This is a genomic window from uncultured Parabacteroides sp., assembly GCF_902493135.1.
Lineage (GTDB): Bacteria > Bacteroidota > Bacteroidia > Bacteroidales > Tannerellaceae > Parabacteroides.
This window is the reverse complement of record NZ_CABUOD010000004.1, coordinates 57,672-115,342: the sequence shown is the minus strand read 5'-3', so window position 1 is coordinate 115,342 and position 57,671 is coordinate 57,672. Positions and strand designations below refer to the sequence as shown.

Below are 57,671 nucleotides of genomic sequence, written 5' to 3'. Positions count from 1 at the left end.
AATTATGTGGATATGAAGTCGTGCGGTGGCGTTTGCGGGAACTTCACTGCGGTGATTCTGGCACGTACGCCCGGCGATTTCGATGCGATCCGGGCGGAGATCCGTCAGGCGGTGTCGCGCTATAATGCAGCCGGGCGGGAATTTGTGCTGGGCATCAATTACGTGTTTTCCCGGATGGACATAGCGTTGGGATCGAACGATATGAACGGAGGCATACAGGTCGGTTGGAAGGAGTATCTGGTTGACAAAGTCCCCTTGCTGCTCTTCCTGTTGCTGATTCCGACGTTGAACCTGACGGGCGTCGTGCAGTCGTCCGTACAGAAACGCCGTTCCGAGATGGGAGTCCGCAAGGCGTTCGGGGCAACGAAAGGACGCCTCCTGACACAAGTCTTGTGCGAGAACCTGATCACGACGTTGATAGGAGGGATCATCGGGATTATCCTCTCCGTCGTGCTGCTTCAACTCTGTAAATCATTCCTCCTGTCCAAAGAGACGGTACTCACGTTTGAGATGCTGTTCAAACCCGTGTTGTTTGCCGCAGCCCTCTTCTTCACCCTGTTGCTGAACTTGCTGAGCGCCGGCCTGCCCGCCATCCGCATCGCCAGGGAACAGATTGTGGAGGCATTGAAAGAAAATTAGTCTATAACATATTAACGATAGATAAACTGAATACAATGATCAAACATATCCTGAAAATAATGTGGAACCAGCGTCGCAGTAACGGCTGGATATTTGCGGAGTTGCTGATTGTCGCCTGTGTGCTTTGGATGATGACGGATGCGTTCTGGGTGGATAACCGGACATACCATGCTCCGTTGGGATTCGATATCGAGAACGTCTGGCGTTTCAAGTTAAGCAAACTGGATGCGAAAGCTCCGGGCTACGTCGCCGATTCCCTGTACCATTCGTCCGATCCGGAAGACCTCACGCAGTTGATGACCCAGATCCGCCAGAACCCCGAAGTCGAGGATGTCTGCGTCACCTTCTATTCCTGTCCCTATTCGAACGGCAACTCCTGGCGCGAAGTCAAGCCGGTGGATGGCGATACCGTGTATGCCCATAATATGCAGACGTTCCAGTTGCGTAACGTCACCCCCGAATACTTCCGCCTTTTCCGTATCCGGACAGCAGACGGAGAGCCGGTGTACGACAAGGTGGCCGGGAAACACAATGTGATCGTCATCACTCCGGAGATGGCGGAAGGTTTCTATCACGGTGCTCCGAACGTCGTGGGCCGGCGCGTTTATCATGGCGGGAATGATTTTACGTCCGAGATCGCGGCCGTTTCAGCTTCCATCCGTTCGAATGACTATGAACGTCCGGAAGCCTGTTACTTCCAATGCCTCGAAGGAGAACTGTACAACTCGACCGTCAGCAGTTTCGGAGCCAGCAGCGCCGAGTTCTGCGTCCGTATGAAACACCCTTATACGCAGGACGAGATGAATCGTTTCCTGGACGGGATGGAAGAGCGGCTGACGGTGAACAACCTGTATGTGTACGGCATTTCCCCGATCTCTTCTTTCCGCGACCGCCAAATGTATTACTATGACCGGGAGGCGAACAACAAGATGTCCCTGATGGCTTTCATGCTGGTGAACGTCTTTTTCGGCATCATCGGTACTTTCTGGCTCCGCATGCAGAACCGCAAGGGCGAGATCGGCCTCCGCATGGCCTTGGGCGCCCACCGGATCACGTTGAAACGTTATATGTACACCGAGGGCCTTTGCCTGCTGGCACTGACATTGCCGCTCGTCATCCTCTTCGCCTTCAACATGGTCTTTATGGACAAGCTCGATACCTATCGCCAGCCGCTCAGCTTGGTACGCTTCGGTGTGACCTTCGGTATTACCTACCTGATGATGGCCGCCATGATCTGCGTCGGCATCTGGTTCCCCGTCCGCAAAGCCGTCCGGACGGCTCCGGCGGAGGCGTTGCATTATGAATGAGAAGATTTGCAAAACCGGACAATGTGTTCAATATCGGACACCTCTTGTTTTGTGTAGTTATTGATTAATAGTTCTTTACCTCTTTGGCACGCAATTTGCCCCTTAGAGGACATATCGGTAAATCATCATTAAACAAAAGAAATAATAACAACGGGCCGGCCCCAAGGTCTGTCCCACAACAAACAATAACGATTATGATAACACTTACAAATCTTGAGAAGATCTACCGGACGAAAGAGATCGAGACGGTTGCCCTGGAGAACGTGAACCTGACAGTCAATAAGGGAGAATTCCTGAGTATCATGGGCCCCTCCGGATGCGGCAAATCCACCTTGCTGAACATCATCGGCCTCTTGGATGCCCCGACCTCCGGCACTGTCGAGATTGCAGGGACCAACACGGTCAATATGAACGACAAGCAACTGGCCGAGTTCCGTAACCGGAAGTTAGGTTTCGTCTTCCAGTCTTTCCACCTGATCAATTCGCTGAACGTGCTCGACAATGTCGAACTGCCTCTTCTCTACCGTAAGGTCAGTGCCAAAGAACGCCGTGAAGCCGCCGTCGCCGTGCTCGAAAAGGTCGGCCTCTCGCACCGTATGCGCCACTTCCCGACGCAGCTCTCCGGCGGCCAGTGCCAGCGTGTCGCCATCGCCCGTGCCATTGTCGGGGGTCCCGACATCATCCTCGCCGACGAACCGACCGGTAACCTCGATTCCAAGATGGGTGCCGAAGTCATGGAACTGCTCCACAAACTGAACAAGGAAGACGGGCGCACCATCGTCATGGTCACCCACAACGAGGACCAGGCCAAGCAGACAAGCCGCACGGTACGCTTCTTCGATGGTCGCCAGGTGATGTGAGATACCCTTCGCCTCATCCCGATGAGGTGACATGCATCATCCGGATGAGGGAGATCGCATCATCCCGGTGAGGTGAGTAGCATCACCCTGGTGAGGTAGCATCACGCACGGTAAAGGAGACAGACCCCACTCGTGCCTTCTTATAGAGGTGGTAGGTAGGAGTGTACTGGCTGTGTATTTCTACCCGCCACTTACCAGGCTCTAATGGAGCAGGAGGCAGGAAGCAAAGGCGGGTAGCCTCGTTGATGAAGATCTGCTTAGGAGCGACGAAGTGAGTTATGCCCGTCAACTCATGGGTGAAATGCAACCCGACGTCCGGTAAGTCGCCCATCACTTTTATCCGCCGGCCATGTATGAAAAGCGGGCTGACGGGGGTAGAGGGGATCTCGCAAAAGACGCGTTCTTCCTGTCCGCCATAGGCATCAGGGAAGATGCTCACTTCGTCAGGAAGCGGAGCGTTGGGGTTGAAACCTCTCACTTCCACCGGAAACCAGGCGGCGAGTTGGTTCATGCGGGGCGAAGGGCGCAGATTGATCTGGATGGCATGACGCTTACGGTCGAACGGTTCGAGAGGCGTGGTAAAACGGCCGAGGACGTTTAACTCCGTCCTCCCGAAGCCGAAGTCTACATTGAAACCTCGTTCGATGGCATTGTAGATTTCATCGCTCATTATGCGGAAGACGGAGATGAGCAACTCGCGACGATAGGTCGTACGGTTGTAGACAACACGGTCGGCAATGTCTTCAATGGAGATGCAAGGATGAGAAGGAATCGTCCCCCTATAAAAGGAGCCGACGCCGGGAAGCTGGCTTTGGCTGAGTTTGATAAACAATTTACCGGGCCTCACCTTCATATCTGATTCAGGTAATTCTTTGTCCATGATCGTTCAGATTTAATGATTAGGTGATAAAGGTAAGAATAAAAAAGGTAATAATATAAATCAGCATTTACCAAACTAATACATTATATATATGTATAAACAATATCTCAGACAAGCCTGGCAATTGATGAAGCAGAACCGTTTCTTCAGTGCCGTCTATATCATCGGTACGGGATTGGCGATCTCGATGGTGATGGTGATGGCTATCGCCTATCATATACGTACGGCCAATATGGCTCCCGAAGTGCATCGCGACCGGATGCTGTATGTCTCTTTCCTTGAATATGCGAAGGATAAAAGCAACAGCTCGTTCTTTTTCAGCGCCCGCTCGGCTAAAGAATGCCTCCTGTCCTTGCGAACGGCCGAGGAGGTGGCGGTGACGACCGACCCGACGATCATGTCGATATTGGCAGGCGAATCGTATGCCCGGCTGTCCGGCACGGGCGATCCCTACAAAGTGGTGATGATGGGGACCAACGACGGCTTTTGGCGTATTTTCGACTTCACCTTCGTAGACGGCCGCCCGTTCGGCGAGGCGGAGTTCCGGTCTGCCGTGCCCCGTGCGGTGATCTCTTCGTCGCTGGCGAGGAAGCTCTTTTCGCGGACGGATGTGTCGGGACAGGCCTTCCTGCTGGATGATGTGGAATATATCGTGAGCGGAGTGGTGAAGGATGTATCGTACATCACTCCTGCGGTCGTTGCCGATTTGTGGGTCCCCTATTCCTGCCTTCCCACCGTTATGGAGACGGGCAGTAGCGAACGGGAGGCATCGCTGGGCTTTCTGGTAGGATGCATCCTGCCTGCCCGCGGCGTCTCCGAAGAAGAGGTAGCGCATGAACTGGACGAGCAGATCCGGCTTTACAACTCGACCTTGCGCGATGGGAAGATCCGGCTGATGAATGGCCTGGAAGCACATGGCAGGCATGTGGTCAGCCAGTTCGCAGGAGGAAGCATCGGGAGCGGGGCGAGCGGGGCAAACGGGATGAACCCAGTGAATGTCCTCTATTTCGTATTCTTCCTGCTGATCCTGCTCTTCCTGCTGGTCCCGGCTATCAATCTTTCGGGCTTGAACGCCTCCCACATGCAGGACCGCATTGCCGAGTTAGGCGTGCGCAAAGCTTTCGGGGCGCGCAGGACGGGGCTGTTCATGCAGATTTTGATCGAGAATATGGTGCTGATGCTGCCCGGAGGATTGGTCGGCTTGCTGTTCTCTTACCTGCTGATCCTGCTTTTCCGGAATCTGTTGCTGGTTCCGGGAGTGTTCGTCATGATGACGGGCGGGGCGAATATGGACCTGACTCCGGGGATGATGCTGAACCTTCCGGTCTTCGGGTATGCCTTTTTGGTCTGCTTGGTGCTCAACTTCCTGTCGTCGTCGATACCGGTCTGGCGTGCCGTACGGGTGAATATAATAGATGCTATAAACGGTTAAACGGAGAAATGCCATGTTTAAACATATACTCAAACTGATCAAGGCCCAGGGCAAAAGCAATGCCTGGGTGTTTATGGAACTGCTGATCGTCTTTATCCTGCTCTGGTGGTCGATCGATACGACCCTGATGCAGGGGATTACCGCCTTGCAGCCGGAAGGCTTCTCGGTTGATAATGTCTGCAAGGTCACCTTGGCGGTCCGTCCGCGCACCAGCGCTTCCTATGTGGATGATCAGGAAGGCGGCGAAGAGGCCGGGAAAAACTATCTTCGTATTATCGAGCGTCTGAAGATGCACCCGGATGTCGGGACGGTCGCTTTCTTCGGACCGCATTCGGCGCCTTTTAATTATTCGAGTAATAACAGGACTTGCTGGAACGATACGGTCTCGGCAGTCAACAGCCTTTGTTATACGGTCACACCGGATTATTTCCGGGTATTCGGCATCCATGCCGTTGACGGAGGTTCTCCCGACCGGTTGGCGGATGCCTTGGCAGACGGATGGGTCGTCAGCCGGACGTTGGAGGAGAAGCTCGTTGATGGTGCGCATTTGCAGGGCAAGCGCTTGGCTTGGGATAATAAAGGGGATAGCACGACCTACCGTGTCAACGGCATAACAGTTCCGATCAAGAAGCAGGGTTTCGACCAACCCCGTCCGGTTGTTTTTACGCTCCTGACGGAAAAAGATCTATACGAGGCAGACGAGCGGGAATTGGGGCAGATGCAGATCGCTTTCCGCCTTCGCTCCGGTGTAACGGGCTCGTCCGACTATGCGGCATCGTTCAAGACGGAGATGAAGCAGAGTTTGGCTGCCGGCAACTTCTGGCTGGCCGATGTGCAGTATTATCCGGATATCCGCAGGAAGTTCCTCGACAACACGATGCAGGTGAACGGGCAGAGATTGAATATCGCAGTGAATGCCTTCCTGTTGGTGAATGTCTTCTTAGCGGTGATCGGCACGTTTTGGTTTCGTGTGAACCGCCGCAAGGGCGAGTTGGGGCTGCGTATGGCAGTTGGTTCTTCCCGTCGCACGATCCGGCAACTGGTCGTTGGCGAAGGGTTGTTGATCCTGACGATTGTCAGCATTCCGGCTTTGCTGCTTTGCCTGAACATGGCTTATGCCGATATGCTCAGCACGGTGGTGATGAAGGTGACCTTCGGACGTCTGTTGGTTGTCAGCCTGTTGACCTGGGGAATCCTGGCCGGCATCATCTTCCTGGCAACCTGGTATCCGTCCCGCAAAGCGTCGCGGTTGGAGCCGGCGGAGGCGTTGCACTATGAATAATTGTCAATTAAAAAACAAATGGTATGATAAAAATCTATCTCAAACAAGCCTGGAACCTGATCCGGCAGGAGCGTCTCTTCAGCCTGATCTATATCGTCGGGACAGGGCTGTCCGTGTCGATGGTGATGGTCCTGTCGATCGTCTTCTACATGAAGGTTGCCAATATCTATCCGGAGACGAACCGCGACAGGATGTTGGTCGCCAAGAGCGGGATGGTCAAACATAAGAACGGTTCCAACTCCAGCAGTTCCCTTTCCGAGGAGATGATCAACACCTGCTTCGGCTCTTTGAAAGGTGTGGAGGCGATTGCCTTGATTTCAAGAGACGATGGCGAATGCATGGTGCAGCCGGATGGAGATCCGGTACAGTTGCCGGTGGCGGTCAAGTACGTGAATACGGACTTCTGGAAGGTCTTTGAGTTCCGCTTTTTGAGTGGCAAACCGTTTACCGATGCCGACCAGCAATCGGCTATCCGGACGGCAGTCATTGCCGAGAGCCTGGCGCGTCGTCTGTTCGGTACGACCGATGCTGTGGGCAAGTCCATCTCGGTCGATTTCCGGCAGTACCGGGTCTGCGGCGTGGTGAAAGATGCTTCGCTGGTTACGGAAAAGACATATGCTTTGGTCTGGTTCCCCTATACGGTGGCCGACGGGTATAAGTCGCGAAGCAGTTGGAACGACACTCGGGCATTAGGCGATTATAGGGCTTATATATTGGCTGCGGAGGGGACGGATTTGAAAGCCCTGAAAAAGGAGGCGGAGGAAAATGCCGAACGCTACGGGAAGACGTTGGGTGAAGGTACTTTTACGGCATTGGGACAACCGGATTATTATTGGCAGTCCTGCTTCCGGTATTGGAGCAACGTCAGTCCGGATTACGGATTGGTAGCCCTGCAATACGGGTTGATCATCCTGATCTTCCTGCTGGTTCCGTCTGTCAGCCTTTCCGGCATGACCGATTCGCGTATGGAAAGGCGTTTGTCGGAGATGGGCGTGCGGAGGGCTTTCGGGGCTCCGGTCGGCTCGTTGATGACACAGATCATTTCGGAAAACTTCCTGTTCACGATACTGGGCGGAGTGTTCGGACTCTTTTTTTCGTATCTGCTGATCTATCTTACGAGTGACTGGATTCTGCAGATCGGGGCAAGTTTTGTCAATGCTTTGCCGGAAGGGGCGGATATTGTTTTTACTCCCGGCATGCTGATGAACTATCAGGTGTTCGGCATTGCGTTGTTCGTCTGCTTCGTGCTGAACCTGCTTTCTGCGCTGGTTCCTGCCTGGAGGGCTTCACATCGTCAGATTATTAATTCGTTGAATGCAAAATAGGCGCTTTATGTTAGTACATATATTTAAACAGTTATGGAACCGTAAGCGGAGTAACTTATGGATCGGAATAGAACTTTTGCTGGTTTTCTGCCTGCTTTGGTACATTGTGGATTATTTCTTTGTCCTCGAATATAACAAGAGCCTGTCTTCTTGCCGGGACTTGGATCATACCTGGCAAGTGAATGTGGCTTTGCTCCCTGCGGAACATCCCGACTATCAGCCGGGCGAAAGCGATTCGACTGCGCTTCTTGACAATTATAACCGTGTGCTTGACCGGATTCGCCGGTATAAAGACGTGGAAGCGCTGACTGTATTAAGCGGTTGGAGCACGCCCGGAGGAGGCAGCTTTTATGGCGACTGGTTCCGGAGCCGTCGGGATACGACACGTGAGGGGAACGGACAGGCTATAATGTTTGACCCGCAGACTGATTTCTTCAAGGTATTCCGGCATACGACGCAGGATGGCAAGCCCGTATCGGTCGAAGATTTCGATTGGTCGGACCCCAAGGCGATCGTAATCGGTGATCTGGCTGCCAAAACCTTTTTTCCGGACGGGAAACTGTTGGGAGAGGTCTTGGAGAGTCCGAATAGTCCGGAAGACTATTATTTCGTAGTAAAAGGTTCGATCGGAGATATTAAACGCTTCGATTATGAACGTCCCCAGCTGGCTTTCTATCGTCCGGAACGGATAAAGCCCGATAATATAGCAAATATGGAGATTGCTATCCGCAGTCGAGAGCACCTGTCGGACGGGCGATTCCTTCTGGACTTTAAGAATGCGATGAGCCGTGAACTGCGTATAGGCAACTTCTACCTGAGAGGAATCAAATCCTATAACCGGATTAATGCCGAAACGGATTTCACATTCGGACAAACGAGCGATGTACGGATACGCACCGGCATGATGCTATTCTTCTTGGTCAACATCATGCTTTGCGTCATGGGTACTTTCTGGTATCGTATTCGGGTACGGCGTGATGAGGTCGGCTTGCGTATGGCGATGGGGTCGACACGTACGAATATCCGGAAGATGTTGATCTTGGAAGGGCTTTGCCTGCTGGCTGTCGTGGTTCTGCCTGCTATGCTGATCGAGGCTCAGTTTGTCTATCTCGGTTTGATCGATACGTTGGGACAGGGGAAAAACAACCTGGGGTATCTTCCCGACCGTCTCGTCCTGCGTTTTATCCTGACCAATTTATTAACCTGGGCTTTGCTGGCGGTTGTGATTGTGGCGGCTATCTGGCTTCCGGCCGATAAAGCAGCCAAGATGGCGCCGGCAGAGGCCCTGCATTATGAATAAAGATTGATAATGACACTATTTGTTTTTTATAAAAAAGCCCGGTTTCGCAGGGATTGCGAGGCCGGGCTTATTCTTTTAAAATGTCATGGAAGCATAGATGCCGAAATGTTTATCGCTCGCAACAGGGCTGATAGACAGGTTATGCTTCGCGGTAAACGGACGGGTGAAAATGTAGGCGCTTCCGGCTCCGAGAGCGGCTCCCGCTACCACATCCCACCAATCGTGCTTCTTGGCATATGTCCGGCTCCATCCTACATACGAGGCAATCGCATAGGCCGGAATTCCCCATTTCCAGCCGTAGCGCCGTTGGATAAACGCTGCTCCTGTAAAGGATACCGAGGTATGCATGGAAGGAAACGAATGTTTGTCGCTGCCGTCCGGACGCTCTTTCTTGATCAGATATTTCAGAGCATATGTCATACCTATAGTAGAAACTCCTGCCAAAGCGCCTTGCTTCAATCCTTGCCAGTCCTGCAACACCAACACGGTGGTCAGGCTCGCTACAGGCGTTACGAACGCCAAAACATCACCGGATGTACGGACAGCCTTACGGCTACCGCTTATCTCAACTTCCTGCGCTTTTCCCGATAAACAAACGAATAATACGAAAATCAGGGTAAGAATTCGTTTCATTTATAGATATGCCTGGTTCGCGTTATTTGCTTCTTTCAAGAATGATGCGGCTGATACGTGCTTGTACCTGCATTAAGGTTACAAGGTCTGCGCTTTCAAAGTCGATATCGATGAGTTTAATTTTGCTTTTTTTAGCCATTCTGTGTGGAGAATGTCCCATTTCCTGTACTAAATCATCAATCATTTCTTTAATTTTCTCTGCTCTTTTCGGATAGTTTACTGTGCGTGCCATAATCTCCTGTTTTTAATGTTTAATTAATAATGGCACAAATATAAACAAAGAGAATTGTAAAACAATGAAATAAAGGATTATTCTTTTAAATAGTTATTTAAAATCCCAGTTTAGGAAGAAAAATAATCAATCCGACTATTGCTGCCGCTATTGCTATAATTAAAACGGCACCTGCTGCGAGGTCCTTCGTCTTTTTTATCGCTTCGTTATATTGGGGTGAGACCAGATCGGCCAATGATTCAATGGATGAATTGACTGCTTCGGCCGATAATACGGCTCCGATTACGATCACGACTGCTGCCCATTCTGTCTTGGATAAACCAAAAGAAAAGCCGGCTATAACTACACAAATAGCTGCGAAACAATGTATCCATGCATTGTGCTCTTTTTGTATTAATAAACGGATGCCATTGAATGCATACCGGAAACTGGCCAGTCGTTTACGAAAAGTGAAGCCGCTGTTTTTCATATTATTTATTGTTTTTGAGAGAACGCGACAAAGATATAAATAATACTTCAAAAACGGACACACTGTTCATTTTCGGACACTATCGTTTTGGACATGTTGCAGATAATCAGTTGTATATCTTTTTGGCATAGCTTTTGCCAACGGAAAGACAAAACATTTATTACGATGAAAAAGATCTATATAGTCATTATCTCTCTCCTGTTGTCGGGTACCGGATTGCAGGCGCAGGAACAAGATACAGTCAGACTGACCCTCAAAGAAGCGATCCATCTGGCGCAAATGCAATCGGTGGATGCTGCGGTTGCCTTGAATGAACTGAAGACTGCTTACTGGGAATACCGTACGCATATCGCCGATCAGTTGCCGGAGATCAACTTCAAGGGGACGCTTCCCGCTTACAACAAACAGTATTCCAAATACCAGCAGTCCGACGGTTCGTACACCTTTGTCCAGAATAACTCGCTCGGCTTGAACGGGGAGATTTCGATCGATCAGAACATCGCCTTGACCGGTGGTAAGATATCGCTGAACTCTTCCCTCGATTTCAACCGACAGTTGGGAAAAGGGGCTTTTAACGAATATATGAGCGTGCCTATCGGGTTGACGCTCACGCAGCCGATTTTCGGTGTGAACGACCAGAAATGGAAAAGGCGCATCGAGCCTGTCCGCTACCAGGAAGCGAAAGCTGCTTATATCGAGAGCGTTGAAGGGGTAACGATCAACACGATCGGCTATTTCTTTAATCTGCTGCTGGCGAATGAGAATTTGCAGATTGCCAGACAGAACCTCGAAAATGCCGATAAACTGTATGAGATAGCTGTTGCCAAGCGCAAGATCGGCCATATTTCCGAAAGTGAACTGATGCAGTTGAAGTTGTCCGCCTTGCAGATGAAAGGAAAACTGACCGAGGCGCAGTCCGGTCTCAATGCCCATATGTTCCAGCTCCGTGCTTTTTTGGGTTTGAGCGAACAGGAGGTGATCGAGCCGATCCTGCCGGAGTCCGCCCCTTCTCTGCGGATGATCTATGAGGTTGTGTTGCAAAAAGCGCAGGAAAACAATTCGTTCGCCAAGAATATTCGTCGTCGCCAGCTGGAAGCTGACTATGAGGTCGCGACAGCTAAAGGAAACCGCCGCAATATCAACCTTTTCGCCACGATCGGTTATACCGGAAAGGACCACACGTTTGATGCCGCTTATAACCGGCTGAAAGGAAACCAGGTGGTCGAAGTCGGTATGACGATACCGATTCTCGACTGGGGCAAGCGCCGGGGGAAAGTGAAGGTCGCCGAGTCTAACCGCGATGTGACGTTGTCCAAGATCCGTCAGGAGGAGATCAGTTTCAACCAGGATATTTTCCTGTTGGTGGAAAATTTCAACAACCAGGCCGCCCAGTTGGAGATCGCGCAGGAAGCCGATGCGATCGCCGAGAAGCGTTACAAGACTTCTATCGAGACATTCATGATCGGAAAAATCAATATCCTGGACTTGAACGACGCGCAACAATCGAAGGATGAGGCAAAGCAGAAACATATCCAGGAACTGTATGATTATTGGAACTACTATTATAATATCCGTAGCGTCACCCTCTATGATTTCATCAATGACCGGACTCTCGATGCGGAATTTGAGAAGATCGTGAGACGATAATTGATTTAATTCCATAAATTTGCAAATTATAAATCATAAATTTGAAATCATAAATCAATGATCTTGATAGTAGACGATGATGCAGCGGTTCGTTCTTCGCTAACCTTCTTGTTGAAACGCGCCGGGTTCGAACCGGAAGCTGTTCCGGGACCGGAAGAGGCGTTGGCTGTTGTGCGCCGGACGGTGCCGCAACTTATCCTGATGGATATGAACTTTACGTTGACTACCACCGGTGAAGAGGGCATACAACTGTTGAAGAAGGTGAAGATTTTCCAGCCCGACGTTCCGGTGATCCTGATGACGGCATGGGGATCTATTTCGCTTGCCGTACAGGGAATGCAGGCTGGCGCTTTCGATTTTGTGACCAAACCCTGGAACAATCTTGTACTGCTGAAATCCATCCGTACGGCAATCGAATTGAGCGAACAGAAGAAGGAGCAGGAAACGCCTTTGAACCGCCTGGATGCTGATAATAAATTTCATTTTGACAAGATCATAGGCCAGAGCGCCCCGTTGATGGATGTGTTGGGGACGGTTTCCCGGATCGCTCCGACCAACGCTTCCGTCCTGATAACCGGCGAGAGCGGAACAGGGAAGGAGCTGATTGCCGAAGCGATCCATACGAACAGCCCGCGTGCGAAGGAGCCGTTTGTAAAGGTCAACCTCGGCGGACTTTCGCAAAGCCTCTTCGAGAGCGAGATGTTCGGACATAAGAAAGGAGCGTTTACCGATGCTTACATCGACCGTACCGGACGTTTCGAGATGGCAAATAAAGGGACGATCTTTCTCGACGAGATAGGGGATCTCGAACTGTCCTGTCAGGTGAAGCTGCTACGCGTCCTGCAAGACCAGACGTTCGAGGTACTGGGCGATAGCCGTCCCCGCAAAGTCGATATCCGTGTGGTCAGCGCGACAAACTGCAACCTGCGTGAAATGGTGGCTGAGCGCACGTTCCGGGAAGATTTGTTTTATCGTATCAACCTGATAACCGTCCACCTGCCCGCACTCCGCGAGCGTAAGGACGACATCCCTTTGTTGGCACGCTATTTTGCTGACAAACAATCGGAGATGAACGGCTTGCCTGCTGTCCGCTTTTCGTCTGAAGCCTTGACCTTCCTGCAAAAACTGCCTTATCCGGGTAATATCCGTGAGTTGAAGAATTTGGTGGAACGGACGATGTTGGTATCGGGGAAGGCAGTCCTGGAAGCTTCTGACTTCGAGGGCCAGTGCCTCCATACGACATTGTCGGCAAAAGCTGAGGTTGCTCCTTCGCTTGAGGGGCTGACACTGGACGAGTTGGAAAAGCAAACAATTCTCCAGGCGTTGAAGACACATGCCGGTAATCTTTCGCACGTCGCCACGGCACTCGGCATCAGTCGGGCAGCCCTGTACCGACGCCTTGAGAAATATGATATCCCTGTAGACAAATAAATCGCAACGGCTGATGAGAATAAGAGGATTGTTTTGGATTTTGACTGCATTGTTGTTGTCCGTATTGGCGATCATTACCTATCATGTTTTCTATACGGAATCCTCCCTCATGTTCTTCTTAGTGGAAGGGATCGTGATTCTGACGATCATCTATTTGCTTGTGTTCTATAGCCGTATCATCAAGCCTCTTCATATCATCGGGAACGGTATGGAATTGTTGAAGGAGCAGGATTTCAGTTCCCGTCTGAGCCACGTGGGGCAGAAGGAGGCGGACCGCATCGTCGATATTTTCAACAAGATGATGGAACAATTGAAGAACGAACGCCTGCATCTACGGGAACAGAACCATTTCCTGGATTTGCTGATCAATGCTTCGCCGATGGGAGTGATTATGTTGAACCTCGATAAGGAAATCCTTTCCGTCAATCCGGCGGCTCGTAAGATGTTGGGAATTCCTTCTCTGCCGGATATCGTAGGCAAGCGTCTGCCGGAACTGGATTCACCTTTGGCGGCGGAGTTGGAACCGATCCCCTTGTACGATTCGCAGACAGTCCGCCTGAACGATGCCAATATATATAAATGTACGCACTCATCGTTTGTGGACCGTGGTTTCCATCATTCGTTCTATTTGGTGGAAATGCTGACGCAAGAAGTCTTTAAGGCCGAAAAGAAAGCGTATGAGAAGGTGATCCGTATGATTGCCCACGAGGTGAACAACACGACTGCCGGCATTACTTCCACATTGGACACGCTTGAGGCGACCTTCAGTGAGATGCAGGATACGGAAGATATCTGTGAAGTCCTGCGTGTTTCGATAGAGCGTTGTTACAGTATGAGCCATTTTATCACGAACTTTGCCGACGTGGTCCGCATACCGGAGCCGCAAACCAAGATGCAGCCGCTGAATGCGGTCGTCTTTTCGTGCAAGCGTTTTATGGAAACGATTTGCCTGAACCGGAATATCCGGATCGTGATGGAGCTGGACCCCGTTTCGCCGGTTGTCAATCTGGACAATTCACTCTTCGAACAGGTGCTGGTTAACATCATCAAGAACGCCTCCGAATCGATCGACCACGATGGCGAGATCTATATCCGTACCTCCCGTAATCCGGTCTGCCTGGAGATCGCCGACACCGGAAAAGGTATTGACAAGGAGACGGAGGCCAAGCTGTTCAGCCCCTTCTTTTCCACCAAACGCGGCGGTCAGGGCATCGGCTTGATATTTATCCGTGAAGTGCTCCAGAAACACAACTGTTCTTTTTCCCTCAGAACGTATGCGGACGGGCTGACCCGGTTCAGGATATTGTTCGAGTAATATACCGGAAAGGTTGATTGAATGGAATGATAATAAGGAACTATGATGTCTGTATAAATAAAAAAAGAGGACCGAAGTCCTCTTTTTTATTGTCAAGTTATACACAATGCTTATTTGGTTGCGTTGATAGCGTCCAGGATCTTTTTGGAGTTGGCATCGGCTGCGTTCAGAGCGACTGCTTGTTCCAGGTAACCTTTCGCTTTTGCCATTTGGGCATCTGCCTTTTTCTTTTCAGCTGCGTATTTGTCAGGATCGGATGTTGCGATCGGGTTGGCATCTGCCAGGATTTTTGCACCTGCATTGTAGAACATAACGCCGAGGCTGTACAGAGCGTTGCCTTTATATTTGGCGTTACCTACAACTAATACGTCTTTAAACAGTTCTTCTGCTTCTGCTGTCTTACCTGCTTTCTGGGCAGCCTGTCCTTTTTTCATGCAATAGGCATACAAAAGTTTTTCGAGGTTTGCGTTCTGGGCATTTGCTTTCAGACCTGCTTCAACTGTAGCTGTAAAATCGGCTGCTTTGTCCTGGCTACGCAAAGACATTGCTTTTCCAACATAAGCATCGTCTGCTTTATAGCCCTTTTGAATGGCCATGTCATAGAATTTGATGGCATCGTCATACTTTTTAGCATTGTAAGCCGCAAATGCACAGTTAAAAATACGGCTTTCATCTTCATAGTTCGTAAGTTTCAGGTATTCGCTGTATTTTGCTACAACTTCGGGATAGTTTTTTGCAGTCATGGCTGCGTCTCCTTCTTCGCGCAGTTTGTCTGCGTTCGCATCTTGTGCGAATAAATTGCCTACACTCAGGCAAAAAGCCAGTAATAAGATAATTTTCTTCATGGTGATTAAATGTAATATTTAAATTAGTTCGACTAAGGTAGTAAGTGTAATGTAAGGAACAAAAGGATTTTATGTTTTTTTAGATTTATAAAGAAAACAAAGGCGACCTTTTGGGGCGCCTTTGTTTTAATGTCAACGGTTAGGACTATAAACCTTGTCCGTGGCAGTTCTTGTATTTCTTACCGCTTCCGCAAGGACAGGGATCGTTGCGCCCTACACGTTTTTCGGCGCGGATCGGTTCCTGGCGCGGTTGTTGCGGGGCACGTTCTTCCGGATTGTTGTTACCGGTGATATCGGTCTTTTGAGCACGATATTTGCTCATGTCCTGGCGGCGTTCGGCTTCTGCTCTCTGGATGGCGATACGCTGACGGGCTGCCTCTTCCATCGCAGCCTGACGGGCTGCCATAGCCTGCTTTTCTTCTTCGGTCGGTTCTTCGCGAACAGGGATCTGACCACGCATCAGGACAGCAGCTGTCTTACGGTTCATTACATCCACCATATTCTTGAACAGGTTGTAAGATTCCAGCTTGTAGATCAACAGAGGATCTTTGTTTTCGTAGCTGGCATTCTGTACCGAGTGACGCAGTTCGTCCATCTCACGCAGGTGTTCTTTCCAAGCTTCGTCGATAGTGTGCAGGACGATCGATTTCTGGAATGCTTTCGTGATGGCTTTGCTTTCCGTTTCGTAAGCTTCTTTCAGGTTGCAGGAAACATTATACATACGTTTACCATCCGTGATAGGAATCATGATGTTTTCATACATGGCGCCCTGATGTTCGTAAACCTGTTTGATGACCGGGTTGGCAACCTGAGTCATGCGTTCCATGCGGCGTTTGAACAGTTGCAGCGCTTCATCGAACAGCTTATCGGCCAGCTTGTCGGCTTTGCCACTCTTGAATTCTTCTTCCGTGAACGGACATTCCATCGCGAAAGTCTTGAACAGTTCCAGCTTGAAACCTTCGTAGTCGCCATCGGCATGCTGGTCGACGATGGCAACGGAAGTATCATAAATCGTATTTAATACGTCCAGACCGATACGTTCTCCCATCAGGGCGTGACGGCGGCGGGTATAAATTACGTTACGTTGCGAGTTCATCACATCGTCGTATTCCAACAGGCGCTTACGGATGCCGAAGTTGTTTTCTTCCACTTTCTTCTGGGCGCGTTCAACGGATTTGCTAAGCATGCTGTGTTCCAGTACTTCACCTTCCTTAAACCCTAATTTGTCCATCAGTCCGGCGATCTTTTCGGATGCGAACAGACGCATCAAATCGTCTTCCAGAGAAACGAAGAATACGGAAGAACCCGGATCGCCCTGACGTCCGGCACGGCCACGTAACTGGCGGTCTACACGACGGCTTTCATGACGTTCCGTACCGATGATGGCCAAACCGCCGGCTGCTTTTACTTCCTGCGACAGCTTAATATCGGTACCACGACCGGCCATATTGGTAGCGATCGTCACCGTACTGCTCTGTCCGGCAGTCGCCACGATTTCTGCTTCTTTCTGGTGCAACTTTGCGTTCAAGACGTTATGTTTAATCTTACGCATGGTAAGCATACGGCTCAACAATTCGGAGATTTCGACGGATGTCGTACCCACCAGTACCGGGCGCCCTGCTTCGGTCAACTGGACGATCTCATCGATTACAGCGTTATATTTTTCGCGTTTCGTCTTGTAGATGCGGTCGTTCATATCGTTGCGGGCGATCGGGCGGTTTGTCGGGATTACGACAACATCCAGTTTGTAGATGTCCCAGAATTCACCGGCTTCCGTTTCAGCCGTACCGGTCATACCTGACAGCTTGTGGTACATACGGAAGTAGTTCTGCAAGGTGATCGTAGCGAATGTTTGTGTGGCTGCTTCGACTTTTACACCTTCCTTGGCTTCGATTGCCTGGTGCAAGCCGTCGGAGTAGCGTCGTCCGTCCATGATACGGCCTGTTTGTTCGTCGACGATCATGACCTTGTTGTCCATCACGACATATTCGTCGTCTTTCTCGAACAAGGTGTAGGCTTTCAGCAACTGGTTGATCGTATGTACACGTTCACTCTTGACAGAGTAGTTGGCCAGCAATTCATCTTTCTTGGCTTGTTTTTCTTCTTCATTCTGGATATGTTCCAACTGGGAAAGCTGGGAGGTGATATCCGGCAATACGAAGAATGTCGGGTCGTCGGTCTTGCCGGTCAGCAAGTCGATACCTTTATCAGTCAATTCGATACTGTTATTCTTTTCATCGATCACGAAGTACAGTTCGTCTGTCGCTTCGTGCATGTGGCGCATGTTTTCAGACATGAAGTATTCTTCGGTCTTCAACATCTGGGCTTTTACGCCCTGTTCGCTCAGGAATTTGATCAGCGCCTTGTTACGCGGATACCCCTTGAAGGAACGGTATAACTGGACAGAACCTTCTTCCACCTCTTTCTGGTCACTGCTTGCCATTTTCTTCTTGGCTTCGATCAGCATCTTGGAACAAAGATCTTTCTGGGCATTTACCACGACTTCCACGTTCGGGCGGAACTGTTCGAACAACTGTTCTTCGCCACGGGGGATCGGGCCGGAAATAATCAACGGCGTACGGGCGTCATCGATCAATACGGAGTCGACCTCATCGACAATGGCATAGTTATGTTTGCGCTGTACGAGGTCGTTCGGGCTGATCGCCATATTGTCACGCAGGTAGTCGAAACCGAATTCGTTGTTCGTTCCGAACGTGATGTCGGCATTGTAAGCGGCGCGGCGGGCATCGGAGTTCGGCTGGTGCTTGTCGATACAGTCTACCGACAGTCCGTGGAACATATACAACGGGCCCATCCATTCCGAGTCACGTTTTGACAGGTAGTCGTTCACGGTTACCACATGCACACCGTTACGAGTCAATGCGTTCAGGAATACCGGCAGGGTAGCCACCAATGTTTTACCTTCACCGGTCGCCATTTCGGCAATCTTACCCTTGTGCAGTACGACACCACCGAACAACTGTACATCGTAGTGAACCATGTCCCAGGTGATTTCGTTACCGCCGGCAACCCAATGGTTATGGTAGAGAGCCTTGTCGCCGTCGATTTCCACAAAGTCGTATTTGGTGGCCAGGTTACGGTCGAAGTCATTTGCCGTTACTTCGATCGTTTCGTTTTCGGAAAAACGGCGGGCTGTATCTTTCATGATGGAGAATACTTCAGGAAGGGATTCTTCCAATACTACTTCCATCTTTTCCGTGATATTCTTTTCGATCTTGTCTACTTCCGCCCAGATCGCTTCACGTTCTTCCAGTTCCTTGTCGTCGATGCCTTTACGCAGTTCTTCTACTTGGGCGCGTTCATCGGCTACATAATCCTGGATACGCTGTTTGATTTCATCTGTTTTTGCACGAAGCTCATCGTTCGAGAGCTTTTGGATTGACGGATATACGGCCTTGATCTTATCCACATACGGGGTAATTTCTTTCAGGTCACGCTGCGACTTATTGCCGAACAGCTTCGTCATAAATTCATTAAATCCCATGATATATTTGTTTTATTTATTTTCTGTCAGTCGGGACGTAGGCGGTACGTCCGTAGGTGATATAATAATATGTATAATGCGCGGTGTGGCAGAAACGCACCGCCTGCGTTCCTACCGCGGAATTGTGAGTTCTGTCAACGGCAGAGAATTGCTGGCATTGGGTGGCCTGATCCTCAGCACATGGGTTACCGTAGGGGCTACCTCTGTGGCTTTTACTTCGCGGTAGATATGTTCCGGCTTGATACCGTTGCCCATAAACACCAGCGGGGTTATAACAGCATTATTTCGTATTACTTTTACTTTCGCTTTCGGATCGTCGTTGTTGATAGTCCATCCGGGCTGTAACTCGATGATCAGGTCTCCACGGCTTGAAATATGCGTACCGTGCAGGTATTTGGAGGTCTTCTCGTTCCAGTTGCCTGTACGGAGGACGTTCTCGGTCGCTACGAACTGCACGCCGCTGAACTCGCGCAGGAATTGGGCCGCTTTTTCCTGTATGGCGGTCAGTTCCAGTTTCGCATCTTCTATCGCTTTACGGTTCAAGTAAATCTGATTGTCGTAGAACCCTTTTACCCAATTCGTGTGCTGGCCGTAAAGTGCCATCAGGTACATATTGAGTAGGGCGACACAACGTTTCGGATGGAACTCGCCATTCGTCAATTGCATGCCGTCGGCATATTCTTCTTCGCTCTTATAATATCCCGAGCCGGTAAAGACGATCAGTGTGTTGCTCAGCCCGACCTTTTTGTCGATCTTGTCCAACAACTGTTCCAGGTCCTTATCTAACTGGTAGTATGTATCTTGTATCTCGCGGGTATATTCCTTGTGCATATTGCCGCGATAGTTACCAGCATAATACGTGATGGCAAGCATATCCGGACACGAACGGGTGCCGAAAGCCCCGTATTCGAGGAATTGGAGCGCCAGGCGGTTGATCTCCTTATTGATAAAAGGAGAGGTCTTCAAGTTGAAGAAACACTCGTTCGTATTTTCCTTGAACGTGTATTTGAAGGGAATTTCATCCAGCACATATGGGAATGCGTTGAATTTGTCCGGTGACAAAGACGGCGTCCAAGTCATCTGTTCCAAACGCGCCGACAGGGATTCCGGGCCGTTGTTGTAGCGGTCCACATACCAGGGAAGTCCTTTATAATAGGTCGTCGTCGCCCATTTGCCGTTGTAATCGTCCATCCAGAAAGCGCCGTTTGCCGCATGTCCGGCGGAGAGGATTGCACTTTCAGGGTTAGGAGCAATGGCATATACGTCGCTTCTGCCTTTGGAGGCGATTTTCAGTTCGTCTCCGATTGTGGAGCTGATCAGTTTCCGGGGGGAATAATGTTCTTTCGTATAGTTGCCGAGATAGTCCGGGTCGTACAAGACCGAGACTTCTCTTTCCTTATCGAAATCGAAGATGTTTTTTCCCGATACTCCGTTGAAGTTCGGGTTGCTTCCGGTGAACAGGGTTGCAAACGCACTGGCTTCGTCGATATCGGAAAATTCGAACCGGATGTTGTTATACACCAGCCCTTCATTCATCAACCGCTTGAAACCGCGCTCGCCGAACGTGTTGTAAAAATATTCTATGTAATCGCCCCGCAATTGGTCGACTGTGATGCACACCACCAATTTGGGCGTGCTTTGTTGAGCCTCCAGGTTGGTTGCTGCCAGAATTGCGATGAGCGATGTTAGTATTTTTCGTACCCGATGTTCCATATTTTTCTGTAAACGCCATATCCCGAACGTAGCCAAAGGCTCATTACCAGCGGGATAAATGCTGTATTTAAGTGCTGCGGAATGAAATGCCAGCCAGCCAGCATCAGCGTAAGCGCCGCAAAGTTAATAAAATGATAATAATATGCGACCTTTCTTAACTTTTTTACTGTAAACAAAATAACAGCTATCAGATCGAATGGTTGTAACCAGATGATATTCCAATTCGGGCAAACACATGGATGGGTCGAAACGAAGCTCAGGAAAAACAGTACGACTCCAGCCATTCCGGCTATGAGAAACAAGAGGCAATCGACAATCCTGAAGTAGGTTTTACGGCGCCACTCGATGAATGTGACGGCCAGTACGAGCAGGAAAAAAGCCCAGCAGCAGACGAGCGGCGTGAAGAAGCCTGTCTCCGGTCTTGCCTCATCGGTAAGTCCCTCGATCAGTGTGCCGGTCGAGCTGACCAATTCCTTTTGGGAACCGTCTGCGCCGGTAATGGTTGCTGTCCCGAATGCTTCTTTCAGGTAAGGCGGAAGAAACATCATTTCGTGAATGGTCGCAATCCGGTCGGTCGGGCTGCCCAGTGCCAGGTCGCACCCGAACGTAAGCCACGGCTTGTTGCGGGTGCAATAGTTGATCAGGTCACGGAAGGTCTGCTGCTTGAACGGTGCGTTGTAATCTATTTTCCCTCCTGCCTGCTTTTCGATGATGGCGGCGGGTCGGGTCGCGCAGTTGTCAAAAAAGAAATTGTAGCGGTACACACGGTTTTCCGGCCGGTTATTGATCAGCAGGGCTTCCCATATCCGTGCTTTTCCGGTGGAATCGATATCCAGGATTTGTTCGGTGACTTCGCTCCCCCGCATCTCGTATTCGATCAGGAAGTCGCGCGTGTATTGCGCTGCCAGCCTGTAATCGGTTTCCCCTTTTGCAAACCGGTAGATGAAGTTGGGCTTCGAGAAGTCGAATATCCCGTAGTTGAAAACGGCATCGAGCTTCTGTGACGCATCTCTTACCCGCAAAGCCGTATGCCCGTAGACCGTGTACACTTCGTCTTCCGACGGCGAGACAGTCAATAAGCTGATCTCGGCATCTTTGCTGAGCTGCGGCTGTTGTGCCGGAAGCGAGATAGATGAGATTAGAAGAGAAAGTAGAAAGATATATTTTTTCATACACAGAAAGTTATTATTTGTTTTCCGCCAGCAAATAGGTCACATGCGTGCTGGAGCCAACTCGGTACAAGAGTCCTTCTTCGACATATTTTTTCAGGTCGGCGGTCGCCTGGTAGCGAGAACAGGCGTTTAGTTTGGTATATGTGATCGTCGTGATGCTTTCATTGTGGTGCAGGTGCTCCAGCATCTTCGTCTTGCGTTCCTCCGGCATATAGCCGGCAGCCGTTTTTGCCTTTTCCAGTTGGACGGATTTCAGCTCTTTCTTCAGCTTTTCCGAACAACGGAAATTGACGTTGTCGAGTCTTACGACCGATCTGCCGTCCGGCAATTTCTGCGTACGCAAGGAAGGAGAGAAGTGCCCCAAGCCTTCCAACTCGACGTTATCCCCGTATTTGAGCGAATGTCCGATTACCCAGACGAAAGAGTCGAGCACGGCTTTGACGTCGGCCGATGAGATAGAGCCCCGTTCGCAGACCAGAGCACAGATATCATCCATTTTTTGTGTACTGCGTGCGATTGCCCGTGCATGTGTTTGTTGCTGCCCCTTCCTGTCGTTCGGTTGCGGAGTTTTGTGTACGCTGAATTTAATTGCCATTGCTTCTATTGTTTAATTACCCGGCAGATAATCGGAAATACCCTCCGGTTGTTTTGCTTTTCCTTCCCATCTAATTGCCTGCCGACAATCGTCGGCAGGCCTGTTGACAACTGTCGGCAGACTTGTCGATAATTATCGGCAGGCTTGCTGACAATTGTCGACAGGCAGATCGTTGAGCTACAAATATACGACAGATCGGAGGAAAATGTACCGGGAGTGTGGATTATTTTAAGAAAAGACAGTGTGTTACGGCGTTTACCTTTGTACTTGTTTCCTGAAGATTACCGTATTGAACCGGAAACGGATTGTCGAAGTGCGAGGATAGAATAAGTTACATCGGGGAAATACTATTCAACAATCCATTTCTCGATATTCCGGCTTTTGGAATTGAAGTTTATGCCGATCTTAAACAGTTTGCGACAGTCTGCCTCGAAAGGCTGTGCATAATGTTTATCATTGATTTGTTGTAGAGCCTCTTCGGCGGTCCCGTCCAGTTTGAATTCCATTATATAAATGAATTGGTCGGTCTGTAAAACGAGATCGACGCGTCCTTCACTGGTGTGATATTCTGCTTTTACGTAGAAACCGACCAGTTTGAAAACAATAAAAAGAACGTTCTGGTAATGCAGCTCCAGATCCCGAACGAGTTCATAAGGCGTATCGAAAAAGAAACTTTGCAAGCGGCGGAAGAAAGAGTTGTAGTCGCCTGAGCGCACTTCGTGGACAAATTTTTGAATTTCAAATGGAGATTCGACTGCGTTTATGTGTACATAAAAGGGAAGCAAAAAACGGATGAAACCTTCTTCAACTTCCTGATTGGGAAAACCTAAGCGATACATGCCGAATTCCCGGTCATATCCCTTGATAGTCAGATATCCGCTTTGGTAAATAACCGGAATCGGGTTGGTGGATGTCGAATCTATGCTATTTAGAATATCGGCACTTGTCTCTTCGTGTGCCATTCGTTCCAAGTCGTAATGGTGCTGCTTCAGGAGCGTGACTAAATAGGTCGGTGTCCCCGTCTCAAACCAATAACTGTTAAACTCTTTATATTTGAAAGCATTGAGGAGGCTGAACGGGTTGTATATGCCGATAGTGTTGTGGGTGAAGTGGTAACCATCGTAATAAACCTGCAATTTGTTGCATATTTCCTCATACGTCATGTCTTGCGCATCCGCAAATTCGTAGAGTTCTTCTTTCAGGTTATCATGAAGCTCCTGCTCGCTTATCCCGCAAAGTTCCACGTATTCTTTCCGCATCGAAATGTCATCCAGGTTGTTCAGGTCACTGAATACACTGACTTTGCCGAATTTGGTTACTCCGGTCAACATTCCGAACTTGATGCAACCGTCTTTACTTTTTAAAGCTCCATAAAAGGCTTTCAGCGTTTCACGGAAACTCTTTTGCAGTTCTTCGTTTCCGATCGCTTGCAACATGGGTTTGTCATATTCGTCGACCAGAATCACGACCCGTTGTCCTTCTTTCCGGCAAACCCGCTCGATGATGCCTTCGAAGCGCATGGCTAAGGATTTCTCGGCAGGAGATTTCCCGTAAAGGCATTCCCATTCGTATAGAATACCGTTGAGCTTGTCTTCCAAACTTTCCGGAGTATCGTATTTTTGTGTGTTCAGGTCGATATGAAGGATCGGGTATTTGATCCAATCTTTTTCTAATGTTTCCATAGCCAACCCTTCGAAAAGTTCCTTTTTCCCCTGGAAATAGGCTTCGAGTGTCGAGATTAGCAAACTTTTTCCGAAACGGCGTGGACGGCTCAGGAAATAGTAACTGCCTGTTTTGACAAGTTGGTAAATCCAGGGCGTTTTGTCTACATAGAAATAACCGTCTTTACGAATCTTTTCAAAATTCTGTATGCCGATAGGATAAATTTTGTTGCTCATACTGGGCCGCTTTTGAATATTACTATACAAAGATACTTATTTCTTTCATATTCTGTGTTAATTGCCTATATTTGTAGATATTTTGGCATGTCTGAAAGAATGAATACACAAATAAAATCTATTATTCCTAAAATGAACATCATGAAAAAAATCTCATTAGCCTTAGCGCTTTGCTGTGCTTCTTTTTATGGCATGGCTGATCAATTGCCGCTTGGGGGATTTAGTTACGGACCGGTGGAAGCGCCGACCGGCAAAGAGTGGGAGTCTCCTGAGAATCTGGCTCTGAACAAAGAACAACCGCATGCTTATATTTTCCCTTTCCAGGATGTGGAAAGCGCCCGTAAGGTGTTGCCTGAGAACAGCACATTCTGGCAATCATTGAATGGGGATTGGAAATTTAATTGGGCGCCTGATCCTGATGCACGTCCGAAAGATTTTTATAAGAATGAATTCGATGCGTCCGGCTGGGATAATATCCCGGTTCCTTCCAGTTGGAATATCTATGGCATCCAGAAAGACGGAAGTTTGAAATATGGAGTTCCGATCTATGTGAACCAGCCGGTTATCTTCCAACATAAAGTGGCGGTTGACGACTGGCGCGGGGGCGTGACGCGTACTCCGCCGACAAACTGGACGACTTACAAGCACCGGAATGAAGTCGGTTCTTTCCGTCGTGATTTCGAAATTCCGCAGGATTGGGACGGACGCGAAGTCTTTATCAGCTTTGATGGAGTCGACTCTTTCTTCTATCTCTGGATCAACGGTAGATATGTCGGTTTTTCCAAAAATTCCCGCAATACGGCAAATTTTAATATTACGCCTTATCTTCGTAAAGGGACAAATGTTGTGGCTGCGGAAGTTTATCGTAGCTCAGACGGTTCTTTCCTGGAAGCACAGGATATGTTCCGCCTGCCGGGTATCTTCCGGACGGTCGCTCTTTATTCAGTTCCGAAAGTACACGTTCGCGACCTGATCGTGACTCCTGATCTGGATGCTGCTTATACGGATGGCTCACTGGAAATCTCGGCCGATGTGCGGAACCTGGATAAGAAAGCGGCTAAAGGATATAAGTTGGAATATACACTGTATGCCAATAAGCTGTATTCGGATGAGAACACGAAGGTCGACAATGTGGCGGCCTCGGCAACAGTAGATGTCGTAAATCCCGGCCAGACGCAAACTTCGCAGGCCTTATTAAATGTAAAGGCTCCTAACAAATGGTCGGCAGAGTTCCCGTATCGTTATACGTTGGTGGCAGAGTTGAAAAATGCCAAAGGCAAAACGGTAGAAACCGTTTCGACTATTGTCGGTTTCCGCAAAGTGGAAATCAAAGATACGCCGGCTGAAGAAGATGAATTCGGACTGGCCGGTCGTTACTATTATATAAATGGTAAGACTGTCAAGTTGAAAGGCGTGAACCGCCATGAATCGAATCCGGCTGTCGGACATGCTATCACGCGCGATATGATGGAAAAAGAGGTGATGCTGATGAAACGTGCCAATATCAACCATGTGCGTAATTCACATTATCCGGACGATCCTTACTGGTATTTCTTATGTAATAAATATGGCCTTTATCTGGAAGACGAAGCCAATATCGAGTCACATGAATATTATTACGGGGCTGCATCCCTTTCACATCCGGTTGAATGGAAAAAGGCGCATGTCGCACGTGTGATGGAGATGGTTCATGCCAATATCAATAATCCGTCTATCGTGATCTGGTCGTTGGGGAATGAAGCGGGACCGGGTGAAAACTTTGTGGCGGCCTATGATGCATTGAAACTGGTGGATAAATCCCGTCCGGTTCAATATGAGCGTAATAATGATATTGTAGATATGGGATCGAACCAATATCCGTCTATCGGTTGGACACGGGGTGCCGTGAAAGGTGATTACGATATCAAATATCCGTTCCATATTTCCGAATATGCCCATTCCATGGGGAATGCTTGCGGGAACCTGGTGGATTACTGGGAAGCGATCGAATCGACAAACTTCTTCTGTGGCGGCGCTATCTGGGATTGGGTGGATCAATCGATGTACAACTATGATAAAAAGACCGGTAAACGTTATCTGGCTTATGGTGGAGATTTTGGCGATACTCCGAATGACGGACAGTTTGTGATGAATGGCATTGTGTTCGGTGATTTGGAACCGAAACCGCAATATTACGAAGTGAAAAAGGTGTATCAGCATATTGATGTGAAAGCGGTTGATGCTTCGAAAGGTCTTTTTGAGATATTCAATAAATACTATTTTAAAGATCTTTCGGATTATGATGTGAAATGGTCTCTTTATGAAAACGGGAATGAAATTCAATCCGGTTGGGTCAATTCCGTGACGATCCCGGCCCGTACCAGAGCGAAAGTGACAATTCCTGTACCTTTTGACAAGCTGAAGAATGATTCCGAGTATTTTGTAAAAGTTCAGTTCCTGCTTAAAGAGAATATGCCGTGGGCGGAAAAGGGATTTGTGATGGCGGAGGAACAAATGTTGTTGAAGGAAGCGACAGCCCGTCCTTCCATAAATGCCGTGGCGGCTTCTGCCGGGAAAGTGGAGTCGGATCATTCGGATGCTTCGATTAAAACGGTGAGCGGTGACAATTTCGTGGCCAAGTTCGATATGGAGGCGGGTACGATCTACAGCTTGGCATACGGAGGCAAGACGATTATAGCCGATGGGCACGGTCCGAAGCTCGATGCTTTGCGTGCTTTTACCAATAACGACAACTGGTTCTATTCTCAATGGTTTGAACACGGTTTGCATAACTTGCAACACCGGGCAACGAACAGTACGGTCCTGGAAAGAAAGGATGGTACGGTCGTTCTGGCTTTCACCGTTGAATCGCAGGCTCCGAACGGGGCTAAGATCAAAGGCGGAACCAGTACGGGAAAGAACAGCATCGAAGAGCTGACGGATAAGAAATTCGGTGAAAACGATTTCAAGTTTACGACAAATCAAATCTGGACCGTTTATCCCGACGGTTCTATCGAATTGCAATCGAGCATCACCTCCAACCGTCCGAGTCTGGTATTGCCGCGCCTGGGATATGTGATGAAAGTCCCGCAACGATATGCCGCTTTCACTTATTACGGACGTGGTCCGATCGATAACTATGCTGACCGTAAAAGCGGACAGTTTATCGAACAGCATAAGAATACGGTGGCAGGCGAGTTTGTGAATTTCCCGAAACCGCAGGATATGGGCAACCACGAGGATGTACGTTGGTGTGCTCTGACTGATCCTAATGGAGAGGGTGCTGTATTTGTGGCTACCGATCGTTTATCCGTATCGGCTCTTCAATACTCTGCATTGGATTTGATTCTGGCTTCTCATCCCTACCAGTTGCCTGTTGCCGGAGATACTTATCTGCATTTGGATGCGGCTGTGACCGGGCTGGGGGGTAACAGCTGCGGACAAGGCGGACCGCTGGAACAGGATCGTGTCTTTGCCGGACATCATGACATGGGTTTTATAATCCGTCCCGCCGGAAAAGATTTGACAGTTACTGCAAATGTTGCGCCAGCCGGAGAAAAGCCGTTGACAATCATGCGTAATCGTGCCGGAGTTGTTGAACTTTCTTCAGCCCGCAAAGACGCTGTGATTTGTTATACGATCGACGGGAAAGGAAAAGCGAAGGAATATACGGAAGCCATACCGTTCCGCAATGGCGGTATCGTAAAAGCTTGGTTTAAAGATAATCCTAAAATCAATGCGACGGCTTCATTCAGTAAAATCGAAAGTATCCAGACGGAAGTGATCTATACAAGCAGCGAAGAGTCTGGTTATGGAGATGCCAAGAATCTGACGGATGGCGACCCGAATACAATCTGGCACACGATGTTTTCTGTTACTGTTGCCAAATATCCGCATTGGGTGGATCTGGACGCAGGAGAAGAAAAAATGATCAAGGGTTTTTCATTCCTTCCCCGGCAGGACGGATCGAATGGAAATATCAAGGATTATTCGATCAGTGTCAGCCAGGACGGTAAGAATTGGGGGGAACCGATCCTCAAAGGTACTTTTGAAAATAACCTGAAAGAAAAGAAAGTGTTGTTCGATCACCCGGTTAAAGCCCGCTATATCCGCTTTACCGCATTGAGCGAACAACGCGGACAGGATTTTGCATCGGGTGCAGAATTGCTGATTCTGGCTGATTAATTGAATTTTGTATTATATGATGGAGGAGGTGTGTCCAAACCTCTTTATCACGATCTTTTAGGCACGGATTTCACTGATTTACACGGATGAATTTATTCTCTTTCCGTGTTTTCCGGGTAATCCCGTGCTTAAATTATGGCTATAAGTAAGCAGGATTTTGTTTTGATACGCTTCCTTTTTTATACTTTATGCCTTCGATATGTCTGTTATCTCATCATTTTTGTTTTTCTTTGCGGAAAAATTCAGACACGTGAATCTCATTATAGAACAAGGAAACACATCATCGAAGGTGGCTGTATACAACAAGAGGCATATGGAGGCTTCTTTTGTGTTTAAGAAATTCGACGTGGAAGTTATCTCTTCTATCTTTAAGAAATACCCGTTGACGAAAGGGATATTCTCGACAGTGATAGATAAAGACGACGAATTGGTTGCGTACCTGGAAAGCAATCTTCGGAATTTTGTGTTTTTGGACGAAACGGTGTCTCTTCCGGTTACGGTGAAATATAAAACACCGGAAACGTTGGGCAGAGACCGGTTGGCTGCCGCTGTCGGGGCTAATTATCTGCAACCCGGAAAGGATTTGCTGGTGATCGATGCCGGAACAGCCATTACTTATGAATTGATCGATGCTTCCGGTTCTTATTTAGGGGGAAATATTTCGCCCGGAATGACAACCCGGTTCAAGGCCTTGAATCAGTTTACGAAGAAATTGCCTTTAGTGGTCGAAAAGGAGGATATTCCTCTGGTCGGAACGGATACGGAAACAGCCATCCAGGCTGGAGTAGTAAATGGAATTGTGTGCGAGATGGACGGGTATATCGAAATGCTTCGGCTAAAATATCCTAACCTTTTGGTTTTTTTAACAGGCGGTCATTCGTTTTATTTTGAAAGACGGCTAAAAAACTCCATCTTTGCAGACATTAATTTAGTGTTGACAGGATTAAACAGAATCTTAGAGTATAATGTTGAAGATTAATAAGGTACTAATAACAAGCGTTCTTATATTCATACTGTTGCCTTTGATGGCGCAAAACAATACTAACTCGCCTTATACCCGTTTCGGGTATGGTGATTTGGGAGAACGTTCGTTCGGCGCAGGCCGAGCCATGGGCGGTGTAGGTTACGGATTACGTTCGCCAAAGCAGATAAATCCGATGAACCCGGCATCATACAGTTGCATGGACTCCCTGACATTTCTCTTTGATTTTGGTGTAGCCGGCCAATTGTCGTGGTTCGATGACGGGAATGCCCGTCAGAACGACATCAATGGAAATTTGGAATATATTGCCATGCAATTCCCGATTCATCGCCGGATAGCCTTGAGTATCGGTTTGTTGCCCTATTCTTATGTCGGTTATAAATTTGGCGCTTTGCGCAACGACCAGGGGGTTGTATTTACGGAAACTTATAACGGTTCGGGCGGTCTGAGTGATTTATATGGAGGTATCTCTGTGGATATTTGGAAAAAACGTTTGGCCGTGGGAGCCAATTTTGGTTTCCTGTTTGGGAATATCAAGCATTCGCAATTGATCAATATGTCTGCTGAAGGTACGGGTGCTTACAATACTTCTCGTAGCCAAGAGTTGAGGGTTCGAGATCTGATAATGGATTTCGGAGTGCAGTACACTCATCCTTTTAGTAAAACGGAAAGTGTGACATTAGGATTGGTCTTCTCTCCAAAAAGAAACTTGAATGCCGATTCTTATAATTATACAGAAACATTAACTTCAAGTGGATATACGGACGAGATTATCTCTTCTGATACGATATCCAATAAAGAATTCGGACTTCCGAATAAGTATGGAGTGGGTCTTTCATATGTGAAACAAAATAAATTAACGTTAGCAGCTGATTTTTCCTATGAAGATTGGGGAAAAATGCTTTACTTTGGGGAGAAAGGTAATTTCAAGAATCGTTACCGGGTAGCAGTAGGTGGCGAATATATACCGGATTATATGCGCAAATCATATTTCAGCCGGATTCGCTATCGTGCAGGTGTCCATTATGGAAACTCATATTTGCGTATGAATCGGACAGATGCCAATCCTTCCGGAGACGGTTATAACGAGATCGGGGCAAGTATCGGTCTGGGATTACCGTTGATTGATAACCGTTCGTTGATTAACATATCGTTTGAATATGTGAGAAAGAAACCGGAAGTGAAGATGAATATGATTGATGAACAGTATTTCCGTTTTACTGTGAATTATACGTTCAACGAAGCATGGTTTATGAAGTTTAAGGTCGATTAACTAAATAGTTAACTTTAATAGAAATAAATATGAAGATCAAAGTATTATTGTTGGCTCTCGGATGCTCGATGATGTCGTTCGGAGCTTATGCACAAAAAGGTGTAGATACTGGTACTCCGTTCGGTTCTGGTGAAGATAGCGTACGTTGTATTACCAATATCAGCTTGTTTGTCCCTTACGCCAAAGCAGGGAATTTCAAGGATGCTTATGAATTCTGGCATCAGGCTTATACCGAATGTCCGGGAGCCCATAAGGATATCTATCTGTATGGTGTGAAAATCATGGACTGGAAAATCAATACCGAGAAAGATCCGGCTAAGAAAGCTGCTCTTATTGATGAATTGATGAAGGTGTATGATACGCGTGTGAAATATTTCGGTAATGACCGGAAGTATGGTAAAGACTGGATTGTTGCTCGTAAGGCCGCTGATTATCTGCGTCTGATGGGTGATAAGGCTGATCCTAAAGTTATTTATGGTTGGTTGGGTGAAGTTGTGAATGAATTTGGTGAAAACACGGAAGCAATGGGTGTCTCTCTGTATATGATGGCTGCTCATCAGCAATTGATCGCTGATCCGAACTTCAAACAACAGTATCTGGAAGACTATCTTAAATGTTCCAAGATTATCGCTACTCAGTTGGCTGCTGCCCAGGCTGCAAATAATGAAAAGGAAATTAAGAACCTGACTACTTTCAAATCTGCCATCGATGGTGGTTTCGCAGGAAGTGGTGCTGCTGATTGCGAAACATTGCAGAATATGTATGCTTCTAAAGTCGAAGCAGCAAAAGACGATCTGCCTGCATTGAAAGAAATCGTATCTCTGTTGAGACGTGTTCGTTGCCAGGAAATCGATGCATTCTATACTGCTGCTGCTTATGCTTATAAATTGGAACCGAGTGCAGATGCTGCCTTGGGTATTGCAAAACAGGCTGTAAAAGCAAAAGATTATGATAAGGCTATTCAGTATTTTGAAGAAGCTGCCAATATGGAAACGGATGCTGTTTCAAAGGCTGAAGACTATTATCTGATCGGTGTACTGTTGTTCGAGCAGAACAATTTGTCAAAAGCAAGACAATATTGTCAGAAGGCCATCGAAACCAATCCTGATTACGGTGCTCCGTACATCTTGATCGGTAACATGTATGCTAAATCTGCTAAATCTATCTATCCGAATGATGCCGTATTGGCAAAAGTTGTTTATTATGCAGCTATCGATAAGTTTGAAAAAGCAAGACAGGTAGACCAGAATGTAGCAGAAGACGCCGGTAAATTGGCTAATACTTATCGTGCTCACCTTCCTTCTACGGAAGAAGTTTTCATGCATCCGGATTTGGAAAAAGGAAAAACTTTCAAAATCGGGGGCTGGATTGGCGAGACTGTCACAATCAGATAATTATGATTAAGAACCGTTTTCTTTGTAAAACGAGCGAACAAGGCATAACAACTATCTTAGTGGTAGTTGTTATGCTTCTTTTATTTACTGCCTCTTGTAATGGCGATAAGAAGGAGGTGGTCGTGGTTGCTTTCGATCCGGAGACAACCTATACATTGAGGACTACTGATTATACCACTCAGTTTTCCGATTCGGGAATTACGCGCTATCGGGCTACCGCCAAAGAATTTCTGAAATTTGATAAAGCTAAAGAGCCGTTCTCGTATTTTCCGGAAGGTATTTATGTGGAAAAATTCGACACGTTGTTTCGTACCGAAGCAAGTCTCAGGGCTGATACGGCCTATAACTATGAGAAGCAAGGCTTGTGGAAATGGGCCGGGAATGTAAAGGTGGAAAGCCTGGAAGGAAAAACGTTTGAAACGTCTCTTCTTTTCTGGAATCAGAAAGAAGAAAAAATCTATACGGATAAATATATCCGGATACAAGAAGAAGATAAGATCATTACGGGTATCGGATTCGAATCGAATCAGGATATGACTCAATATAAGATATTTAACTCTCAGGGGATATTCCCTGTCAGTGAATCGGCTGTAACCGATTCGACCAAAAACACAGTTCCGGCAGATACCGTATCTGTAGCTCTTAACCCTGCTGCGGCAACTGTTCAGCAGAAGAAACCTGCACAAACGGGAAAAAGGGCTCCGCAAGAATTGATACCGGTCAAGATGGATAAAACGAAGTAATGAGCGCACTTACATACATATTAATATCATTGGCTTTCTCTGCATTCTTTTCAGGGATGGAGATTGCTTTTATCTCCTCCAATAAGTTACGTTTCGAACTTGACAAAAAGGAAAAAAGCCTGACGAGTAAGATCCTGGATATATTTTACCGGAACCCGCATCAGTTTATATCTACAATGTTGGTCGGAAACAATATTGCCTTGGTTGTCTACGGTTTGCAGATGGCGATTGTCCTGGAACCGTTTATTGCGCGTGTGGTAAATAACGAGGCGTTAATTGTCTTGACTCAGTCTATTATTTCGACTATCTTGATATTGTTTGCCGGGGAGTTTATTCCGAAGACCGTTTTTAAGCTGAATCCGAATTTTTCGCTTACTTTGTTTTCGGTACCTTTGTTAATCATATACGTCGTATTGTATCCGATTTCTAAATTTTCATCTCTGCTCTCTTTTCTGATTTTGAAAATTGCAGGTGTAAAGAATGTGACCGGTTCGACGCAACGGACGTTGGGGAAGGTCGACTTGGACTATTTTATTCAGCAGAGTATTGAAGATGCACCTCAAAATTCGGATATGGATACGGAGGTGAAGATCTTTCAGAATGCACTTGATTTCTCGAATGTTCGTTTGCGTGATTGCATTGTTCCCCGTACGGAAATTGTGGCATGTGATAAGACGGCCGCTCTTGAGGAATTACGTTCCCGTTTTATAGAGACCGGACTTTCCAAGATACTTGTTTATAATGAAAATATAGATGATATTGTCGGATATATTCATTCTTCGGAAATGTTTAAAAATCCTGAAGATTGGACACAGAGCATCCGGAGCGTCTCGATCGTTCCCGAAACGATGGCTGCCAATAAATTGATGAAAGTCCTGATGCAGGACAAGAAAAGCATGGCTGTCGTGGTGGATGAGTTCGGAGGAACTTCGGGAATCGTAACCCTGGAAGACCTGGTGGAAGAAATATTCGGAGAGATAGAAGACGAACACGATATCAAGTCGTATGTCGCCAAGATGGTGGGAGATGACGAATATCTGTTGTCCGGTCGTATGGAGATCGATACGTTGAATGAGAAGTTTGACCTGGAATTGCCGGAGTCGGACGATTATGTGACGATCGCCGGTTTTATATTGCATTTTTATCAGAAATTTCCGAAGTTGAATGAAACGGTTGTAATCGATAAATATTCTTTTAAAATCATAAAAGTGACGGCTACTAAAATCGAATTAGTTCGTATGAAAGTAGTGAGTTAATTAAAAAAAGAGCATAAAAAGATGCGGCAATCTCTTTTTTTCGTATCTTCGTGCCCTTAAAATGTAGAATAATAAACTTTAAAATAGATAAAGATAAATGGCTACGCTGGAAAAAATCAGAAGCAAAGCAGGACTGCTGGTACTCGTTGTGGGGGTGGCATTGTTCGCTTTTATCATCGGTGACTTTTTGAACTCCGGTTCTACTTATTTCAGACAATCGCAGGAGAAGGTTGCGGAAGTAGACGGAGAAGTTATTAAAATTCAAGAATTTCAGGATCGTGTAGACGAAATGACTGAAATGTATAAAATGCAGACAGGTTCCACCAGTTTGCCCGAAGAATACCAGACTCAGATCCGTCAGTCTGTATTTGATGGCATGGTACAGGACGTCGTTTTAAATGAAGCAACCTCCGAATTAGGAATGGGAGTAGGTCCGGAAGAACTGTTCGATATGGTTCAGGGTGAAAACATTTCTCCGATGATCCAACAGATGCAGATGTTCGTGAATCCGCAGACGGGTGCATTTGACAAAACTGCATTATTAAACTTCTTAAAGACTATTGACGACGATAATATCGCCAACTATCCTGCCGATCAGCAGGCACAGTTGTTGCAGGCTCGCCAGTTTTGGATGTTCTGGGAAAAGAATATCAAACGTCAGCGTCTGGAACAGAAATATACGACTCTGTTGAGCAAGGCGGTTTCTGCCAACAAACTGGATGCAAAAGATGCTTTCGACGGTTCGGCTGTAAGTTCTGATATCGTTTATGCAATGCAATCATACGCTTCTATTCCTGATTCAACTATACAGGTAAGCAAGAGCGATATCGAAAAGTTGTACAATCAGCGTAAAGAGTTGTTCAAGCAAAAAGAAGGGAAAGTAATCAAATATATCGCTGTCGACATCCGTCCGAGCAAAGAAGACTATGATAAGGCAAGCGCTGAGATCGAATCTTTGAAGAGCGAGTTGGCTACTTCTGAAAAAGTGGCTGATTTGGTAACGGAAAATTCTGAAATACCTTATCTGGACGCTTTCTTTACAGAGAATGCGCTGGATCCTGAAATGAAACAATTTGTAAAGACTGCAAATGTTGGTGACGTGTACGGTCCTGTTTTCGAAAACGATAAATACAGACTGTTCAAACTGGTCGACAAAACCGTTGCTCCCGACTCTGTAAAGGTCAGCCATATCATGTTGGCAAATACAGGTGATGAAGCTGCTATCAAAGCAAAAGCTGATAGCTTGTTGAACGTATTGAAGAAAGGCGGCGACTTTGCTGCCCTGGCAAAGGAATATTCAGCTGACCAGGCTGCTGAAAAAGGCGGTGAACTGGGTTGGTTTACTGAAGCGACTGCTTTGAGAGGTGTAAATGATGATTTCAAAAAAGCTGTTTTCTCGACCCCGGTCAATGATTATTCAATTGTAAAATCCTTGTATGGTACGCATATCATCAAGGTTACCGATAAGACTGCAAATGTTGACAAATATAAGGTGGCTGATATCGATATGACCGTATCTCCGAGTACGAAGACTTATGGTAACATCTATAATGAATTGAACCAGTTCATTTCAAAGAACCAGAATATGGATAAATTGGATGATGCCGCTAAAGAAGCCGGTTACAATCTGTTGTCTAATGTGACGGTAACTGCTAACGACCAGTTGCTGGGTTCTATCAAGAATTCGCGTCCGGTAATCCGTTGGGCGTTCCAGAACGGCAAGGGCGATATTTCTGAAATCTTCGAATGTGACGATAAGTTTGTGATTGCTGCTATTCAGGGTACGTTGCCGGAAGGTTACCGTTCTTTGGAATCTGTTACTCCGATGTTGAAATCAGAGTTGATCGCTCAGAAGAAGGGTGAAAAGATCGCACAGGACCTGTCTGCTAAGAATCTGAGTTCTGTCGATGCTTATGCTCAGGCTATGAATTCTTCTGTAGATTCTGTTAAGTTCGTTAGCTTTGCAACACGCCGTATCGCAGGTATCGGTGTTGAACCGAAGTTGAATGCAATGGTTTCATTGGCTCAGAAAGATCAGTTGAGCGCTCCGGTTGCCGGTAACAACGGTGTATATGTATTTAAGGTTTACGAACAGAACAAGGATGCCAAGAACTATGACGAAGCAGCCGAAATCAAAGCATTGGATGCTTCTAACGCTTACCGCTTCGGTTTCCAGGCTATCCAGTCGTTAGTGAACAAAGCAGAGGTGGAAGATAACCGTATCCGCTTCTATTAATAGTTGAACTGTAGCGGCAGGAGAGACTGCCGGTCCATCATAGAAAACCGCCAATCGCAGTTGATTGGCGGTTTTTTTATATCTTTGCATGAAAGAAACAGAAGAAGGATCATGAGTGAGAAAAGACGTTTATTGGGAATGACTTTGGATGAACTGAAAGGGGTAGCTTCCGAAGTCGGACTTCCGGGTTATGCAGCCAAGCAGATGGCTGACTGGCTGTATAAGAAAAAGGTGACTTCTATTGCTTCCATGACGAATATAGCCGCGGCGAAACGTGCCTTATTGCAGGAAAGCTTCGAGGTGGGAGCCGTACCTTCTTGCGATTTGATGAAGTCGGTAGACGGTACGATCAAGTATTTGTATCCTGCCGGTCTCGGTAATTTTGTCGAATCCGTGTATATCCCGACGGAAGACAGAGCAACGTTGTGTGTTTCTTCCCAGGTGGGATGTAAAATGAATTGCCTTTTCTGTATGACCGGCAAGCAGGGGTTTACCAAGAATCTGTCGGCTAACGAGATCCTGAACCAGATACAATCCTTACCGGAAACGGAGAAACTGACCAATATCGTTTTTATGGGAATGGGAGAACCGCTGGACAATGTGGATGAGCTGTTCAAAGTATTGGAAATCTTGACCGCCTCTTACGGATACGCCTGGAGCCCTAAGCGGATCACGGTTTCGACTATCGGAGTCGCCAAAGGGTTAAAACGGTTTCTTGAAGAGAGTGAGTGTCATTTGGCAGTCAGCCTGCATTCGCCTTATCCGGGCGAACGGTTGTCCTTGATGCCGGTTGAAAAGGCTTTTCCTGCGCGTGATATTATCGAGACGATCAAACAATATGATTTTACGCATCAACGCCGTGTTTCGTTCGAATACATTGTTTTTAAAAAATTGAATGATGATCTTCAACATGCGAAGGCTTTGGTTTGTTTATTAGATAAAGTCCCTTGCAGAGTCAATCTGATCCGTTTTCATGCAATCCCCAATGTGCCGTTGGAAAGTTCGGACTTGGCAAGAATGGAGGCGTTCCGGGATACGCTGAATGCGGCCGGCATCGTTTGTACGATCCGGGCATCACGAGGAGAGGATATATTTGCCGCATGCGGGATGCTTTCTACGGCGAAGAAACAAGAAAAAGAATAGAAATGGTATCTTTTTGAGGGAAAAGAAACTATATTTGTATAACAAAAAAATTAAACGGGTATGAAAACACATTCTTTATTGATCAGCTTTTTAATGCTTCTTTTCATTATGGGAGCATGTAGTTCGGGTCCGGTGATGAGAAATGCTACCGGTTTCGCCTATGAAATTGTTGTGACGATGGATAAAGCTGACTGGGATGCCCCTGCCGGAAAGGCTATCAAAGCCGAACTGACTTCCGATATTCCGGGACTGCCACAGGCCGAACCCGCCTTTAAGATCACCTATGTGACTCCTGACCAGTTTAACGGTCTGTTGACATATGTACGCAATATTTTGATTGTCAAGATAGATAAGTCTCAGTATACGAAAGTTTCACTGAATTATGAGAACAATCGCTGGGCGAAAGGTCAGGTTGTGCTGGTATTGACGGCTCCCGACGATGATGCCATTCTTGAATATGTAAAGGCTCATCCGCGGAACATAGTCGAGTTCTTTACCAAGTGCGAAAGAAACCGTACGATCGGACAGTTGGAGAAAGAACACAGTCCGGTGGTGATGGACCATGTGAAGGACCGCTTCAATGTCATGTTGAGTGCCCCGGCAAATATGACTTATTTCCGTGACACGACCGGCTTTTTCTGGGCTTCCAATAATGCTAACACAGGGCGTACGGATATTGTCGTTTATGACTTCCCGTATAAGGATGCCGATACTTTCACGGCCGACTATCTGATTGCCAAACGCGACTCTGTCATGAAACTGAATATGCCGGGTACGTTTCCCGGATCTTATATGGCTACGGATACAGCTTGGGTGACTTATAGCCCGACAACGGTAAATGGTAAATATTGTGGTGTGCTCCGCGGTTTGTGGTACATGAAAGGCGATATGATGGGCGGTCCGTTTGTCAGCCATGCACGTCTGGACGAAAAGAATAACCGGGTTGTAGTCGTTGAAGGTTTCGTGTTTGCCCCGGAGACGGATAAGCGCAATTTTATCCGCCGTATCGAATCCGCATTGTACACCTTGCGCCTGCCGGGTGAATTTGAAGAAACACAGGTGGAGAAACTGGATATTCCTGAAGAAAAATAACAAAAATTTATGATTTGTAGTAGCGATAGGATAAATCATAAATCATAAATCAAAATATATGGAAGAACGATTGATTAAGGTGGGCATTACCCACGGAGATATAAACGGTATCGGTTACGAGGTGATACTGAAAACATTGTCGGATCCCCGTATTGCCGAACTTTGTACGCCGGTCATTTATGGCTCGTCGAAGATCGCCGCTTATCACCGGAAAGCTTTGGAGTTGCCTGCTGTGAATTTGAGCATTATTGCACAGGCTGAAGATGCCGGAATAAACCGGGTGAACATTATTAACTGTGTGGATGACGAGACTAAAGTCGAGTTGTGTCAATCTACGACTGTTGCCGGTGAAGCCGCTTATCTGGCTCTGGAGGCTGCCGTTACCGATTTGAAACGCGGCGTAGTGGATGTATTGGTAACAGCTCCGATCAATAAGCACAACATACAGAATGAACAATTCCATTTTCCCGGCCACACGGAATACCTGGAACAATGTTTCAGTGGTCTTGGAAAAAAGGCATTGATGATTCTGATGAAAGATAATCTTCGCGTTGCGTTGGTGACGGGACATATTCCATTGGCACAGGTGGCATCAAAGATTACTGTTGAAGACATTGTCTCCAAATTGCGTATTTTTAATCAGTCGCTTAAGCAGGATTTCGGAATCGTGCGGCCCCGTATAGCAGTCCTTTCGTTGAATCCGCACGCCGGTGATGCCGGATTGTTGGGTAAGGAGGAGGAAGAGATTATTATCCCGGCTATACAGGAAGCGGAGAAGCGGGGTGTGATGTCCTTCGGACCGTATGCTGCCGATGGTTTCTTTGGTTCGCAGATGTATGATAAGTTCGACGGTGTATTGGCTATGTATCACGATCAGGGCTTGGCCCCGTTCAAAACGCTGGCAATGGATGACGGTGTTAATTATACGGCAGGTCTATCGATCGTACGGACTTCTCCGGCTCATGGTACGGCTTATGATATTGCCGGTCAGAATGTGGCTTCCGAGGAATCTTTCCGTCAGGCCTTATATGCCGCTTTGGATATTTACCGGAATCGTACCCGTTACCGGGAGGCAACAGCAAACCCTTTGCGTAAGCAGTATTTTGATAAGGGAGGCGACAATGAAAAGCTCGACCTGACAAAAGAGGAAGGCGAATAACCTGAAGCTCGGAAATCTTTTAAATACTGAAAAGCCATTTCTTGCTTTATGGACAAAGTAGGAAATGGCTTTTTGTTTTTTGCCCATAGTCGAAAAGTAAAAGAGTGGTTGCTATTGTTGTAAATATCTGTATATTATTTTGTTATCTTGTGTTGTAGTACCCTTGTCTTTTATTTGAATATATAATTGTGGATATGAGGCAGAGAAGGGGGATGCCTAAACTGAATCAGGACAGGCTGTCCTTTTTCCTGTCATTTTTTTTTTGATAGGAAAAGTTTGTGTAAGTTTGCGGTTTCAAAAGGATATAAGTATTATGTTTAAGGATAAAACGATTGTATATACATCAGGGACATTCGATATGTTCCATTACAACCATCTTCGGATGATAAACTATGCCCGCAGCCTTGCGGATATTTTGATTGTGGGGGTGAGTACGGATGAATTGGTGTCCTCTTATAAGGCGAAGCCGATTATTCCTTTTACAGAACGTCTGCAAATCATTGAAGCACTGAAAACTCCCGATATTGTCATCCCACAACATACGTTGGACCATTCCGAAATAGTCAAGAAACTGAATATCGACGCTTTTGTCGTGGGAGACGACTGGTATGGCAAGTATGACTATTTGGAGGACTTGGGCGTCCAGGTGTTCTATTTCCCATACGGGACCGGAGTTTCCTCTTCCAATCTGAAGAAAACGATCCATGATTCATACGAAGCGAACTTGAAGTCTCAGCGACAGTCCAAACCTGAATCCGTTAAGGGCTTCGGTGAAAAAGAATAAGGGCGATGATGGAAAAATGGGTATTGATTACCGGCGGGACGAAGGGAATAGGCAAAGCGGTTGCCACTTGTCTGGCAAGAGCCGGGTACAGTCTGATTCTGACCTATGCTTCGGATGAGGAGGAAGCTCTTCGGGTCGCAAATAGTTTGCTGCAACAATATAAAGTAGATACTTATGCACTTCAAGCCGATATTTCCGACCGGAAGTCAATCGAAAAGATAGAATCGTTTCTAACTGAACGCTCTATGCGTTTGGATGCGGTGATCTTTAATGCCGGCCTGACCTGCCGCGATCCGTTTGAGGAACTGGATATGGCGGAATGGGAACGGGTCTTCTTTGCCAATGTGCATTTCCCTGTTTTCCTGTTGCAACGTATTGTCGGTTCGATTAATAAGGGGGGGAGCATTGTCTTTACCGGATCCCTGATGGGAATACAGCCCCATTCGGTTTCGCTGGCGTACGGTGTGACGAAGAGTGCCGTGCATGCGTTGGTGAAGAATATGGTGAAGTTCTTGGTGCCGTACGAGTTGCGTGTGAATGGCGTAGCTCCCGGTTTTGTGGATACCGAATGGCAGAAAACGAAACCCGCCGAAATACGCCGTAATATAGAGAACAAGGTTTCATTAGGGCGTTTCTGTGATCCGGGGGAACTGGCGGAAGTTTATAAAATGTTAGTAGAAAATAGTTATTTTAATGGCGAAGTGATCGTTGTCGATGGCGGTTATTCGTATAAATAGAAGATAAATGAGCGACTTGGATAAAGAGTACGAGGCTTCGTTGAAGTCGATAGAAACAGAAAATAAGATTGACCGGATTTTTTATCGTCCTATCGGTTTTCGTATCGCCCGTATGTTAAAGGGTACAGGTATTACGCCTAATATGGTGACTGTCGTATCTATTTTTGTAGGAGCGGCAGTCGGTTTCTTTTTTTATCATGATGATCTGATTTACAACGTTTGCGGTATCCTGTTGCTGGTGTTTGCAAATATTCTGGACTGTGTGGATGGACAGCTGGCCCGCCTGACGGGTATCAAATCGGCGATCGGTCGTATTTTGGATGGTTTTGCCGGGGATATCTGGTTTACGTGTATTTATGTCGCTTTCGCCCTTCGTCTGTCTCATGATTATGGAACGGACTGGTTCTTTGCATTGGCGGTTCTTTCCGGTTTGTCTCATTTAGTACAGGCGAATATCACGGACTACTACAAGACGCTTCATTTGTATTTCATCAGCAAGGATAAAGGTGCGGAGTTTCAGTCGTTGGAACAGGTTCGTGCCCGTCATAAGGAGATGAAATACGGTATCAATAAATTCTTCTATTTCCTCTATCGTGGCTATACGCTCTTGCAGGTGAAAGCCACTCCGTCCTTGCAGGGGATGCTTCGTAGCTTGCATGCACGGTATGGAGATGATATTCCGGAAGATATCCGTATCCGTTTCCGCAAGCAGAGCAAGGAGCTGATGCGCATGATAGACCTGTTGACTTTTAACGGACGTACGATCGTGATGTTCATCGTCGTTCTGGTAGGTGAGGTCTGGGTTTATTTCTTATATGAGATAATCGTATTGAACATCGTTTTGCTGCTTGCCATGAGGAAGCACGAGCAGATGTGTGCAACATTCTATAAATAAGGATTTATGAAAGAGAGCGTAGTAGACATACATGATTTACAGGAAACTGCCCCGTTCTTTAAAAGTCGTTTCGGCACTTTTCTGGGGAAAGTGCTGATCAAATGGTTGAGTGTCGATAAGGTAAACAAGGCCCATGCTCATAGTTGTCATTTGAGGGGGGCGGAGTTCACAACAGCCTTGCTGAACGATCCGTTGATCGATATCAAATATAATCTGCATAATGCCGAGGTACTGGACCACCTGCCCGAAGGCGCTTTCGCCACAGTCTCGAACCATCCGATCGGATCAATCGACGGGATCATGCTGATCGATATATTCGCTTCACGCCGTCCGGATTTCAAAGTGATGGTAAACGGCGTACTGACCAAAATCGGGGCTATGGGAGATAATTTCGTGTCCGTCAAGCCTGACTCCAACAATCAGGGGGCCAATCTGAAGAATATAAACGGGGTCCGTATCTCCCTGCAACAACTGAAAGAGGGGCATCCGATGGGCTTTTTCCCTGCCGGGGGAATCTCGATGTATAATAAGAGGACGAAGAAGATACAGGATTTGCCTTGGACGCACAGCGTGATTCGTCTGATCCGGAAAGCGAAAGTGCCCGTATATCCTGTTTATTTCGATTTCCTGAATTCCCGCTTTTTCTATTGGCTGGGCCGTATCGACTGGCGGATCCGTACGTTGCGCATACCGGCCGAAGCCTTTAACAAGCGCGGACGTACAGTCGACGTTTACATCGGAGAGCCTGTTTCTCCCGAAGAAATCCAAAATATTGCCGACGACAAAGACCTGGCCGAGTTTTTATATCAACGGACGTACGGTGCTAAAAAATAACAAACCCGTATAGAAACCGCCTGCAGATTCGGTTAATTGAATTAAGATTTGTAATTTTGGCAGATAAAACTGAAATAATTACAGATAATAGAAGAAATATGATAAAGGTGGACGTGCAGCAGATAAAACAGCGTTTTGGAATTATCGGCAATAATGCCGTGCTGAACCGGGCTATAGATGTTGCCCTACAGGTCGCTCCAACAGATTTGTCTGTGCTGATTACCGGTGAAAGTGGTGTCGGTAAAGAAACTTTTCCTCAGATAATACATCAGAACAGTCCGCGTAAACATGGGCAATATATAGCCGTGAACTGTGGCGCTATTCCGGAAGGCACGATCGATTCTGAGTTGTTCGGGCACGAAAAAGGTTCTTTTACAGGTGCGTTGTCCGACCGTAAAGGCTATTTCGAGGTTGCGGATGGCGGGACGATTTTCCTGGATGAAGTGGGAGAGCTGCCCATACCCACACAGGCACGTTTGTTGCGCGTCTTGGAGACGGGAGAGTTTATGCGTGTCGGTTCATCCAAAGTCCAGAAGACGAATGTCCGTATCGTTGCGGCGACGAATGTCAATCTGATGCAAGCCGTATCGGAAGGGAAATTCCGTGAAGATTTATTTTATCGTCTGAGTACGGTTCCTATCCAGGTTCCTCCTTTGCGCGAGCGAGGGGAGGATATCATTTTGCTTTTCCGGAAATTTGCCAGCGATTGTGCAGAGAAATACCGGATGCCGCCGATCCGTTTGGATGAGGAAGGCCGCCAATTGATGCTTTCCTATCGTTGGCCGGGGAATGTCAGGGAACTGAAAAACATAACGGAACGTATTTCTGTTATCGAGGAAAACCGGGATATCACCGCTTCCGTGCTCCGTCTGTATTTACCCGACCTGAATGTCGAGAAATATCCGGTCCTTGTCAAGCAGGACCCCGATCAGAAGATTTTCAACAGTGAACGGGAGATTCTATATCAAGTGCTGTTCGACATGAAAAAAGATGTCAACGAACTGAAGAAGCTGGTACACGACATCATGGGAGGCAAGATGCCGATCGAGGTGCCGGAAGAACCGGCGGCTTACCCTCATCCGATCCATGCCGTCCATCCGGTTCCTTCCATCCAGGAAGCCGAAGCTGTGGAAGAGGAGGAGAGCCTGTCGTTGGAAGAGGTCGAGAAAGAGATGATCCGGAAGGCATTGGAAAAACATAACGGTCGCCGTAAGAATGCCGCTGCCGATCTGAAGATATCGGAACGGACGCTTTACAGAAAAATTAAAGAATATAATCTGGAATAAAAGATGTTGAAGAATAATAAGATATGGCTTTTCTGCCTGATCGGGTTGATTGTGACGGCTTGTTCGATTTCTTATAAGTTTAATGGTGCTTCTATCGATTATACGAAGGTCAAGACGATTACGATCAAGGATTTCCCGAATCAGGCTCCGTTAGTCTATCCGCCCCTTTCGCAAAAATTTACGGAAGCGTTGAAGGATATTTATATCCGTCAGACCCGTTTGCAGTTGGTGAATAGCAACGGCGATTTGGATCTGGAAGGTGAAATTACCGGCTACGACCTGACTCCTATGGCCGTAAAAGAAGATGCGTATGCGTCGCAGACCAAGTTGACGATTACGGTTCGGGTTCGTTATTCCAACCGGGTGAATCCTGACGAAGATTTCGAGCAGAGTTTCTCGGCTTATCGTGAATTCGATGCTACTCAGATGTTGCAGCAGGTACAGGACCAGTTGTCGGAAGAGATCATTGACGAGCTTGTCGATCAAATTTATAATGCAACGGTTGCCAACTGGTAAAAAATGAAAGCTGCTGATTTATATCGACTGATGGAGAACCCGGCCCTGCTGACTGAGGAAACACTTCCGCAGTTAAAGCAGATCGTCGATGAATTCCCGTATTTCCAGATTGCCAGGATGCTTTACCTGAAGAACCTGGCAGTCTTGAACGATATACGTTTTGGCGCAGAATTAAAGAAGATGGCGATCTATGTCCCTGACCGTAGGAAGTTGTTCACACTGATAGAAGGTGAACGGTTCGGTTTGCAGCTCCAGCCTGAGAAAGAGGAAAATCCAGCCCGTGAAGATGCTTTTTCACTGATCGATGCTTTCCTGTCCAATCGCGAGGAGGAAGAACCGAAGGCGGATGCGTCTCTTCTGTTCCAGCCGTCCGTTTCGTCGGATTACATCTATTGGTCACTGACAAAGGAAAATGGGCAGGCAGAGGAAAAAGAAGAGGAAGTCCGTTTTCAGCACCACGATCTGATTGATTCTTTTATCAAAAACGAAGAGCAGAGGGTTCCCGGAAGTGGTCTGAACTTGGATATGGAAACGACTACCGGAGCAGCTGCTCCCCGGAATCTGGCGGAGTTGGAGGAAAGCCAGCAGAAACCGCTGGATGATTCCTATTTTACGGAAACATTGGCTCATATTTATGTAAAACAAAAGCGATATGAGAAGGCATTGCAAATAATTAAAAACTTAAACTTGAAATATCCAGAAAAAAATGTTTACTTTGCAGACCAAATCAGATTTCTGGAAAAGTTGATTATTAACACTAAAAAATAAAACAAAGATGTACGTATTTATTTCTATCTTAATCCTGATCGCATCTATACTATTGATCTTGATTGTATTGATTCAGAACTCGAAAGGTGGAGGTCTGGCTTCAGGATTCTCTTCTTCCAACCAAATTATGGGGGTACGCAAAACCACAGACTTTCTTGAAAAAGCAACTTGGACCCTTGCCGGTACTGTTGTTGTTTTAAGTATTGTCATTACTGCTTTTATTCCGAGAGCTCAGCACACGACTCAGTCTGAAATCAAAGAACAGATAAATAATGCTGTAACAATCGATCCGAATACGGTTGCTCCAGACTTTGGCACTGCCCAGCAGCCTGCAACAGCTCCTGTTTCTTCTGAAGAAGAAGCTCCGGCTAACTAATCGGAAACGGATTCTCGATATAATGGAGAGGCATTCTGCAACAAGGATGCCTCTTTTTTGTTTTATTTGATAGAATTATCAATAAGTGGATAGATATATTTTATCATGGGCGATACATATTTCTTCGTATCTTTGTCTCAATAGGCAAAATGCCTGTCTTAAATTGTAAATAAATATGGAATTGATTAACTTTGATGGACTGTTAATAGGCATTGCGACCTTTCTGATTATCGGGCTCTTTCATCCGGTCGTAGTAAAAGCAGAATATTATTGGGGTACGAAATGCTGGTGGATCTTCCTCGTTTTAGGAATAGTGGGAACGGTCGCTTCTCTGCTGATTGAAAGTGTTTTTGTTTCGGCTATATGCGGAGTATTCGCTTTCTCCTCTTTCTGGACGATAAAGGAAGTTTTCGAGCAGGAAGAACGTGTACTGAAAGGCTGGTTTCCTAAAAATCCCAAGCGGACTTATCCGGAGCATAAGCCTTAATCGAGCTTTTTATGGCTTAATTAGTGTTTGAGCGTCGCCACCATGATAACCGGATTGTCATCCTCTTTCAGATTTTCCAGTATTCTGACCAGTTGGTTTCGCTTTTCAGGGAGAAGAACTTCAGATTGCTTCAGTTCATCTATATCAACCTGTTCCAGCAGGTCGAATGCGTTATAGGCGCAGATCCATTGCCGGTCTGTCGTGCTGGTGGGGTAGAAGGGAAGGCCGCCGCACAGGTCGTTGGTAAAGTGGGGGGACGTCGACTTTCCGGTATTTAGTCATAAATCCTTCTACAATTTCTCCTTCCAGTTCGAGCGACAGGATATCACCGCTTTGTTTGTCTACGCGTAACAGGAAAGCCGACAAGTCTTTTCCCACATCTATATAGAGATAATCTTTTGTCTCCAATAAATCGAATGCAAAGATATATTTGAAATAGTCGGAGTTTTTCCCTATTTTATACATGGATTCGGCATCCGGTCGTTTGCCGCAATGCATGATGTACCCCCATTATGTGGTATATTTTGAATAAAATCCCTGAACCGCTTTAACCCTTTTATCAAAATGGAGCGGGGACAGGCAATGTTCCAGCGCATAAAACTTTCTCCTTCCACGCCGTACATGGTTCCGGCGTTCAGCCACAGTTGGGCTTTTTCCACTAATAGCTGTTCCAATTTTTCCGACGTTATGTGAAGCATCGAGCAGTCCATCCAAACCAGATAAGTGCCTTCCAGTGTAGTGATCGGGAAATCCGGCAGATATTTCCGGCAAAAGTCTTTCATGCACCGGTAGTTCGATTCCAAGTATTCCGTGAGCGCATCCAACCATTCTTCTCCTTCATTGTAGGCGGCTATCGTAGCTTCGACACCGAAAGGGTTGACATCGCACACCTCGTTGATGTTAATCGCCTTGTCTATTTTCCGGCGGATGCTTTCGCTTGCCGAAATGATGTTGGCAATTTGTAATCCGGCAATGTTGAACGCTTTGCTGGGGGACAGGCAGGTGACGGAATTTTGCAGGAATTGTTCTGACAGAGAGGCGAACGGTGTGTAGTTGTGCCCCGGATATGTTAGTTCGCAGTGGATTTCATCCGAGATCACCATTACACCGTTGCGGAGGCAGATATCTCCGATCTGCAACAATTCGTCGCGGGTCCATACTCTTCCGGCGGGATTGTGAGGGTTACACAACAGTAGGATTTTAGCCTTCGGATCGGCTGCTTTTATTTCCAGATCTTCGTAGTCGATAACGAATGTATCGCCGAGGCGAATCAGTGGGTTGCTGATGCATTGGCAACCGTTGTTGCGGATGGATGAGAAGAAACAGTTATAGACGGGTGTCTGGACCAGCACATTGTCGCCGGGCTCAGTCAAAGCCTTGATGATGGCAGAAATGGCCGGCACAACACCGGATGTATAGATGATCCAGTCTTTTTGTATCGTCCAGCCGTGCCGGCGTCCGAACCAGTTTGCCACTGCTTTGTAATATGAATCCGACACGCGGGTATAGCCGAAAATACCGTGCGAAACGCGTCGTTGCAAGGCTTTGACGATGGCGGGAGCCGTTTGGAAATCCATATCGGCTACCCACATCGGCAATACATCGGTATTTGTGGCGCTGTCCCATTTGTAGGAGTTCGTGCCGTGACGCGGAATTATTTTATCAAAATCGTATTCCATGTCGTACCTCATGTTTCAAGCGGAAAAGCAGGAACGGCGGTTCCATAACTTTAGTTTGCAATCAGCAGGAGCCTTGATGTTGTTATCGATGATGATCTCATCGTAACTTTCGGCCGTGATGCATCCGGTGCACGGATTTTTCACGCTGCGTATCGGGCTGTTGATGGTGGCTTGCACGGAACTGCATTCGAAAGCGAGGTCGCAGTCGTCTGCCATCGTACAGTTTTCCATCACCAGGTTGTGGGCGTAGCAGAGCGGTTGCGTACCTGAAATCTTACAATTCACCAAGCGCAGGTTTTTGGAATGCCAGCCTAAGTATTCGCCGTTGAGTTCTGAATCGTAGACTGTTACGTTCTCGGTGTTCCAGAAAGCGTCTTTCGAGTGGATGATGGCGTTCCGTATTTCGACGTTCTTGCAGTATTGGAACGAGTAATTACCGTTCTGTGAATAATTCTCGATACGGATATTCTCGCTGTGCATGAACAGGTAGTCGGCTTTGTCGACCTGCACGTTCTTGATTTCCACGTTACGACAGTGCCAGAGGGTTTCCTGTGCATTGGGGATCTGGACGTTTTCCAACCGGATACCGTCCATTTCGCGGAACATCTTCGGGGCTTCCACTTTAGTTCCGGTCATCACGAGATTTTTCGAATACCACAATGCTGCACGTGCTCCTTCGGTAAAGAGACAGTTCCTGACTGCGAAGCCGTCTACATGCCAAAACGGGTATTTTCCCTCGAAGCGGCAATCGACTGCTATAATGTTAGTGCACTCTTTCAATGCGGACTCTCCGGCGTGGATCGTCACGTCATTCAATTGGAGGTCATGGGTGGCGAACAAAGGACGTTCGCCACCGAATTCGGTATGTTTAATCTGTTGCATATTTTGTTATTTCAAATATTCATGGAAAAAATGTTCGATTTTGTCGAACGGAATTACCGACAGGTTGTCGTATAGGTCGACATGGCTGGCGTCGGGGATGATCAGCAACTCTTTGTTGTCACCCGTCAGTTTCTTGAATGCGTCTTCGCTGAAATAGCGGGAGTGTGCTTTCTCGCCGTGCATCACGAGTACGGCGCTGCGGATTTCGTCGCTATAGGAGAGCAAAGGCATGTTGATGAACGAAAGAGCCGATGTCTTGTTCCATCCTCCGTTGGAGTTGAGTGACCGCTTGTGATAGCCGCGGCTGGTCTTGTAATAGTTGTGATAGTCTTTTACGAACCAGGGGACATCGTCGGGCAGTGGGTCGACCACTCCTCCGGCGAGCGCGTATGAGCCGTTCTTTGCGTCTACCGTACGTTGTTCGTTGAGCTGGCGGCGAAGTTCATAGCGCTGGTCGGCATTCATGGAGTCGAAATAGCCGTTTGCGTTTACCCGGCTCATGTCGTACATCGTCGAAGTGACCGTGGCCTTGATACGGGTGTCGATTGCAGCAGCGTTGATCGCCATGCCGCCCCATCCGCAAATGCCGATGATACCGATGCGTTCGGGATCGACATCATTGCGGGTAGAGAGGAAATCCACTGCTGCACAAAAATCTTCGGTGTTGATATCGGGAGAGGCGACATAACGAGGCGTTCCGCTACTCTCTCCGGTATATGAAGGGTCGAAGGCAATGGTTAGGAATCCGCGTTCGGCCATAGTCTGTGCGTAAAGGCCAGACGCCTGTTCTTTCACGGCTCCGAAAGGGCCGGATACTGCGATAGCCGCCATTTTCCCGTTCGCATTCTTCGGTATGTACATATCGGCGGCAAGTGTGATGCCGTAGCGGTTGCGAAACGTTACCTTGCTGTGATTCACTTTATCACTCTTCGGGAAAATCTTATCCCATTCTTTCGTCAATTCTGAATCTTCCATTTCTATATTCTTTTTACCAGTTTGGATTATATCTTTTTCAACTATCCTGTTTCCTGCCTCTATTGTCGTGACTCCTGCCATCAACAAAGCCAATGTGATTATTCTTTTCATATCTCCCGTATTAATTTGGCCGGTACGCCACCAACAATGGTATTGGCCGGTACATTTGTTTTTACTATCGAACCTGCTGCAATGATGGCATTGTCACCGATCGTCACCCCTTGCAGGATGGTGGAGCTGGAACCTACCCATACATTCTTGCCCAGTACAATGGGGGCGGGCTGCATGGAGGTACGCTTTTCGGGAGCGATTTCGTGGTTGAGGGTGGCGAACACCACATTGTGGCCTATCAGGCAATCATCGCCGAGCGTCACGCCTCCATGATCTTGGAAATGGCAACAAGCGTTGATGAACACATTCTTCCCGATCGTGATGTTTTTTCCGAAATCCGTATAAAACGGAGGAAACACCCGAAATGAAGGATCGACAGGTTTCCCGAAAAGCCGTGACAGTAATTCGCGCACTTCATCGGGAGTATGGTACACACTGTTCAGTTCGAAAGTAATACGTCTCGCTTCATCGCTCATAAGATCCATGAAACTATAAATCTCTTTCGTGTCGAGCGGCTTGCGCTCCTTCACATGTTCCAAAAATGTTTTTAATTCCATATTTTCAGCTATTCGTAATTTATCAAAATGTTTATTGAATCTGTTGCATTGAACTTTTGCAAAGGTCGGCATGTATTCTTTTTTTCTTTGTAGATAAATTACCGATATTATGCCCAGGATTACAGTTTCTGCTGATATACGGGTTGGTCTGCGTCGTCTGCGAAATTCCTGTTGGTGTTTCCCTTTTTTGTTTCCGACAAAATCTCCCGGAGGGGGATATTTGTTAGTTTGCTTTCGATCCAGGCTGTGAAATCAAAAGTTTTGAGAAGTTGTTTTTCATATTTGTCCTGCCGGATACGCGTTATATCTTTTTGGTATTGTGACCACAACTTTTCCCGGTCTTTTCTATAGATGGGCAAGGGGTGGGCCATAAGGAAGCGGAAAAGTAGTTTTTCGGTGATATACACCTGCTTCTCGTAGCCGATCGTCCGCTTGATGGAGCTTATTTCATTTGCGAAAAAGTCATAGTCTCCCAGTTCCGCCTGGATAAGGAGGTTGATGAGGCGGGCTGTTTTGTAGGACGGTAATGTGTGGAAGGACTTGTCGGAGCCGAGTATCTTTTTCATACTCTTGCGGGCTTTTGCCGGTTCTCCCAGGCAAAGATAAAGGATGGAAGAAGAGAGGGCCAGTTTTAGCCGGGTTTCCGGTCCGGTCATGACTGCTTTCTTTGATAAAAAATCGGTATAGGTTTCGGCAAGATGCGCTGCCGCATCGAATTGTCCGGTGTTGAGCAATCCCGAAAGTTCGTACAGGTAGCCGCGGGCTTGCACTTCCATCAGGAACTCTGTCGGGTAGTTACCCGTGCCGATCTCTTTTAGTTTGGATAGGAAGAAAGGCATTTCCCGGTATAATCCGGCAACATGGAGGCTGTTCAATACTCCCTCTATGGCGCTCAGGTAGTAGATAGGCGGATTGAGGATCAGATGGCGGTTCGCTTCGAAAAGCTCGATCAGTTCCTGATAGAAGCGGATCGCCGATTTATAGTTTCCGGTATTCAGGTAGTAGGTTGCCTGGAACAACAGGTGAAGTTTGCGTGCCTCGAATCCCTGGTAGGAATGGTTGGCAATCAAGTTCAGTTCGCTTAAAACAAGATCGTTCAGGTTATCTTTCTGTTTGTTCGAACGGGCGTACCCTTTATAGGTGATACGGTATTTCAGGATATCGTATAGTTGTAGATGGAGGTTTGTGTTGCGGGCATATTTCATCACGTCGTTGATCTGCATCTGCTTACCGACCAATTCTTTCTCGCTGATGCCTTCGAAACCGAGCGTGCTCAGATATTTCAATTCCGTACGGTAGATCAGGAGGAGGAGCGGATCGTTTTCGTATGTAGCGGCCAGCTTCTTTGCTTTTTCCAATTCGGCAAACGCATTGTCGAAAAGTTCCCGTTCGAAAAGGATACCGGCTTTTGTGATATAATTGAAAATCGTCGTCTGTATGTCCTGTTTCTCTTTCAATTGGACGAGGCAATCCAACAATACCCGGTAAAGATGTTTGGCTGCCATCTCAAAGCTTTTTTCGTTCACTTCGCTGCAAAACTTCTCGTATATCTGCTCGGCGGAGAAACCTTCACAGGCCAGGCCGTATAAAACCATATAATGTTTATCCCCGTTTTGCAGGTTGGTATAGAGTCGGATGTATCGTTTTTCCGCTTTGGAAAGCGACTGGATCAATAGGATGATCTGGTTGAGTTTTGTGGCCTGCTTCATAAACTTATCTGCTTGTCTGTAAGTTATATTTCTGTGTATGTTTGTTACAAAAATACGATTTGGGTTTATCTTTTCCAAAGAATTATATAGGAAAAAGAAGCGATATACGTGTTATATTTGTAACGCTTCATTGTAAAGATTCATAATTTAATACGAAATAGAACATGGACACAACACAAACATCCAGGCGACAAATCCTGGTGGTCGGTAGCAGCAATACCGATATGGTCATAAAAGCCGCCCATCTGCCTCGTCCGGGTGAAACGATTTTGGGGGGAACATTCTTTATGAATCCCGGAGGAAAAGGGGCGAACCAGGCTGTGGCGATAGCGCGTCTGGGCGGTCCCGTCACTTTTATATGCAAGACCGGAAGCGATATCTTCGGTCATCAGTCACAACAACTTTTCGAGGAGGAGGGAATCAATACCTCTTATGTCTTTTCGGATTCCGGAAACCCTTCCGGTGTAGCCTTGATCACGGTGGACGAGAAAGCGGAAAACTGCATTGTCGTCGCTTCGGGGGCGAATGCCAACCTTCTGCCGTCCGACCTGGTGAAGGCGGAGGAGGCTATCGAGCAGGCCGACTTGGTCCTGATGCAGCTGGAGATCCCGATGGAGACCGTGTGCTTTGTTGCGGATATCGCCTGGCAAAAAGGAAAGAAAGTGATTTTGAATCCGGCTCCGGCACATCCGTTACCGGCCGATCTGCTCCGTCATTTATATTTGATCACGCCGAACGAAACAGAAGCGGAAATGATTACCGGCGTGAAGATAACGGATGAATCGTCGGCAGGTGAAGCCGCCCGTCTCCTTTCGGAAATGGGGGTGCAGCATGTTATTATTACATTGGGATCGAAAGGGGCGCTTATCTATAGCGGCGGAAAGGCCGAGATGGTTCCCGCCCTGAAAGTGGAAGCTGTCGATACGACTGCCGCCGGCGATGTATTCAATGGCGCTCTGACTGTCGCACTATCCGAAGGGCGAAGCCTGAAAGAAGCCGCCCGGTTCGCCTGCAAGGCTTCGGCTATCTCGGTGACACGTGTAGGGGCGCAGTCGTCTGCTCCTTACCGGAACGAAGTGGATATTTTTGTTTAATATAAATCTTATTCTTTATAAATATGAAAAAAGCAATATTACATGTCTTGGGAGGTTTTTTGTTGTTAGGAACTGTCTCCTGTTCGCAACAACCGATCGGACAAAAAACGACGACTCTTCCCGAATCATTTACCATCAGCCGTGAAAAACTGTTGGATAAGATAAAAGGGGGATGGGCAGGACAAACGATCGGTTGTACCTATGGAGGACCGACAGAGTTCAAGTATAACGGGACGATGATACAGGAATATGTCCCGATTCCCTGGAGAGACGGATATATGAGGTGGTGGTATGAAAACTCGCCAGGTTTGTATGACGATGTCTATATGGACCTGACGTTTGTGGACGTCTTCGACCGGTTGGGGCTGGATGCTCCTGTCGATTCGTTTGCCATGGCTTTTGCCAGTGCCGGTTATATGCTCTGGCATGCGAACCAAGCGGCCCGTTATAATATCTTGCAGGGGATCATGCCGCCTGCATCCGGCCATTGGCTGAACAATCCGCATGCAGACGATCTGGACTATCAGATAGAGGCCGATTATTCCGGGCTGATGTCTCCGGGTATGCCTAATTCCGCGTCTGAAATATCCGACAAGATCGGGCATATCATGAATTATGGCGATGGTTGGTATGGTGGTGTATATGTCGGGGCGATGTATTCGCTTGCGTTTATCTCGGATGATATCGGATTTATCGTGACTGAGGCTTTGAAAACGATACCGGAGCAAAGCCGGTATTACCAATGCATGCAGGACGTGATCCGTTGGCATGCCGAGTTTCCGGATGACTGGAAACGTACCTGGTTCGAGTGTGAGAAGAAGTGGAGCGAGGATATCGGTTGCCCGGACGGAGTTTTCGTTCCGTTCAATATCGATGCGGTCATTAATAGCGCTTATATCCTGATCGGATTGTTGTATGGCGATGGAGATTTCTTCAAGACGATGGATATAGCGACCCGTTGCGGCCAGGATTCGGATTGCAACCCGGCTTCGGCTGCCGGTATTTTAGGTACGGTTCTGGGCTATAGCCGGATACCGGAATACTGGATGGGAAATCTCAAAGAGGTGGAGGATATGAACTTTGCCTATACGGATATCTCGTTGACCCGGACGTATGAAATGTCTTTTAAACAAGCCTTGCAAATGGTCGAAAGAAATGGCGGAACAGTGGGAGATGAGGACGTGACGATTGCCTGCCAAGCACCTGTCCCGGTCCGTCTGGAAAAAGGCTTCGAAGGATTGTATCCGGTCGGGCGCATCCATGTGAATCGGGAAGTTGCCGATGTCGGCAAGGTCGTGCTTGACGGAACCGGGATCGTATTTAAAGGTCGTGTGCGTGCTGCCGACGAAGAATATGTGGCCCGTGTGGAAATGTATATGGATGGCGAACTTGTCGAAACGGCAAATTTACCGGCTGCATCCAGGACACGCAGGCACGATCTGTTCTGGAAATACCAAATTCCGAAAGGAAAGCATATCTTTACATTCAAATGGTTGAACCCGGTGGCGGGTGCATCCGTTCGTTTTAACGAGGCGTTGGTTTATTCCGACAGTCCTCTTCAAGTTGTTCACCCATAAATTCAATAACATGAAGAAATCGATTCTTTTTACCTGTTTGGCTGTTTTGCTGGCGGCCTGTTCCGGAAGACCGGCTGCTACTGCTCCGGAAGAAGTAACGGTGCAACCTGTCAACCTGATATTGGATACGGACTTGGGGCCGGATTATGACGATGTCGGTGCGATGGCTCTGATGCATGCGTTGGCAGATAGCGGACAAGTGAACATTTTAGCGACTGTTTCGTCTAATAAGGACGAGCACGTCGTACCCTGCATAGAAGTGCTGAACACCTATTTCAACCGACCGGACATCCCTGTCGGTGCCCCGAAAAGCGAGGGAGGCGCTTCGTTGACAACCTGGCATAAGACAAAGTGGACTGAAGAGCTTCCGGCCTGTTATCCGCATAAAACGGCAAAAACCTCGGATGCCCCGGATGCAGTGAAGGTCTATCGCCGGATTTTGAGCATGCAGCCGGATACCAGCGTTGTAGTCTGTACGATCGGTTTTTTCACCAACCTGAAAGACCTTTTGCTTTCCGGAGGTGACGAGTTCAGTCCGCTTTCTGGTCGTGATCTGGTCGCAAAGAAGGTGAAACGGGTGGTTTCGATGGCCGGTTTGTTTCCCGATGGGAAGGAATTTAATGTCTATTGCGATACCCCGGCATCCCGTATGGTGGCGGAGCAATGGCCTACGGAAATCATATTCAGCGGTTTTGAAATCGGGAATGTGATCTTTACCGGGAAGAAGCTGGTGCAGATGGATGTGGAGGACAGCCCGGTGAAAGACGCCTATTCGCTCTGTTTTGCCGAAGGCGATCCGGACGGTCGGATGAGCTGGGATCTCACGGCTGTGCTGGTGGCCGTCAAAGGATATGAACCCTATTACAATGTTGAGCGCGGGATATTCCGTGTCGTGGATGATGAAGGCGCCAATAGCTGGACACCGGACGGAAAAGGCAGGGATCTTCGCCTGATTGAGAAAGTGCCGGCGGCGGAAATGGCTGCTTTGATTGAAAGTTATATGATGCATCAACCTGTTTCAAAATAAGAAAGTTATGTTTATAGTACAAGATTATTCGTTGGCGATCCTGTTTTGCGTTGTCACAATGCTCTGTTGGGGATCGTGGGGAAATACACAGAAGCTGGCCTCGAAGACCTGGCGGTATGAATTTTTTTATTGGGATTATGTGATCGGAGTGTTGCTCTTTTCCATTCTTTCCGCTTTTACGTTGGGTAGTTTCGGCTCCGAGGGGCAGAGTTTCCTGCCTAACCTGGCACAAGCCGATATGGGGTCGTTAGGGAGCGCTTTTCTGGGTGGCATTATCTTTAATGCAGCCAATATCCTGTTGTCGGCGGCTATTGCGATTTGCGGCATGTCGGTGGCTTTTCCGGTCGGGATCGGGCTGGCGTTGGTATTAGGCGTATTGGTCAACTATTTCGGGGCGGCAAAAGGGGAACCTTTGTACATCTTTATCGGTGTAGCCCTGATCACGGTTGCCATCCTGCTGAACGGGCTGGCTTATAAGAAAGCGTTGGTCGGTTCGAAAAAAGTGTCGGGAAAGGGTATCTTTATTTCTATCGCAGCCGGTGTGATCATGGCTTTCTTCTACCGTTTTGTTGCGGCTTCGATGGATCTGGACAATTTTGCAGAGCCCGCGCCGGGCAAGCTGACACCTTATACCGCTGTGTTTATCTTCTCTTTAGGCGTGTTCATTAGTAATTTCCTGTTCAATACGATTGCCATGAAGCGTCCGGTGGAAGGTGAGCCGGTTTCCATCTCCGGTTATTTCAAGGGGAATGCCAGGACGCACCTGGTGGGTATATTGGGAGGCGTTATCTGGTGTATCGGCCAGTCTTTCAGTATGATCGCTTCGGAAAAAGCCGGGGCCGCCATTTCCTACGGTCTGGGGCAGGGGGCGACGCTTGTATCCGCACTTTGGGGAATTCTGGTATGGCATGAATTCAGGGGAGCTCCGCGTTCTTCGGATTATCTGAATGCCGGAATGTTCGTCCTGTTTGTGATCGGCTTGGGCTTCCTTATTTATGCCGGGGCATAATAATATCCTGTTTTTATCCTTGTGATAAGTTATTTATCGCGAAAAAGCCTTACATTTGTCTTAGTTTCTTGTTTATTGGATATGTACAAAACTAAAAAGCAGGCTTTATGAAAGAGGATAATGATATTTTCAAGAAGTTCCGGGATTCATTTAGTAAGATTGACGGACATTTCCATATATTAGAACAGCGTGTACCCGTAGAACGGCAGATGGAGTATTTTAAATATTCGGAAAAGATCAGGAAAGATCAGGATAAGCCGGATATTTCTAAAATGGATTTTTCGGTTTTCGAGGAAAGTCTGGACGATCCCGAATCGACTACGGAACATAAGAAGTATGTATTGTCTATGCTTGCAACCTCACGGCAGGTAAAAGCATACAGGATATTGGAAGGATATGCCCAGGCTCCGGACCCGGATGTGGCGGACTGGGCTTATATGGCTTTG

Annotated in this window: 50 protein-coding genes (2 of these 50 cut by a window edge); 34 read left to right on the top strand and 16 right to left on the bottom strand. The window is 47.3% G+C overall.

Features of this window, described 5'->3' with window-relative positions; all coding sequences use genetic code 11:
- The 3 genes from RDN79_RS03210 to RDN79_RS03200 all read left to right on the top strand — a co-directional run.
- A protein-coding gene (locus RDN79_RS03210; protein ID WP_298551568.1) for an ABC transporter permease crosses the window boundary here: on the top strand, positions 1 to 639 show its 3' portion. The gene continues 624 nt to the left of window position 1, outside the view; the window shows 639 of its 1,263 coding nt (coding positions 625-1,263); the start codon falls outside the window, past its left edge; the stop codon is at positions 637 to 639.
- Between the two features lie 35 nt (positions 640 to 674).
- The gene (locus RDN79_RS03205; RefSeq protein ID WP_298551566.1) at positions 675 to 1,946 is read left to right on the top strand and encodes an ABC transporter permease; all 1,272 of its coding nucleotides are present in this window, start codon (positions 675 to 677) and stop codon (positions 1,944 to 1,946) included.
- Between the two features lie 194 nt (positions 1,947 to 2,140).
- A complete protein-coding gene (locus RDN79_RS03200; protein ID WP_298551564.1) occupies positions 2,141 to 2,806 on the top strand; it encodes an ABC transporter ATP-binding protein in 666 nt (221 codons plus the stop codon).
- Positions 2,807 to 2,888: 82 nt separating this feature from the next.
- On the opposite strand, the gene RDN79_RS03195 is transcribed toward RDN79_RS03200, so the two are convergent.
- Entirely contained in the window at positions 2,889 to 3,686 is a 798-nt protein-coding gene (locus RDN79_RS03195) for a DNA-binding domain-containing protein (RefSeq protein ID WP_298551562.1), read from the bottom strand.
- A gap of 91 nt (positions 3,687 to 3,777) precedes the next feature.
- On the opposite strand from RDN79_RS03195, the gene RDN79_RS03190 reads away from it, so the two are divergent.
- Genes RDN79_RS03190 through RDN79_RS03175 form a run of 4 tightly spaced genes read left to right on the top strand, consistent with a single transcriptional unit; the run spans position 3,778 to position 9,025 of the window.
- Complete coding sequence (locus tag RDN79_RS03190) at positions 3,778 to 5,118, top strand: ABC transporter permease (protein WP_298551560.1); 1,341 nt, start codon at positions 3,778 to 3,780, stop codon at positions 5,116 to 5,118.
- 13 nt (positions 5,119 to 5,131) lie between these two features.
- The gene (locus tag RDN79_RS03185; RefSeq protein ID WP_298551558.1) at positions 5,132 to 6,400 is read left to right on the top strand and encodes an ABC transporter permease; all 1,269 of its coding nucleotides are present in this window, start codon (positions 5,132 to 5,134) and stop codon (positions 6,398 to 6,400) included.
- 23 nt (positions 6,401 to 6,423) lie between these two features.
- A complete protein-coding gene (locus tag RDN79_RS03180; RefSeq protein WP_298551556.1) occupies positions 6,424 to 7,725 on the top strand; it encodes an ABC transporter permease in 1,302 nt (433 codons plus the stop codon).
- Between the two features lie 7 nt (positions 7,726 to 7,732).
- Positions 7,733 to 9,025: an FtsX-like permease family protein gene (locus RDN79_RS03175; protein WP_298551554.1), complete on the top strand. Its 1,293-nt coding sequence runs from the start codon at positions 7,733 to 7,735 to the stop codon at positions 9,023 to 9,025.
- 75 nt (positions 9,026 to 9,100) lie between these two features.
- Here the strand turns inward: RDN79_RS03175 and RDN79_RS03170 are convergent, their stop codons facing one another.
- The 3 genes from RDN79_RS03170 to RDN79_RS03160 all read right to left on the bottom strand — a co-directional run bounded on the left by RDN79_RS03170 (position 9,101) and on the right by RDN79_RS03160 (position 10,359).
- Positions 9,101 to 9,658 carry a phosphatase PAP2 family protein gene (locus RDN79_RS03170; RefSeq protein ID WP_298551553.1) on the bottom strand — a complete coding sequence of 186 codons (558 nt, stop codon included), beginning with the start codon at positions 9,656 to 9,658 and terminating at the stop codon, positions 9,101 to 9,103.
- Between the two features lie 22 nt (positions 9,659 to 9,680).
- The gene (locus RDN79_RS03165) at positions 9,681 to 9,890 is read right to left on the bottom strand and encodes a hypothetical protein (protein WP_298551551.1); all 210 of its coding nucleotides are present in this window, start codon (positions 9,888 to 9,890) and stop codon (positions 9,681 to 9,683) included.
- Between the two features lie 97 nt (positions 9,891 to 9,987).
- Positions 9,988 to 10,359 carry a diacylglycerol kinase family protein gene (locus RDN79_RS03160; RefSeq protein ID WP_298551549.1) on the bottom strand — a complete coding sequence of 124 codons (372 nt, stop codon included), beginning with the start codon at positions 10,357 to 10,359 and terminating at the stop codon, positions 9,988 to 9,990.
- A 165-nt stretch (positions 10,360 to 10,524) separates the two neighbouring features.
- Here RDN79_RS03160 and RDN79_RS03155 point away from each other — a divergent pair, with 165 nt between their 5' ends.
- The 3 genes from RDN79_RS03155 to RDN79_RS03145 are packed head-to-tail and all read left to right on the top strand — an operon-like array spanning position 10,525 to position 14,752.
- On the top strand, positions 10,525 to 12,006 hold the full coding sequence (locus RDN79_RS03155; protein ID WP_298551546.1) for a TolC family protein: 1,482 nt from the start codon (positions 10,525 to 10,527) through the stop codon (positions 12,004 to 12,006).
- Positions 12,007 to 12,063: 57 nt separating this feature from the next.
- Positions 12,064 to 13,437 carry a sigma-54 dependent transcriptional regulator gene (locus RDN79_RS03150; protein WP_298551545.1) on the top strand — a complete coding sequence of 458 codons (1,374 nt, stop codon included), beginning with the start codon at positions 12,064 to 12,066 and terminating at the stop codon, positions 13,435 to 13,437.
- A 13-nt stretch (positions 13,438 to 13,450) separates the two neighbouring features.
- Positions 13,451 to 14,752, top strand: coding sequence for a PAS domain-containing sensor histidine kinase (locus tag RDN79_RS03145; RefSeq protein ID WP_298551543.1), 1,302 nt, complete (start codon positions 13,451 to 13,453; stop codon positions 14,750 to 14,752).
- Positions 14,753 to 14,862: 110 nt separating this feature from the next.
- Here RDN79_RS03145 and RDN79_RS03140 read toward each other — a convergent pair whose 3' ends face one another.
- The 6 genes from RDN79_RS03140 to RDN79_RS03115 all read right to left on the bottom strand — a co-directional run bounded on the left by RDN79_RS03140 (position 14,863) and on the right by RDN79_RS03115 (position 24,480).
- Entirely contained in the window at positions 14,863 to 15,597 is a 735-nt protein-coding gene (locus RDN79_RS03140) for a hypothetical protein (protein ID WP_298551541.1), read from the bottom strand.
- Between the two features lie 145 nt (positions 15,598 to 15,742).
- On the bottom strand, positions 15,743 to 19,102 hold the full coding sequence (gene secA / locus RDN79_RS03135; RefSeq protein ID WP_298551539.1) for a preprotein translocase subunit SecA: 3,360 nt from the start codon (positions 19,100 to 19,102) through the stop codon (positions 15,743 to 15,745).
- A gap of 111 nt (positions 19,103 to 19,213) precedes the next feature.
- Entirely contained in the window at positions 19,214 to 20,815 is a 1,602-nt protein-coding gene (locus tag RDN79_RS03130) for an alkaline phosphatase family protein (RefSeq protein WP_298551537.1), read from the bottom strand.
- On the bottom strand, positions 20,788 to 21,987 hold the full coding sequence (locus RDN79_RS03125; protein WP_298551536.1) for a DUF4105 domain-containing protein: 1,200 nt from the start codon (positions 21,985 to 21,987) through the stop codon (positions 20,788 to 20,790). Before RDN79_RS03125 ends, RDN79_RS03130 begins: the two co-directional genes overlap by 28 nt.
- Positions 21,988 to 22,000: 13 nt before the next feature.
- On the bottom strand, positions 22,001 to 22,582 hold the full coding sequence (locus RDN79_RS03120; protein ID WP_298551534.1) for an HU family DNA-binding protein: 582 nt from the start codon (positions 22,580 to 22,582) through the stop codon (positions 22,001 to 22,003).
- A 347-nt stretch (positions 22,583 to 22,929) separates the two neighbouring features.
- Positions 22,930 to 24,480, bottom strand: a complete 1,551-nt coding sequence (locus tag RDN79_RS03115) for an ATP-binding protein (RefSeq protein WP_298551532.1) — start codon at positions 24,478 to 24,480, stop codon at positions 22,930 to 22,932.
- A gap of 141 nt (positions 24,481 to 24,621) precedes the next feature.
- Between RDN79_RS03115 and RDN79_RS03110 the strand changes: the two genes are divergently transcribed.
- The 19 genes from RDN79_RS03110 to RDN79_RS03020 all read left to right on the top strand — a co-directional run bounded on the left by RDN79_RS03110 (position 24,622) and on the right by RDN79_RS03020 (position 46,605).
- Complete coding sequence (locus RDN79_RS03110) at positions 24,622 to 28,644, top strand: glycoside hydrolase family 2 TIM barrel-domain containing protein (RefSeq protein ID WP_298551530.1); 4,023 nt, start codon at positions 24,622 to 24,624, stop codon at positions 28,642 to 28,644.
- Between the two features lie 199 nt (positions 28,645 to 28,843).
- Complete coding sequence (locus RDN79_RS03105) at positions 28,844 to 29,623, top strand: type III pantothenate kinase (RefSeq protein WP_298551528.1); 780 nt, start codon at positions 28,844 to 28,846, stop codon at positions 29,621 to 29,623.
- Positions 29,610 to 30,899, top strand: a complete 1,290-nt coding sequence (locus tag RDN79_RS03100) for a hypothetical protein (protein WP_308572871.1) — start codon at positions 29,610 to 29,612, stop codon at positions 30,897 to 30,899. The genes RDN79_RS03105 and RDN79_RS03100 overlap by 14 nt, the downstream gene beginning before the upstream one ends.
- Positions 30,900 to 30,928: 29 nt before the next feature.
- Positions 30,929 to 32,293: a lipopolysaccharide assembly protein LapB gene (locus RDN79_RS03095; protein ID WP_298551525.1), complete on the top strand. Its 1,365-nt coding sequence runs from the start codon at positions 30,929 to 30,931 to the stop codon at positions 32,291 to 32,293.
- A gap of 2 nt (positions 32,294 to 32,295) precedes the next feature.
- Complete coding sequence (lptC, locus tag RDN79_RS03090; RefSeq protein WP_298551523.1) at positions 32,296 to 33,036, top strand: LPS export ABC transporter periplasmic protein LptC; 741 nt, start codon at positions 32,296 to 32,298, stop codon at positions 33,034 to 33,036.
- Complete coding sequence (locus RDN79_RS03085; protein ID WP_298551521.1) at positions 33,036 to 34,292, top strand: hemolysin family protein; 1,257 nt, start codon at positions 33,036 to 33,038, stop codon at positions 34,290 to 34,292. The genes lptC and RDN79_RS03085 overlap by 1 nt, the downstream gene beginning before the upstream one ends.
- 97 nt (positions 34,293 to 34,389) lie before the next feature.
- Positions 34,390 to 36,528: a SurA N-terminal domain-containing protein gene (locus tag RDN79_RS03080; RefSeq protein WP_298551519.1), complete on the top strand. Its 2,139-nt coding sequence runs from the start codon at positions 34,390 to 34,392 to the stop codon at positions 36,526 to 36,528.
- 111 nt (positions 36,529 to 36,639) lie between these two features.
- Positions 36,640 to 37,671 (top strand): 23S rRNA (adenine(2503)-C(2))-methyltransferase RlmN, encoded by a 1,032-nt coding sequence (rlmN, locus tag RDN79_RS03075; RefSeq protein WP_298551517.1) that lies wholly within the window; start codon positions 36,640 to 36,642, stop codon positions 37,669 to 37,671.
- A 60-nt stretch (positions 37,672 to 37,731) separates the two neighbouring features.
- The gene (locus RDN79_RS03070) at positions 37,732 to 38,763 is read left to right on the top strand and encodes a DUF4837 family protein (RefSeq protein ID WP_298551515.1); all 1,032 of its coding nucleotides are present in this window, start codon (positions 37,732 to 37,734) and stop codon (positions 38,761 to 38,763) included.
- Between the two features lie 58 nt (positions 38,764 to 38,821).
- Positions 38,822 to 39,922, top strand: coding sequence for a 4-hydroxythreonine-4-phosphate dehydrogenase PdxA (gene pdxA / locus RDN79_RS03065; protein ID WP_298551513.1), 1,101 nt, complete (start codon positions 38,822 to 38,824; stop codon positions 39,920 to 39,922).
- Positions 39,923 to 40,235: 313 nt separating this feature from the next.
- Entirely contained in the window at positions 40,236 to 40,706 is a 471-nt protein-coding gene (locus RDN79_RS03060) for an adenylyltransferase/cytidyltransferase family protein (protein ID WP_186928241.1), read from the top strand.
- 8 nt (positions 40,707 to 40,714) lie between these two features.
- A complete protein-coding gene (locus RDN79_RS03055) occupies positions 40,715 to 41,443 on the top strand; it encodes an SDR family NAD(P)-dependent oxidoreductase (protein WP_298551760.1) in 729 nt (242 codons plus the stop codon).
- Positions 41,444 to 41,450: 7 nt separating this feature from the next.
- Positions 41,451 to 42,338, top strand: a complete 888-nt coding sequence (locus tag RDN79_RS03050; protein WP_298551512.1) for a CDP-alcohol phosphatidyltransferase family protein — start codon at positions 41,451 to 41,453, stop codon at positions 42,336 to 42,338.
- 6 nt (positions 42,339 to 42,344) lie between these two features.
- The gene (locus RDN79_RS03045; protein WP_298551511.1) at positions 42,345 to 43,172 is read left to right on the top strand and encodes a lysophospholipid acyltransferase family protein; all 828 of its coding nucleotides are present in this window, start codon (positions 42,345 to 42,347) and stop codon (positions 43,170 to 43,172) included.
- 98 nt (positions 43,173 to 43,270) lie between these two features.
- Complete coding sequence (locus RDN79_RS03040) at positions 43,271 to 44,458, top strand: sigma-54-dependent Fis family transcriptional regulator (RefSeq protein WP_298551509.1); 1,188 nt, start codon at positions 43,271 to 43,273, stop codon at positions 44,456 to 44,458.
- Between the two features lie 3 nt (positions 44,459 to 44,461).
- On the top strand, positions 44,462 to 44,974 hold the full coding sequence (lptE, locus tag RDN79_RS03035; RefSeq protein ID WP_298551507.1) for an LptE family protein: 513 nt from the start codon (positions 44,462 to 44,464) through the stop codon (positions 44,972 to 44,974).
- 3 nt (positions 44,975 to 44,977) lie between these two features.
- Positions 44,978 to 45,742, top strand: a complete 765-nt coding sequence (locus tag RDN79_RS03030) for a hypothetical protein (RefSeq protein WP_298551505.1) — start codon at positions 44,978 to 44,980, stop codon at positions 45,740 to 45,742.
- A gap of 7 nt (positions 45,743 to 45,749) precedes the next feature.
- Positions 45,750 to 46,118: a preprotein translocase subunit SecG gene (secG, locus tag RDN79_RS03025; RefSeq protein ID WP_186928235.1), complete on the top strand. Its 369-nt coding sequence runs from the start codon at positions 45,750 to 45,752 to the stop codon at positions 46,116 to 46,118.
- Between the two features lie 175 nt (positions 46,119 to 46,293).
- Positions 46,294 to 46,605, top strand: a complete 312-nt coding sequence (locus RDN79_RS03020) for a DUF4491 family protein (protein WP_186928234.1) — start codon at positions 46,294 to 46,296, stop codon at positions 46,603 to 46,605.
- Positions 46,606 to 46,776: 171 nt separating this feature from the next.
- Here the strand turns inward: RDN79_RS03020 and RDN79_RS03015 are convergent, their stop codons facing one another.
- The 6 genes from RDN79_RS03015 to RDN79_RS02990 all read right to left on the bottom strand — a co-directional run bounded on the left by RDN79_RS03015 (position 46,777) and on the right by RDN79_RS02990 (position 52,518).
- Positions 46,777 to 47,103: a hypothetical protein gene (locus RDN79_RS03015; RefSeq protein ID WP_298551502.1), complete on the bottom strand. Its 327-nt coding sequence runs from the start codon at positions 47,101 to 47,103 to the stop codon at positions 46,777 to 46,779.
- A complete protein-coding gene (locus tag RDN79_RS03010; RefSeq protein ID WP_298551500.1) occupies positions 47,058 to 48,284 on the bottom strand; it encodes a MalY/PatB family protein in 1,227 nt (408 codons plus the stop codon). Before RDN79_RS03010 ends, RDN79_RS03015 begins: the two co-directional genes overlap by 46 nt.
- A gap of 15 nt (positions 48,285 to 48,299) precedes the next feature.
- The gene (locus RDN79_RS03005) at positions 48,300 to 49,166 is read right to left on the bottom strand and encodes a DUF3737 family protein (RefSeq protein WP_298551498.1); all 867 of its coding nucleotides are present in this window, start codon (positions 49,164 to 49,166) and stop codon (positions 48,300 to 48,302) included.
- Between the two features lie 6 nt (positions 49,167 to 49,172).
- Entirely contained in the window at positions 49,173 to 50,141 is a 969-nt protein-coding gene (locus RDN79_RS03000) for an alpha/beta hydrolase (RefSeq protein ID WP_298551758.1), read from the bottom strand.
- A gap of 107 nt (positions 50,142 to 50,248) precedes the next feature.
- Positions 50,249 to 50,809 (bottom strand): DapH/DapD/GlmU-related protein, encoded by a 561-nt coding sequence (locus RDN79_RS02995; RefSeq protein ID WP_298551496.1) that lies wholly within the window; start codon positions 50,807 to 50,809, stop codon positions 50,249 to 50,251.
- Between the two features lie 119 nt (positions 50,810 to 50,928).
- Positions 50,929 to 52,518, bottom strand: coding sequence for a hypothetical protein (locus tag RDN79_RS02990; protein WP_298551494.1), 1,590 nt, complete (start codon positions 52,516 to 52,518; stop codon positions 50,929 to 50,931).
- Positions 52,519 to 52,682: 164 nt separating this feature from the next.
- On the opposite strand from RDN79_RS02990, the gene rbsK reads away from it, so the two are divergent.
- The 5 genes from rbsK to RDN79_RS02965 form a co-directional block, all read left to right on the top strand.
- Entirely contained in the window at positions 52,683 to 53,612 is a 930-nt protein-coding gene (gene rbsK / locus RDN79_RS02985) for a ribokinase (RefSeq protein WP_298551492.1), read from the top strand.
- A 23-nt stretch (positions 53,613 to 53,635) separates the two neighbouring features.
- Positions 53,636 to 55,189 (top strand): ADP-ribosylglycohydrolase family protein, encoded by a 1,554-nt coding sequence (locus RDN79_RS02980; protein ID WP_298551490.1) that lies wholly within the window; start codon positions 53,636 to 53,638, stop codon positions 55,187 to 55,189.
- Between the two features lie 10 nt (positions 55,190 to 55,199).
- A complete protein-coding gene (locus tag RDN79_RS02975) occupies positions 55,200 to 56,216 on the top strand; it encodes a nucleoside hydrolase (RefSeq protein ID WP_298551488.1) in 1,017 nt (338 codons plus the stop codon).
- A gap of 7 nt (positions 56,217 to 56,223) precedes the next feature.
- Complete coding sequence (locus tag RDN79_RS02970; RefSeq protein ID WP_298551486.1) at positions 56,224 to 57,225, top strand: GRP family sugar transporter; 1,002 nt, start codon at positions 56,224 to 56,226, stop codon at positions 57,223 to 57,225.
- Between the two features lie 107 nt (positions 57,226 to 57,332).
- A protein-coding gene (locus tag RDN79_RS02965) for a hypothetical protein (protein WP_298551484.1) crosses the window boundary here: on the top strand, positions 57,333 to 57,671 show its beginning. It continues 420 nt past the right edge of the window; the window shows 339 of its 759 coding nt (coding positions 1-339); its start codon is at positions 57,333 to 57,335; its stop codon lies beyond the right edge, outside the window.

Coding starts and splice junctions, on each gene's coding strand:
- RDN79_RS03205 (WP_298551566.1), top strand. CDS start 675: ATGATCAAACATATCCTGAAAATAATGTGGAACCAGCGTCGCAGTAAC.
- RDN79_RS03200 (WP_298551564.1), top strand. CDS start 2,141: ATGATAACACTTACAAATCTTGAGAAGATCTACCGGACGAAAGAGATC.
- RDN79_RS03195 (WP_298551562.1), bottom strand. CDS start 3,686: ATGGACAAAGAATTACCTGAATCAGATATGAAGGTGAGGCCCGGTAAA.
- RDN79_RS03190 (WP_298551560.1), top strand. CDS start 3,778: ATGTATAAACAATATCTCAGACAAGCCTGGCAATTGATGAAGCAGAAC.
- RDN79_RS03185 (WP_298551558.1), top strand. CDS start 5,132: ATGTTTAAACATATACTCAAACTGATCAAGGCCCAGGGCAAAAGCAAT.
- RDN79_RS03180 (WP_298551556.1), top strand. CDS start 6,424: ATGATAAAAATCTATCTCAAACAAGCCTGGAACCTGATCCGGCAGGAG.
- RDN79_RS03175 (WP_298551554.1), top strand. CDS start 7,733: ATGTTAGTACATATATTTAAACAGTTATGGAACCGTAAGCGGAGTAAC.
- RDN79_RS03170 (WP_298551553.1), bottom strand. CDS start 9,658: ATGAAACGAATTCTTACCCTGATTTTCGTATTATTCGTTTGTTTATCG.
- RDN79_RS03165 (WP_298551551.1), bottom strand. CDS start 9,890: ATGGCACGCACAGTAAACTATCCGAAAAGAGCAGAGAAAATTAAAGAA.
- RDN79_RS03160 (WP_298551549.1), bottom strand. CDS start 10,359: ATGAAAAACAGCGGCTTCACTTTTCGTAAACGACTGGCCAGTTTCCGG.
- RDN79_RS03155 (WP_298551546.1), top strand. CDS start 10,525: ATGAAAAAGATCTATATAGTCATTATCTCTCTCCTGTTGTCGGGTACC.
- RDN79_RS03150 (WP_298551545.1), top strand. CDS start 12,064: ATGATCTTGATAGTAGACGATGATGCAGCGGTTCGTTCTTCGCTAACC.
- RDN79_RS03145 (WP_298551543.1), top strand. CDS start 13,451: ATGAGAATAAGAGGATTGTTTTGGATTTTGACTGCATTGTTGTTGTCC.
- RDN79_RS03140 (WP_298551541.1), bottom strand. CDS start 15,597: ATGAAGAAAATTATCTTATTACTGGCTTTTTGCCTGAGTGTAGGCAAT.
- secA (WP_298551539.1), bottom strand. CDS start 19,102: ATGGGATTTAATGAATTTATGACGAAGCTGTTCGGCAATAAGTCGCAG.
- RDN79_RS03130 (WP_298551537.1), bottom strand. CDS start 20,815: ATGGAACATCGGGTACGAAAAATACTAACATCGCTCATCGCAATTCTG.
- RDN79_RS03125 (WP_298551536.1), bottom strand. CDS start 21,987: ATGAAAAAATATATCTTTCTACTTTCTCTTCTAATCTCATCTATCTCG.
- RDN79_RS03120 (WP_298551534.1), bottom strand. CDS start 22,582: ATGGCAATTAAATTCAGCGTACACAAAACTCCGCAACCGAACGACAGG.
- RDN79_RS03115 (WP_298551532.1), bottom strand. CDS start 24,480: ATGAGCAACAAAATTTATCCTATCGGCATACAGAATTTTGAAAAGATT.
- RDN79_RS03110 (WP_298551530.1), top strand. CDS start 24,622: ATGAAAAAAATCTCATTAGCCTTAGCGCTTTGCTGTGCTTCTTTTTAT.
- RDN79_RS03105 (WP_298551528.1), top strand. CDS start 28,844: ATGTCTGTTATCTCATCATTTTTGTTTTTCTTTGCGGAAAAATTCAGA.
- RDN79_RS03100 (WP_308572871.1), top strand. CDS start 29,610: ATGTTGAAGATTAATAAGGTACTAATAACAAGCGTTCTTATATTCATA.
- RDN79_RS03095 (WP_298551525.1), top strand. CDS start 30,929: ATGAAGATCAAAGTATTATTGTTGGCTCTCGGATGCTCGATGATGTCG.
- lptC (WP_298551523.1), top strand. CDS start 32,296: ATGATTAAGAACCGTTTTCTTTGTAAAACGAGCGAACAAGGCATAACA.
- RDN79_RS03085 (WP_298551521.1), top strand. CDS start 33,036: ATGAGCGCACTTACATACATATTAATATCATTGGCTTTCTCTGCATTC.
- RDN79_RS03080 (WP_298551519.1), top strand. CDS start 34,390: ATGGCTACGCTGGAAAAAATCAGAAGCAAAGCAGGACTGCTGGTACTC.
- rlmN (WP_298551517.1), top strand. CDS start 36,640: ATGAGTGAGAAAAGACGTTTATTGGGAATGACTTTGGATGAACTGAAA.
- RDN79_RS03070 (WP_298551515.1), top strand. CDS start 37,732: ATGAAAACACATTCTTTATTGATCAGCTTTTTAATGCTTCTTTTCATT.
- pdxA (WP_298551513.1), top strand. CDS start 38,822: ATGGAAGAACGATTGATTAAGGTGGGCATTACCCACGGAGATATAAAC.
- RDN79_RS03060 (WP_186928241.1), top strand. CDS start 40,236: ATGTTTAAGGATAAAACGATTGTATATACATCAGGGACATTCGATATG.
- RDN79_RS03055 (WP_298551760.1), top strand. CDS start 40,715: ATGGAAAAATGGGTATTGATTACCGGCGGGACGAAGGGAATAGGCAAA.
- RDN79_RS03050 (WP_298551512.1), top strand. CDS start 41,451: ATGAGCGACTTGGATAAAGAGTACGAGGCTTCGTTGAAGTCGATAGAA.
- RDN79_RS03045 (WP_298551511.1), top strand. CDS start 42,345: ATGAAAGAGAGCGTAGTAGACATACATGATTTACAGGAAACTGCCCCG.
- RDN79_RS03040 (WP_298551509.1), top strand. CDS start 43,271: ATGATAAAGGTGGACGTGCAGCAGATAAAACAGCGTTTTGGAATTATC.
- lptE (WP_298551507.1), top strand. CDS start 44,462: ATGTTGAAGAATAATAAGATATGGCTTTTCTGCCTGATCGGGTTGATT.
- RDN79_RS03030 (WP_298551505.1), top strand. CDS start 44,978: ATGAAAGCTGCTGATTTATATCGACTGATGGAGAACCCGGCCCTGCTG.
- secG (WP_186928235.1), top strand. CDS start 45,750: ATGTACGTATTTATTTCTATCTTAATCCTGATCGCATCTATACTATTG.
- RDN79_RS03020 (WP_186928234.1), top strand. CDS start 46,294: ATGGAATTGATTAACTTTGATGGACTGTTAATAGGCATTGCGACCTTT.
- RDN79_RS03015 (WP_298551502.1), bottom strand. CDS start 47,103: ATGCATTGCGGCAAACGACCGGATGCCGAATCCATGTATAAAATAGGG.
- RDN79_RS03010 (WP_298551500.1), bottom strand. CDS start 48,284: ATGGAATACGATTTTGATAAAATAATTCCGCGTCACGGCACGAACTCC.
- RDN79_RS03005 (WP_298551498.1), bottom strand. CDS start 49,166: ATGCAACAGATTAAACATACCGAATTCGGTGGCGAACGTCCTTTGTTC.
- RDN79_RS03000 (WP_298551758.1), bottom strand. CDS start 50,141: ATGGAAGATTCAGAATTGACGAAAGAATGGGATAAGATTTTCCCGAAG.
- RDN79_RS02995 (WP_298551496.1), bottom strand. CDS start 50,809: ATGGAATTAAAAACATTTTTGGAACATGTGAAGGAGCGCAAGCCGCTC.
- RDN79_RS02990 (WP_298551494.1), bottom strand. CDS start 52,518: ATGAAGCAGGCCACAAAACTCAACCAGATCATCCTATTGATCCAGTCG.
- rbsK (WP_298551492.1), top strand. CDS start 52,683: ATGGACACAACACAAACATCCAGGCGACAAATCCTGGTGGTCGGTAGC.
- RDN79_RS02980 (WP_298551490.1), top strand. CDS start 53,636: ATGAAAAAAGCAATATTACATGTCTTGGGAGGTTTTTTGTTGTTAGGA.
- RDN79_RS02975 (WP_298551488.1), top strand. CDS start 55,200: ATGAAGAAATCGATTCTTTTTACCTGTTTGGCTGTTTTGCTGGCGGCC.
- RDN79_RS02970 (WP_298551486.1), top strand. CDS start 56,224: ATGTTTATAGTACAAGATTATTCGTTGGCGATCCTGTTTTGCGTTGTC.